Here is a 41,456-nt window from a genome sequence, read left to right as displayed (position 1 = left end):
GTACCACTTCCGCGCCCGGGCGGAGGACTTGGGACGTCAGGTCCGTCCAGGCCTGTACGAAGGACCGGGACTTCCGGGCTTTTACGTCCCGGTGCGCAGGTGCGGCGTCAGCAGCGCGGCGACGGCCCCTGTCCCCGAGGACAGGTCCCTGGAGGACAGCACGAGCCGCTGCCGCCGGCCACCCTCCAGCGACGTGCCCTCCAGGAGGGACGTGAGGCCCCGGGGGCCCCGGTCCAGGTCGAGGACCAGCTCCAGCGCGTCCTCCTGGGGGAAGGGCAGGAGGGCGAGCGAGCGGGGCGGGCCGTCCCACTCCGGGCCGGCGTGGAACTCCAGCTCCTGCACGAAGGGCTCGTCGCGACCGAGGGGCGAGCCGGCCTCGCAGTAGGAGTTGCGCCACTGGAAGCCCAGCTGGCGCACGGCTTCGATGACGGTCTGGAGGGACGGGTGGGGCAGGACGTGGATGCGGTCGCTGTCCTCGGGGGTGAGGGCGTTGTCGATGTCGAGCGCCGTCTTGATCCACACGGGCGTGCCGCGTTCGGTGATGGGCGCGTGGGCGGGGATGCGCAGGGAGAAGGGGAGCTCGCGCTCCTCGCGGGGCTGGAGGGTGAAGGGGTTGGAGACGCGCCAGGTGCGTACGACGGCGTTGAGCGCGCTGCGGCGGTCATTGTCGCGCTGGAGGTACTGCGCCATCAGGTGCAGGTCGATGCGGTCGATGCGCTGGGGCGTGTGGCCGCCCTGGACATGGACGAGTCCGCGCAGGTCGCCGCCCGCGCGCACGGTGTCGTGCTCCAGGCGGGTGTCCACGCGCGCGCTGCCAATGCCAAGGCGGGCGAGCATCTTCATGAAGGGCATGGGGAACGGCATAGGCCGGATGGACGCCGCGCGAAAGCCTGTCCGTCCGGCTGCCTGCCCATCATGCGGCCCCTGCACCGGAGGGACGGGCGCGGCTTGCGGGCTGGCCCGGCGCGTCACCAGCGTAGAGCCTCACCACGGGAGAGGTGCATCATGGCGCAGGGGACATCCAGGCGGGTGCGGTACGCGGTGGTGGGGGCGGGCAACCTCACGCAGGTGGCCATCCTGCCGGCGTTCCAGCACGCGGAGGAGAACTCCGAGCTGGTGGCCATCCTCTCCTCCGACAAGGCGAAGCGGGTCGCGCTCCAGGAGAAGTACGGCGTGGAGCACGTGGGGGGCTACGAGAGCTTCGAGCAGGTGTTGCGCGATTCGAAGGCGGACGCGGTCTACATCGTGTTGCCCAACACGATGCACCGGAGCTTCACGGAGCGAGCGGCCCGCGTCGGAGTGCACGTCCTCTGCGAGAAGCCGATGGCGACGTCGGTGGACGACTGCGAGGCGATGATCCGCGCCACGAACGAGAACGACGTAAAGCTGATGGTCGCGTACCGGCTCCATTTTGAAGAGGCGAACCTGCGCGCCATCGAGCTGGTGCGCTCGGGGCGGCTGGGAGACCCGCTGGTGTTCTCAGGGACGCTGACCCAGCAGGTGCGGGAGGGGGATATCCGCACGCGAGTGGACGTGGGAGGCGGGGCGCTGCTGGACGAGGGCCCATACCCCATCAACGCCGCGCGCTACCTCTTCCGCGACGAGCCGCGCGAGGTGTTCGCGTTCACGGGAGGCGGCAGGGACGGGCGCTTCCACGGCGTGGATGCGTCCGCGTTCGCGCTGATGCGGTTCCCGAACGGGAGGGTGGCGCAGTTCGCCATCAGCCACGAAGCCTCCGCGGTGTCGAGCTACCGGCTGGTGGGCACGGAGGGGGACCTGCTGGTGAAGCACGGCTTCGGCTACGGCACGGACATCCAGCACGAGCTCACGGTGGGAGGCGAGACGGAGACGCGGACATTCAAGAACAGCGACCAGTTCGCGCCGGAGCTGGTCTACTTCTCGAAGTGCGTCCTGGAGGACCGCGATCCGGAGCCCAACGGCATCGAAGGCCTGGCGGACGTGCGCATCATCGTCGCGCTGCAGGAGTCCGCGCGCACGGGGAAGCCGGTGAAGCTGGCCCCGTTCGAGAAGCCGAAGCGGCCCACGCTGGAGCAGCTCATCGTCAAGCCCCCGGTGGAGCCGCCCGAACCGGTCAATGCACCGGCTCCGGCGGAGGGGTAGCCCTCATGGGTTGAGGGCTGCGCCCATCGATGTTCTGGTGGCCGCATGGACGACCTTCAGGAGTTCGCGCGTCAGGTGTTCGCGTCGCAGCCCTTCAGCCAGTTCATCGGCGCGCAGCTCGCCAGCTCCGGGCCTGGGACCGCGGAGCTGCGGTTGGACATCATGGACCATTTGAAGCAGCAGCACGGCTTCGTCCACGGGGGCGTGCTCAGCTACCTGGCGGACAATGCCATCACGTTCGCCGGGGGCCTGGCGCTGGGCGGCAACGCGCTGACGTCCGAGTACAAGATCAACTACCTGAAGCCCGCCGTGGGCTCGCTGCTCATCGCGCGGGCCCATGCGAAGGCCGCCGGCAAGCGGCAGGCCGTGTGTCAGTGCGAAATCTTCGCCGTGAAGGATGGCGCGGAGACGCTGTGTGCTCTGGCGCAGGGCACGGTGGTCTCCGCATCCTGAAGACGCATCAGAACTTGAACAGGTCCTTGATGCCCTTGCCGAGGTCCTTCGCCGTGTCGCCGACCTTGTCCGTGACGTCCTTGGCCTTGTCCGCGACCTTGTCCGTCACGTTCTTGGCGGTGTCCGCGACCTTGTCGGTGACGTTCTTGGCCGTGTCGCCCACCTTGTCCGTGACGTTCTTGACGGCCTCGCCGGCCTTGCCGTTGGTGAGGTTGTCGACCGTGCCCTTCAGCTTGTTGAAGTCGATGGTGTACGAGGTGCCGACCCCCACGCCCACGCCGAGCGCCGCCTTGGCCTTGCCGCCGATGGTGAGCTTGCCGTCCTCGAAGGCCACCTTCGCGTCCACCGCGGCGCCCACGCCGGCGATGGCGCTGCCCGTCACGGAGCCCTGCACGGGGCCGAACTCGCCGCGAGCCGTGGCACTCGCCTCGGCGCCCACCAGCGCGCCCGCGCCGACCTCGGCGCCCATGTCGCCGTTCTTGGGGTTCAGGTCGATCTTGGCCTTCGCGTCCGCGTTGGCGCCCACCAGCGCCTCGCCGTGCACGCCGCCGTAGACCTTGCCCTCCACCTTGCCGAGCCCGATGTCCTTCAGGTCCTTGCCGAAGCCTGCGTCACCGCGAAGGCTGGCGATGTTGGCCTCGGCGCCCGCGCGGCCGCCGATCTCCCACGGCATCACGCGGTAGGACGCATCCCCCTGGACCTCGGCGGCGCTCGCCTCGAACTGCGCGCCGATGCCGTCCTTGGTGAAGCCCGTGCCGGTCTTGAACTCCGCCGCGTCCTTCTGCCAGGACACGTACTTGCCGCTCTCGTTGCCCGCCACCTGGCCGGGGCCGCTGTTGCCCTGCGTGACCTGGCGCCCGTCCTTCCTGTCCGCGCTGGCCTGGGCCTTGTCGCCCTTGCGCGGGTCCATGAAGATGTCCTGGCCCCACTGCTGGCTGAACTTCGTGTCCGGCTGGTTCTTGTCGAGGAAGCCGGGCTTCTTCTCCGTGGCCGCGGACGGGCCGGCAGCGGCGGAGGCGTTCGAGGCGGGCGTGGACGTGGGGCGGTTGGCGACGCGCATGGGAGACCTTGAGGGAGGCGAAGGAGGGGCGAGTCGGGGATTTGGAAGAAGGTCCGGAGTGCTGCGTCCGGTCCGTGATGACCAATCCCTAGAGCACGGCGCGTGCCAGCCCTCTGGCGAGGCCGTCTTCCCTCTGAAGCGCGTGTTTCGAGCGGTGTCCGGGCGGCTCGAAACTGGTGATGCGGATCATCAGCGCTGGTGACTCGTGTCACCAGGAGGCCCGCCCCGCGTTTGGGGTCCCTATACTCCAGGGATGCTCGCGAGGAATGCCAGATGAAGGGTTTCACCACTCAAGAGCCCATCGAGCTGCTCCTGGACTTCGACCGGACCGAGAAGGGCCACGACGCACACGCGTTCCGTTTCGAGCCGCAGGACTACCTGATCCGCAAGGACAAGGGAGCCGTGAGCCGCGTGAGCTTCTCGTGGGACTCGGAGACGATGAAGGATCTCGAGAGTCTCCAGGGCCACGTGCCCGCTCCCAACGCGGAGAGCCGCCTGGGCAACAAGCTGCGCTCGCTGCTGGGTGGGGAGGAGGCGCGGATCGAAGCGGCCCTCGCGGAGGCACGGACGGTGCGGCTCACCATCCGGTCCAATGCCGCGGAGCTCTATGCCCTCCCGTGGGAGCTCTTGAGGCTGTCAGGGCAGGGGCTCCCGCTGTATGCCTACCCGGAGATCACCCTCCGCTACACGTGGCCGGGGACTTCGACCGCCGCTCCGGTTCCGGCTCCGCGTCCCGAGGGAGGCCGGATCCTCCTTGCCTGGTCCGAGGCTGGGGGCGAAGTCGGCTGGCAGATTCATCTGGATGCGATCCAGAGTGCCGCCAGGGCAGGACACCTGCCTTTTGACCCTGCCCAGGACGTGCTGCCCGCTGTCTCCCTCAAGGGGCTTGTCGACAAGCTGGAGAAGGCGAGAGCGGAAGGCCGGCCCTATGCGATCCTTCATGTCCTCTGTCATGGGAAGGAGATTCCTGGCGAGTCCAAGGCGTTTGGCCTCTGCTGGGACGGCAGTTCTCCCCTGGTTCCCGAGGACATTGTCTCCGCCAATCGGCTGAGGGACCGCTTGTACAAGTACGCCGCCGAGCTCCGGCTCGTCGTGCTGTGCGTGTGTCAGAGCAGCAATATGGGGGCGCCAGGGAGCCACCTCGGCAGCGTGGCGCATGAGCTGCACCGGGTCTCCTTCGAGGCGGTGGTGGCCTCCCACTTTCCGCTCTCGGTTCCGGGCTCCGTCACCCTGGCGCGGACGCTCTATGGCCGGATGCTGGAGGGGCTCACTTCGCTCGAGGATGCGTTCGTGGCCGCTCGAGAGGCATTGAGCGACGCCGCGCTGCCCACGCTCGACCACGTCGCGATCCAGCTCTATGGCCGCCCCGAGGATGGCTGGAACACGCGTCCCTTCATCATCCGTCCCTACCAGGGACTGCGGGCGTTTCAGCCAGAGCACGCGCGCCTCTTTTTCGGACGCGCGACGGAGCGTGACGCACTCCTGAAGAGAGTGCTGGAGGCCCGGGCGGGGCAACTTCCACGGCTTCAGGTGCTGGCCGCGGCCTCCGGCACGGGCAAGTCCTCGCTGGTGCTCGCGGGCGTCGTGCCGGAGCTCGTCCGCAGGGGCTGGCGTTGGAAGGTGCTCCGGCCCTCGGAATTGTCACAGGCGGACACATCGCTCGAGGCAGCCCCGGAGGAGGGGCCTCTGCTCGTGGTCGTGGATCAGTTCGAGGAAATCTTCACGCGGACATCGTCCCCTGCGGAGCGGGACGCGATCGTCCAGAAGCTCGGGTCCCTCGCGCAGCGCCCCGAGGTCGTCGTGCTCTGCACGCTCCGGGTCGACTTCCTGGGGCGTTGCGGGGAGGTAACCGTGGGGGACGGAGGCCGGCGGCTCGATCACATGGTCTATGACGAAGCGCACCGGATGTTCCTGTCCACCATGGACGACGCGCGGATGGCCGAGGTCATTACGGGGCCGGCGCGGCTGGTAGGGATCGAGTTCGAGGAAGGACTCGTCGAGGCCCTGCGAAGGGACGTCGCAGGGGAGTCAGGGGCGCTGCCGCTGCTCGAGTACGCGCTGGATCGGCTCTGGGAGCAGCGAAAGGGCCGGCTGCTGACGCACGAGGCGTACCAGACCATCGGGGGAGTCGAGGGCGCTGTTGCCGGGACGGCGGATCGCCTGCTGGCAGGCTTTTCGGAGCAGGAGAGGGCGCAGGTCCGGAGGCTTTTCGTCGCCATGGTGGGCATCCGGCAGCAGGGCGTGCTCGATACGCGCAGGCGGGTGTGGATGGACGACGAGCGTCCCGCGGAGCCCGAAGCGCAGGGGGCATTCGATCGGGTCGTGGAGGCGCTCGTGACGAGCCGCCTGGTGGTCAAGGGGATGGACACGGCTTCCCATAGGGGCGCATGGCTGGAGGTGGCGCACGAGGCACTCCTCCGGAAGTGGCCCCTGCTGCGCGAGTGGGTGGCTCAGGACGAGAAGCTCATCGAGCAGCGGCATGAACTGGAGGTCGTGACCGAGGGCTGGGAGCGAAGCCGGGGTGACGCGGATGGTGGAACGTCGTACCTGCTCAGCGGCAACCGGCTGCGCCATGCGGCGGAACTCCGGCGGCGGATGGGGCTGAGCGACCGGATCATTCGCTTCATCGAGGCGAGTGAGGAGTTCGCCAGGAACCGCCTGTCACCGCTCGATGACCTGGAGGAGCAGGGCTGGGGTGTCGTCGCCCCGGAAGGCGCACGAGGAGATCGGCTGCTGGAACTCATCCGAGACCTGGTGATCCATCGCGAGCGGATCCAGCGCCGGCCCGTACAGGTATTCCGCGTGCCGCCGGGGCTTGATGCCGCCGATGCCATTCGATGGAGGCAAGATTTCTACCAGAGCCCCAAGATCTCACCTCGCGACAGGCCAAATTACCTGTTGATTCTGGGGGATCTGGACGAGGTCTCGTTGGATGTGCAGCAAGAACTGGCTGGCGAGTTGATGATCGGGCGCCTCGCGTTCCGCCAGGACGAGCACTACTCGGCCTATGCCGCGAAGGTGGTTCGATGGGAACTGGCTCTGCCTTCAAGCCCTGACCCAAGGCTTCTCTTGTTGTCGGTCATGGCTGGCACGCGATCCACGGAACTCGCGTTCTCCGCGCTGGTGGAGCCCTGTCAGGAGGAAGTGCGCAAGGAAATGGAGAGAGGGCTGTTCCCGAAGGTCCAGCTTGAGACGATGGCAGCACCGGAGCTGAAAGAAGAACTGCTGTCCTGGGGAGGCATGCGGATACCGAGCGTCGTGGTCTCCACGTCACATGCATTGACAGATCCCAGCCAGGGTTGGGATTCGCCAGAGGAGCAGCGTGAAGTCCAAGGGGCATTAAGCATTCCTGGCCATGGCGGGGGGGCGTTTTCGGCTGCGGATGTCGTGGGGCGAGTATTTCTTCCGGGCGGGGTGTGGTTGATGTTGGCAGCTCATAGCGCGGGGACCCCAGGAAGTGATCGTTACGGTCCAATCCTCGAAGGGAGTCAACTCAACAGGATGCAAGTTGCTACTCACGCAAAGGTGCCCTTTGTCGCCGCGCTTCCACAAGCACTGCTCTCCACGCCCGATGGTCCACTCGCCGTGATTGGGTGGGTGAGTATGGGCATGGTCGGCGTCTTCTTCGAGCCCGCGGGGGGGAGGCGCAAGCTCTCCCGCTTCCTGGAACTCCTCAGGGTTGTTTGCCGGGGAGGCAGGGTGGGTACGGCCATGGCTCGCTTCTATCGGGACATTCCCGCGCTAACGAGCGAAGCATTCACGCTGTTCGAGCAGGAGCAGGCGATGGATTCGGTCCAGTGGAAGCCGCCGGATGAGCAACACCGGGCGCTCATTCAACTGGAGCGCCATTCCCTACGGGACATCATCCTCTTGGGGGATCCTGCGGCGCGGCTGCCGATCCCGAACCAGGCACTCAGCTCGAGATCGGACGCGCGATAGTCCCGCGAGACCTCCGCCTCACGCCAGCGCGAGGGTGAGGACGTGCTTGCCGGGGGCCAACAGGTTCAGCGTGTATCCGCTCTTCGCGGGCGGGTAGAGCTTTACGAACTCCTGCACGCCAGGCGCGTTGTTGGTGACATGCAGCGTGAAGCGCCGCTGCTGCTGTCGCGCGGCCTCAAGAATCCACTTCAACGTGCTCAGGTCCGGATTGTCGTGCTTGCCGTTGGCGGAGATGACGTAGTGGTCCGCCGTCACCTGCTGGAAGAACTCTGCCGTGACGTTCCGGTCGCTGCCGTGGTGCGGCACCTTGATGCAATCGAAGTGGATCCGGCTCTTCTTGTCCGGGAGGTACCCGGCGGCCACCAGGCCCTCCAGGATGAAGTCCCCCCGTCCATCGCCGGTGAGCAAGAGCGTGCGTTTGTCTGCCTGCGCCACCAGGACGAGGCTGCTGAGGTTGGGGGTGCTCCGGTCAGACATCGCCGTCGGCTCGATTTCCCCCTTGGCGATCTTCCTCTCGTTCTTGTCGAGCCACTGCTGCCACATCTCCCGCAGTGCGACGAGGTTCGCCTGCGTGGGGCCCACCACGGTCAGGGCCAGGTTCGCCGACATGAAGGGCTTGCCCTGCGTGTCCACGCAGATGGGCAGGTCTCCGAACCCCGGGTTCACCGGCAGGCTCAGGTCCGTAGCGAGCCCCCGCAGCTTGCTGCCATTGCTGATACTCGTCAGCGCGCCGGGAGTGGCCTGGAGGGCGGCCTTGTTGGGCGAACTGTCCACCGCCTGGGCCAACCGCTGCTGGAGCTGTGGGGACAGCGTCTGGCTGAACGCGTTGTGCCAAAGCGCCTGGGGCTTCACGAGCGGTTCGTTGTCGTTCACCTGCTGATGGACGAGCTCCGCGAACAGCTCCACCAGCCCCATCACGTGGTCGTCATCCACGTGGCTGAGGATGACCAGCTCCAGTTCGCGGTGGGAGAGCTGGCTGAGCACCCCGCGCAGGTGCGCCTGGTAGACGCCTTGGGGTCCGCCGTCTATCAGGATGAAGCGCGGCTGCGACTCCTTGCCATATTCGACCAGGAGGGAATCACCCTCCTCGGCCTGCACGGTGTGAAGCTTGAACATCGCTGCCTCCTTCAGGGGTTGGATGCTTTCACGGGCTCGAGCCCGGACTCCAGCTCGCCCGTGACGACAAGTGCATAGTCCTGGAGCTTCAGGACGTTCCACGCCTCGACCTGGACGAAGTAGCGGCCGGCCTCGGGGGCTTCGAACCGCACGATGGAGGCGTTGTTGAGGTCATCCCAGATGGGCACGCCCTGGGAAGAGCGCTTGCCATTGCCCAGCCACTTCCGGCCGTCGGGAGACTGCACCGTCAGGCGGAGGGTGTGCTGCATCCCATTGGCCGGTGGGTCGGTGTGGGCGAGGCACACCCGCAGCGGGTGGCCTTCCTTGACCTGGACCGAGAAGAGGAACATCTCGTTGGTGGCTGGCAGCTGAAGCTCCGGCTTCTGCCAGCTGTCGATGAAGGCCAGCTTCATCCAGGGCTCGGCCGGGTTGGGCAGCGTGGTGCGCATGGACACGCGCCCGAAACCCTGATGGTTGTTGGGGGGCACCTCGCGCTCCAACACGGCATCCTTGCCGGTCAGCCAGCGCGTGCCGTTGATGAGCGTGGCCTTGACCAGCGCGGCGCTGGGCTCGTGCGGGACGCTGGCGTAGTACTCGCGGACCAGGGCGGCGCAACCCGAGACGAATGGCGCCGCCATGCTGGTGCCTCCCAGGTAGGCGTAGAGCTCGGTCCCCTTGGCCGGCGCCCAGAAGTTGTGGAGCGGCGCGGTGGTGGCGCGGGTGGACAGGATGTCCGTCCCGGGGGCGACCAGGTCTGGCTTGATGCGCTGGTCCATGCACGAGCCGCGGCTGCTGAAGGCCGCCAGACTCTCGGGGTCACCGGAGATCCTCGCCTCGGACAGGGGAGGAGAGATGAACCGCTCGCTCCAGTATTCCTTGTAGGTTTTCTGCGAGCGTCCGCCCGTCTTGCGCGAGCTCCGGCTTGCGCCCACCACCAGCGCATTCTTGCAGCTGGCGGGCGCGCCCACGGACTGCAAGTCGGAGAACCCAGCGGGGCTGTGGACGTTGTTTGCGGCCGTACCTGCGTTGCCTGCCGCGAGCACCACGAGCATGTCCCGGCGCAGGGAGATGTACTCATCCACCTCCTTCGAACTCAGCGTGTAGCGTGCCTTGGCATCGGCTCCCCAGCTGTCGTTGTGGATGCGCGCGCCCTCTTGATACGACTGCTCGAAGAGGTCTCCCAGCCGCAGGGGCAGACCGCCCAGCTTGCCCTGGTCGTCCAGCAGCGACTGGAAGACGAGCTGGGCTTCGGGAGCGACGCCCCGGATGAGGCCGTTGGAGGCGGCTCCCGTACCCACGATGGATCCGGCCACGTGTGTCCCGTGGCCATCGGGATCGCTCGGGTCATCCTTGCGGCCCAGGGAGAAGGCCTTGTGGATGCGGTCCTTCAGGTCCGGGTGCGTGGTGTCGATACCGCTGTCGGCGACCGCCACGATCTGTCCCTTGCCCGTCCAGGGCAGCACCGCGTCGAACGGAGCCACTGGCGGCGGGGCGGGATCGATGCCCAGCAGCACCCGCGTGAGTTCGTTGTAGAGGACAGGCGGCAGGTACTCTTCGATCTCCTCCACATAGGGATGCGCGGCCAGTCGCGACCGGAGTGAGGTGGTCATGCTGACGCGGAGCTTGCAAATCGTGCTGGCGATGACCTTGGCGCCCTCCTTGCGCAGCAACTCCTCGAAGGCCGCCTGTGCCTGCCTGGACTTCAACAGGACATCGAAGGTCTTCGTCTGAAGAGCGGCCATATTGCCCTTGGGGATGTGCTTCTCTTCGCCAAGGAAGGGAATGGACACATACCCGAGGGGCCCGGACTGACCGGGCGGCCAGGAGACGACAGGCTGCGCCACCACCTTGCGCACGAAGGGCAGTCCCTGGAGTCGTGCGGTCAGTCCTGCTGGCCCGCTGAGAAGAAACGCGAAGGGCGCGACCCTCCGTGACACCTCCAGCCCCAGCTTCTTCAGCTCATCATGCCAGCGCGGGAGGAGGGGACCGGCGAGGGTAAGGACATAGTCCTGGCGCATCTGCTGCGGAGGCGTCACGCCCTTCGGGATGGGGTACAACGAAGAGGGCGTGGGCGCCGAAGGCGCGTCCTGTGTCTTCTGCCCTTCGGAGCTGGGGGAGGAGAGGAACGTCAGCCCCGAGACCGGTGGCTTTTCCAGCACGTCCTCCAGCTCCTCGACGATGAGCCCGCCCTGTCGCAGGGCCTCGATGCCCTGGGAGTCGATCTCTCCCAGCACGAATGCCCTGCCGACCTCCGCGCGTTGGAGCGCCTGACGCGCGGTGTTCAGCTCGTGCTCATGCATGCAGTGGACCGCGACGAGCTTCCTGGCCATGCGGCAAGCATGCCGAAGACCGATCCCACTTGCACGCCGTGAGAGGCTTCAATGCCTGGGAGGAGGCTGGAGCTCCGGACGAGCCCACGGAGGAAGGACTCACGCACGGAGTGGTGCTCGCGAGCGAGAGCCGGTAGGAGCGGCCGTCGCGGATGATGTCACTCATCCTTCGGGCCTCTCGTAGCCACTAGCAAGTAGCCCTGGACGTTGCTGCGCAATGGGTGGGGCTTGGGCAGTGTGGGCCGCGGGTCGAGGAAGTCCGGGGGGAACTCCCCAGTCCTCATCGCCGAGACCGATGGCCCGCCCCGCGTTTCATGACGCCGCGTCACAGGTGCCGTGACGACCCAGGCGTTTTTCGCGAGCGGCGCGTTCCGCAAATTGCCTTCCGTTCCGGGGCGCACCGCTCCGGCCTTCACGAGGACGGCAAGACCATGGCGACGAAGATCGGGATCATCGGCAAGGGGAACGTGGGCGGCGCGATGCAGCGGGGCCTGGCTCAGGCTGGGCACGAGGTGAAGGCGGTGGGCAAGGATCCGGCGGCCGTGCGTCAGACGGCGGCGTGGGCGGAGGTGGTGTTCCTGGCGGTGCCCTTCGGCGCGCTGGACGACACGCTCCGCACGCTGGGCGACGCGGTGAACGGCAAGGCCGTGGTGGACGTGACGAACGCGCTGACCGCCGACATGCAGCTGGCGCTCGGCTTCACCACGAGCGGCGCGGAGGAACTGCAGAAGAAGGCGCCCCAGGCGCGCGTGGTGAAGGCCTTCAACACGGTCTTCGCGCAGCACATGGACCAGGGCCAGGTGAAGGGCGAGAAGCTCAGCCTGCTCGTCGCTTCGGATGATGCTGGCGGCAAGGAATGCGTCCTGGGTCTGGGGCGCGACCTGGGCTTCGACCCGGTCGACGCGGGGCCGCTGCGCAACTCCCGGTGGCTGGAGTCGCTGGGCTACCTCAACATCCTGCTCGGCTACGTGCAGAAGCTGGGGCCGGACATCGGCTTCCGCCTGGTGCGCTGATTCAGCGGCGCTTGCGTCCCGTGGCCAGCGGGGCCCTGGACGCGAAGAGCTCCGCCACGAAGTCCAGGAACACGCGGACCTTGGGCACGGTGGACTTGTGCCGTTCGAAGACGGTGCGCGGCTCGGGTTCGAGGTCTTCGAGGTCTTCGAGGTCTTCGAGGATGACCTCGAGCTCGCCCCGGGAGAGGTGTTCGGCGACGTGGTACTCGAAGGCCTGGATGATGTCGAGCCCACCCAGGGCTGCGTGGGTGAGCACGTTGCCAGAGCCGACCATGAGCCTGCCCCGAGCGGCGAAGGTGACCTCGCCCCCGGTCCCCTTCAGCCGCCACGGGAGGGGGCCCGTGTTCGACAGGTATGCGATGCAGGTGTGCTCCCGCAGCGAGGCGAGGGTCCGCGGCCTGCCGTGGGCGGCGAGATAAGCGGGGGAAGCGACCAGGATGGAGCGCGCGCGGCCGAGCCGCCGTGAGACCAGGTCGGAGTCACGCGTCGGCGCGAGGCGGAGGACCACGTCGACGCCCTCGGCGGTGGGGTCGATGATCCGGTCGCGGACCGTGAGATCGACGGACACCTCCGGGTAGCGCTCCAGGAACCGGGGCAACACAGGGCCGACGCCGTAGTCCGCGAGCGGGATGGGGACATCGACGCGCAGGCGGCCCCGAGGCGTGACGCTCGTCCGCGCCAGGGTGGCGTTGACTGCTTCGAGTTCCGCGAGCATGCGCGTGCAGTGCTCGTGGTACACGGCCCCTTCGTCCGTGAGGCTGAGGCTGCGGGTGGTCCTGTTCAGGAGCCGGACACCCAGCCGGCCTTCCAGCCGCGAGATGATCCGGCTCACGCCCGAAGGGGTCACGCCCAGGTTTTCCGCGGCCCGCGTGAAGCCGCCCAGGTCGACGGTCTTGATGAGGACTTCGATCTCCGAGATGGAGTCCATATTGCCGCCAGCCCACAGCCATTCATGACCTGGCGTCAATGGGATGCGTCCATGCAGGCGAGCGCCCCGGCCTCAGGTGGGGCGCGCCCACAGCTCGCGGATGTCCGTCGGCAGCTCGCCCGCGATGTCGTCGCTCTCACCCTGGGAGATCTGCGCCTGGACGGCGCTGAAGACGGCGCGGACGATGGACTCCGCGTCGTCCGCGTCCACGGCCAGGTCCGTGGCGACCATCGCCAGCATCTCCTCCCGGCCGAACTTGTGGGGCGGCGGTCCGGATTCGTGGCGGTCGCACCGCACCAGGAGCTCGCGCAGCTTGTGGGGCAGCTGGGCCTCCAGGTCGTTGTCCTCCTCGCCGAAGAGGCGCTGCTCCAGCACGCACAGCACGGAGAAGGCGGCTTGCTGGGCAGCCTGCTCGCTCTCGAACTGCCCCACGTCACGCAGGTACTTGAGGAAGGCCTTGTACGTCTGGGAGGTCCGGGATTCGTGGCGCATGCGGCGTCGCTCATCGAGCGGGACGGCCATCCTGCGCTGGGTGGGGCTTCCTATCTGCTGTCCGGAGTCGGGAATGTCTCGCGCTGCCATGTCCGTCGCCTCGTTCCTTGGGGTGAGGTCCAACCCCAACGCTGAAGCGCTCACGCGGCCGGGGGAAGGCACGCGCCGCCCTGCGAGCCGCCCGCTTCCCGTGGACGGAGGCTGACGGGAAGCGCCTGCTCCCACTGTCCGTCATCGCCCTTGCATTGGCGCAAGCGCAGCCGGATCTCTCCAATGAGGTGTCGTCATGCGCGAAAGTCTTCGTCCCAGGGGAGAGGCCCTGCGCAGCGCAGCCCGCAGGATCGCGGTGCGGAGGACCGAGGAACCGGACACGCCCTTGTTCCAGATCATCACGGAGGCAGCCCGCCACTTCGACCTGTCGCCCAGTGAGGAACAGATGCTGCTGTCGGACTTGCTGCCCGGGAGCGAGGAGGCGCCCCAGCCCTGACGCAGCATGGCGGATGGCGTTCATTGAATGGAGGTTCGTGAGTCGGACGCGACCACGATTGCCAGGAGGAGATTCCGGCCTGACTCAGGAGGCACAACGAGTCTGGCGAGAATTTTCCTCTCAATCCGTTTCATAAATTTCAAAGACTGGCTGTCTGGACAAGGCTCCCGGGAATCGCTTAACTGATTCTGGGGAAGCGATTCCCCTTCCTTGGGGGCTGTCCATGAAAAGCTTGACGGTGGTGGCTGCGTTCGCGGTGTCGGCGCTGGGCATGGGTTCCGCGCACGCGGCGACGCTGACGTTCACGGTGCAGAACAAGATCACGACCAGCGCGATCACCAACTCCTACTTCAACGGCTGTGCCGCGGTCATCCCGGCCCTGAGTTCGGTGGCGGCCAACTCGATCTCGGGGGTGCACCAGACGGACTGCGGCACCAACTCCGCCGTCGTCTTCGAATACACGAGCGGCAGCAAGATCTGTCGCTTCAACATGAGCAGCATCTGGACCCCGCCCAACCCGATCCTGGGGACGTCCGGGTACTGGACGCCCGCGGGAAGCGCCACGTCCAAGGGCAGCACGACCGCCACGTGCAAGACGACGCTGGTCGGGCTGGGCTCGAACGGCAACTACACCTGGGCCCTGTCGATGCAGTGACGCGCGCGCGTTGACCTGGGAGCCGTCCTGCCTGTGCGGTGGGGCGGCTCCTTGTCTTTGAGGGGGGGAGGGGCTGGAAAGCGCGTGAGGCCCTGGAGTAGATGGGCGCCCATGAACCTCCTTCGACTGTCGGTTGTGGGCGTGGGCGTGGCGTTCCTGGTGGCGGGCTGCGGGGGCCGCCGGAGCAACTCCAAGGTGGACTTCTCCCAGATGGGGCCGTCCATCAACTCCAAGCGCTACGCGAACCTGGAGAAGATCGCCGCCCGGGATCTCAAGTGCGACGCGGAGCTGACGCCGCAGTACCTGGGTGAGAATCAGTACCAGATGATCGGCTGCAACACGGAGGGCGTCTACGAGCTGCGCTGCATCATGGGGCAGTGCGCCTGGATTCCGGACGTGAGGCTCCGCGCCGAGTTCGACATGGGCTGCGGGAAGACGGAGCTCCAGACCTCCAAGCTGGACCGGGTCACCGCGGGCGTCGTGGGCTGCGGGAAGCGCGCCACGTACCGGTTGCTCAAGGCCGGCTACGGTTATTCGTGGGTCCTGAACTCGCCCGTGGCCCAGGATGAGACGCCTGCTCCTGCGTCGGCGCCTGCTCCCACGCCGGCTCCCGTGCCAGCGCCCGCGGACGAAGTGCCGGTGCCGACCGAGCTTTGACGTGTATGGGCTTGCTTGGTCTGCAAGCCGTCACGCCTTTCCATGAGCGAATCTGCGGAGTCTGGATGTGACGATGGAAAAGCTCGTGGAAGCGTTCGCCCTGCATGCCGCGGCCCAGAACGATGCAGTCCGGTTTGGGGATGCGAAGACCGCGAACAGGCACGCCAAGAAGGTGAACGAGACGTTCGACAAGCTGTGTGCACGCGGGGACGCGGGCCGGGATGCGCTCGCGGCCCTGTTCATCCATCCGCGCTTGGACGTTCGGGTCAAAGCGGCGGCCTTCCTCCTCCGCCATCGAACGGATGAAGCCACGGCCGTCCTCAACGAGGCTGCGCAAGGACAGGACCTCGTTGCTTTCGCAGCCTCCGAGGCGTTGAAGCGCTGGGCGGAAGGAACCTGGGCGCTGGATCCAGGGTAGGGACTGTTCAGTCCTTCAGAAGCCCCCCTCGGACGCTTGCGCGGCAGACTGTCGTCCCGGTGTAGGATCATCAAAGCTTGCTGATGATGCGTTGCTGTCGTGGGGGGAAGCATGCAAGAGAAATTCGTCATACTTGTCGACCGGTATCAGAAGGACAATGCATGGGCCGCCAGCGGTGAGTTTTCCAGCCTGGAGGACGCGCGGTCCGCCGATGTGTGGGACGGGCGAATCTCCTCATTTCGAAAGAGCCACTGGCGTTGCGTGGATGTCGAGGCCAAGGCCGGTGGGATCTTCAATGACATGACGAAGAAACGTGAGTTGGCCGTGCGGATATGTCGCCTGGTTCGGAGCGGGCCATGAAGAAGGTTCTCGTCATGGCCATGGCTGCCGCCGCGACCGCCGGATGCACGAGTAAGCTCACCCGGCGCCACTCGACTGCGACGTCGAATGGCATTCCGAAAGATATCCAGCGCTTCTCCTTGTCGATCTTCGTGTTGCCTGTTCCTCCAGACGAACCGACGCAGAAGTCGTTTTTTGATCTCGACGGCCGAGGGCAAGCCGCCGCGATCTCCGTGGCGGGCCCCGAGGGGAAGAAGGAACGGCTCGACAACGTCAAGGAGCTCGTCGGCATGAGCGTCAAGACGCCGGAAGCTCAAGGAACCAGCCGCTTCGATCGGCCCAAGGCGCGATTGGTGACGAACCTCATCCATCGGCCATTTTCCTTTGGAACCTACGATCCAGCGGACCGGGTCATCTGGTCGGAGGTTCGAATCAGTCTCCAGACCGATGCGTTCTCGATCACCGGATATGACAAGGTCGACACCGGCTACGAGACGGTGGACCTGGGAAGGCTCACGAGGACTGCGAACTGGAGTGTGTCTGGAACGGCAGGAACCTCCACTGGGACGAAGACACCGGGTGGGGCCTCGGTGACGGCTGGAGCAGGTGAGACGTTCGGCGAAGAGGTCGCACTGCGACGGCGTTACACGTCACTTGCTGTGTCGCTCGGCCCGAAGGGTCGATCCCTTGGAATCCTCCGTGAAGGCGTCTCTGGAATCGATCTGACAGGGAGCACGACCATTGATGTGCAGTTGGATGCGGTCAATCCCATGTCAACCCAGGTGTTCACGGCGGAGGTACCCAAGAGGAGCGACGAGCGCATTGGCTTGACCTCTGGGAAGGCAAGCTATGCGCCGTGCAATCAGTTCAAGCTTTCTGGAAAAGCGACAGCCGTCATTCGCCATGTCGATCACGAAGGCGCTGCCACCATCAGTGAGCATGATGATTGGGTGGCGTTCGAATGGCACTCCGCGCCGGCAAAAGGGGACCGGGTTGAGTACTCGTTCGAGATGGAACCGGTCGTCTTGTACTGGCTCAAGACGCGTAGCGGAGATTACGTCAAGGTTCGAGAGGGCGGGAGACCCGTGGATCTCGTCATGAACGACGAGTCCGAAGCCTTCAAGATGCGTTCATGGCTGGCTGCATCCTTCAATCAAATCAGCACGCTTCAGGATCCGAAGCGTCCTTTTGTGGATGACAGCGACACGCAACTGGCGTTTGTGACGGACCCGGGCTTCGTGGTGGAAGCCCGGGTGATGAACGAGTCTCAATGCCCTACCAGGGGCGGTTGAGAGAAGGCTCGATCAATCCTTCCAGAGGACCTTCCACGGGTGCTTGCGCAGGTCCGTGACCAGGGTCTTCAGCTCGTCGTAGAGGGCCGGGTCCTTGAGCAGCGCGCCGCCGGTTCCCTGACCGGAGTCGAGCTGTCCGAGGATCCGGTCCGCCTTGGTGGCGATCTGCTCCAACTGGCCCGCCGCCGCCGTGAAGCGCTGGAGGGCCAGCTTCACCTGCTGGCCGTCCTCGGGCGTCAGCGGGCCTGTCACCGCCGCCAGGCCGTCCAGGGTCGTCCCGGCGGACTTCGTCAGGCCGGGGAGGTCCTTTCGCATCAGGGCCGCCACCGCGGAGGCGTCATCCAGCAGCCTCGCGCCCTTGCCTCCGGGCTGCATGGACTCCTTGGCCAATTGGGCCAGCTGACGCAGGTCCTTTGACGCCGCCGACAGCTCCGTGGCCAGGACCTTCACGTCGCCCTTGTTCTCCGTCAGGACCTCGTCCAACGTCCTCGCCAATCGCGACACATTGGCGGCCAGGCCCGTCACGGCCTCCGGGTCCTTCTCCAACATGTCCGACAACAACGTCACGAACTTGGAGAGCTGCTCCGACAGCAGGTCCAGACGCGGCGCATCCACGCCTCGGAGAGCGGCTGTCTCAGGCAGCGGCGCGTCCGCGTTGCCTGGGTTCAACTCCAGATAGGGCTCACCCAAGAGGCCCACCGTCCCCACCGTCACCCGGGCGTCCTTGCGCAGGGCGCCCCTCGCCGCGGGCTCCACGGACAGGTCCATGCGGACGGGGAGGGGGAGGCCCTTCGCGTCCCTCCGGTCCGCCAGGAGATGGATGGTGTCCACCTTGCCCACCTGGACGCCTCCCAGCTTCACCGGGGCTCCCTGCACCACGTTGCCTGTGTGCGCGAAGTCCACCTCCAGCGTGGCGCCCCGGCCCAGCGTCAGCTCCCCCATCAACCAGAGCAACACCAGCACTCCCACCAGCGTCGCGAGCACCAGCGCTCCGACCTTCAACTCCAGGCGTTGCTCATCCATCCGTCGCGCCCTCCATGAACGGCGCTGTCAGCGTCCGCAGCTCCGGGGCAGGGGACTCCAGGAAGCCCTCCGGGCTCCCCAGGTACGCGTTGCGCCCCTTCGCCACCACCAGCACCCGGTCCGCGATGCCTCTCAACTGCCGGTAGTCGTGCGACACCACCAGCGCCCCCAGGCCCTGCTCCTTCAACGACGCCAACACCGCCTCCACCTGCATCGCCGCCCTCCGGTCCAACCCCGTCGTCGGCTCGTCCAACAGCAGGTAGCGCGGCTTGAGCACCAGCGCCCTCGCGATGGCCGCCCGCTTCTTCGCCCCGGGCCCCAGCTCCGGCGGCAGCCGGTCCGCCCACTCCTTCAGGCCCACCTGCTCCAGCGCCGTCTCCACGGCTTCCTCCGGGGCGCTCGGATCCGCGAGGCGCACGTTCTGCCGCAGCGTCCTCCAGTCCAGCAGCGCGGGGCCCTGCACCAGATACGGCGCCCGGCGGCGGAGCGTCACCAGCGTCCGCTCCGGCTGCGAGTCCACCCGCTCCCCGAACAGCGTCACCTTGCCGGCTTCGGGCTTCAGCAGGCCCACCGCCAGCCGGCACAGCACGCTCTTGCCGGAGCCGCTCGCTCCCGCGATGAACGTCAGCTCCCGCGTGGAGACCTGCGCGCTCAGGCCGTCCAGGACGCGGCGGCCCTGCTCGAAGGCGATCGCCACGTCCTCGAAGAGCAGCGTGTCCGGACCGGTGTCATTCACAGGCGCACGAACTGGAACGCAAGCGACACCGTCAGGTCAATCAACAGACATCCCAGGCTGGCCGCCACGACGCCTTCCGTCGTGGCCTCGCCCACCGCCTCCGCGCCGCCCCGGGCGTTCAACCCCGCCACCGCCGCCGCGAGCGGGATGTACAGCCCGCAGGCCACGACCTTCAGCCCGCCCACCAGCACGTCCCAGCCATCCACGTACCTCGCGTCCATGAACGCCCGGCCGTCGATGTTCAACGCCACGCTCGCCACCAGCACAGCGGACGCCGTCGCCGCGAGGGTCCCCAGCACGCCCAGGAGCGGCACCCCGACCAGGCCCGCCACCACCCGGGGAGCCACGAGGTCCGCGTACGGGTCCCCCGCGGACATCTCCAGCGCCTCCACCTGCTCGTTCACGCTCATCGTGGCCAGCTCCGCGGAGTGGCTCGCGCCCGCACGCGACGCCGTCAGCAGCGCCGACACCGCGGGGCCCAGCTCGCGCACCAGCATCTCGAAGTAGGCCGGGCCCAGCACCGCCACGTTGCCGATCAGCTTCTTCGCCTGCGCGTTGGCGATCATCACCAGCACCGCGCCGAAGAAGGCCATGCCGGACGTCACCAGCAACACGCTGCGCCCGCCCAGTTCGTGCACCTGCGCCAGGGTCTCACGCCACGGGATACCCTCGCGCGCGCCCGCCCGCACCGTGCGCGCCAGCATCACCCCCGGCGCCCCGAAGAAGAGCAGCACGCGCTTCATGCGAGCCACCTGGACAGCAGCGTCGTCAGCAGGAAGTCCAAGAGGAAGATGGCCGCGCAGCCCAGCACCACCGCGCTCGCCGCGGCCTCTCCCACGGCGCGGGCGCCGCCCTTCGCCCGGAGCCCCACCGCCGTGGACACCAGCGAGATGGCCAGCCCGAACGCTCCCGTCTTCACCACGCCCCCCAGGAGGTCGGACGGGCTCAGCATCTGCGCGAACGTCCCGAAGAACACCCGCACCGGCAGGTCCAACGTGAGCTTCGCCGCCACCGCCTCGCAGAGGATGGACACCAGGAACGTGAACGTGCTCAGCCCGAGCATGCTCAGCTCCATCGCCACCACCCGGGGCGCCACCAGCAGCGCGAACGGATCCAGGCCAATGCCTCGCAGGCCTTCAATCTGTCCGCCCACCTTCAGCGTGGCCAGCTCCGCCGCGTTCCTCGCGCCGATGCGCGCGGACATGATCAGCCCCAAGAGCAGCGGGCCGAACTCCCACAGCACGCCGTAGCCCGCGGCCCACCCCAGGAAGGCCCTGGCCCCGAAGCGCTGGATGTAGAGCGCCGCCTGCACCACCACGATGACGCCCGCCAGCGCGGCCGTCGCCAATGCCAGGGGCAGGGAGCCGTAGCCGAACTGCACCAGGCCTCGCGCCAGCTCGCGCCGCTCCAGCCTGCGCAGGCCCCAGGCCGTGCGGCCCGCGACCAGGGCCAGCGCTCCCACGCCGCCCACCGCCCGCATCGCCGAGCGTCCCAGCCAGGTCAGGGCGGTGGTGCTCACGGGGGCTGGGACCGCGGGGTCATGCGAGGGCCTCGTCCGGCGCGCTTTCGAGCCGCGGCGCCGGGGCCCCATCGTGCACCAGTCTGCCGCTTCGCAGGTACAACCAGCGGGGCAGGGGGAGATCCACCGGTGCTTCCGGCGCCGCCACCAGCAGCGTGCCCTGGCCCGCGACCTCCAGGAGCACCCTCGCCACCTGACGCGCCGTGCCGGGATCCAGGCCCGCGAACGGATCATCCGCCAGCAGCACCGCCGGCCTCGCCGCGATGGCCCTCGCGAGCCCCGCGCGCTTCTTCATGCCGCCGGACAGCCGCTCCGGCAGCGTGTCCGCCGCGTCCGCCAGCCCCACCGAGCGCAGTACGGCATCCGTCCGCTCGCGGGCCTCGTCTTCCGGCACGCGACGGCGGAGCAGCGGCTGCATCACGTTCTGCCGCACCGTGAGCGAGTCGAAGAGCGCGTCCGTCTGGAACACGAAGCCGAACGACGCCTGCTGCGCGCGCCGCTCCGGCGCCGAGAGCCTGGAGACGTCCTGACCGTCCCAGGTCACCCGTCCGGAGGAGGGGAGCAGGAGGCCCGCGAAGGCCTTCAGGAGCGTCGTCTTGCCCGACCCCGAACGCCCCAGCACCAGCGCCTGCGTGCCGGGCGGGACGTGGCAGTCCGTGGGCTCCAGCACGGTGCGGGGGCCGTAGCGGAGGGTCAGGGCTTCGGCGCGCAGGTCCATGGCGGGGCGGTCAGCGATTCGTGACGAAGCTGGCGGCCGTGCCGCGGTCTCCCGCGGTGACGACGCCCGTGGGGGTCTTCCCGTCCAACGACCGCAGTGCACGGGCGGGGGAGCCCGCGTCGGTGTAGACGGTGCTCCAGTCGGTGCCGTTGAAGAAGAGGACGGCCCCTCCGTTGCTGCCCGCATCGGTGGTCGCCACGTAGACCGCCGTCTTCCCGAAGGCCACGACGTCCTGGAGGCTGCGGTTCGAGTAGTCCGCGGGCACGGGCTTCATCGCGCTCCACACGCCGTTGACACGTTCGAAGGCCATTCCGTTGTCGCCCACGGCATAGGCGTAGTTCGCATTCACCACGTGGACGCCTCGCAGTTCGCCCGTGAGTGTCGTGGGAATCGCCTCTTCGCTCCAGGTGGAGCTCGCCGCGTCGAACCGGAACGCGACTGGGGCGTTGTTCGAGTTCTTCTTCCCCACGGCCAGGAGCGTCTCCACGCTGCCCGCGGCGCTGATGGCGCGCAGGTTTGCGTCCACGGGGTTCGGCTGCGTCTGTTCCGGGGCGGCGGGTGGCGTCCACCGGAAGCTCCTGCCGCCCCCTGTCACACCGTAGAGGGTCGGCGCTCTCGATGGATTCTCGATGCCAACCAGGCCGTTCATGACCTGGGGGACGTTGCGGGTCTCCGTCGTGCACTCAGTCGCGTCCGAATGCGCCCGCGCGAAGCGGCCGGCCCCGCCCTTGCCGCCCGCGAGGAACAGCTCCCCGGAGGCCGCGACCCACGCGGCCTTCCAGTCGCCGTCGCAGGTGACGTACCTGCCCCCCGTGAAGTCCATCTGGGACCGGGCCAGCTTGCCGCCATCTCCCGCGACCCAGACCGTGGTCGTTCCATCCGTCGCGACCGCCTTCCAGTTCGTGCCGTCCGTCACGGCAGGTGTCCGCCAGTCCATGCTGCATGCCACGCCATTGTCGGCCCCGCCGCTGCAATCGTTGTCGATCCGGTCGCAGACCTCCGGCAAGCCGGGTGCGCGGAAGCGGGAGCTCTCATCGCAGTCGGAGGCCACCGTGCTCGCGTTCGCGGGAATCGTTCCGCACTTCCGGCCCGCCTCCGTGTCGGCCGCTCCGTCCCCGTCCGTGTCCACGTAGTAGGGGGCGGGGGTCGCGGTGGCGGTGCAGGCGACGCCCCCATTCGTCCCGGAGCACGCCTTCACGCCCTGGCAGTCGAGCTCGTTGAAGCACGTCCCGCCCACGTCGAACGACTCATCCACGGCACTGTCGCAGTTGTCGTCCCGTCCGTCGCAGCGGAACTCCTCCTGTCCGGGGTGCACCTGGCTGTCGTTGTCGTTGCAGTCCCCCGCGCGGCTCACGGAGTTGAACGAGGGCGCCGTGCATGCCGTCACCGGGGGCAGGAGGCTGCTGCCGTAATTGTCTCCATCCCTGTCCGTGTACCAGGGCAGGGGCCCTCCCACCGACGGGTCGTCATCATCGCAGTCCGTGCCGCCTTCGGACGAAGCGACGAAGCCGTCGCCGTCTCCATCCGTGGCTCCCAGCAGCAGGTCCACCGGCGTGATGCCGTCCTTCGCGAGGCTCGCGGTGGCCTCCGCGGTCGCCACCTGGGCGCCTTCACAGGACTGCTCGTGCGCCCGGGCCAGGAGCTTCACGTCGTTGCTCCAGCCGGCCTGCCGGAACACCGCCACGGACAGCGTGCCCGGAGGCGCACCGCCGGACACGTTCACGTTCGTCGTGACGTGACGGGACACCTCCGCCTGATCCGTGACCGTCAGCGTCACGCACCCCGGCCGAAATCCTTCGTAATGAAGCTGCACCCTCAGGGCGGCGGACTTGAGCTCATCGCCCTTGGGGCACCCCGCGAGGACGCTCGCGAGCACAGCGACCAGGAATAAACGCATGGGACACGCATTCTGGGGCGCGCCCACACCCGGAGTAGGGCGATGTCGCCACCCGTCGGCAATTCAACCCGAGAGCTTTCTTCCCCGACCCATAGTCCGCTGTGCGAGGCATCGTCCAGACACGCTCCGCTCATCACCCCCGGGATGACGGCTTCCGTGTATAGGGGCCGCTGACCTTTCAACATTGGCCCGTTCCACCGCACGCCTTATGCCTACCGTCCGCCGTGCCCTCTTCGCCGCGCCCCTGGGAGCCTGCCTCTGCGCGCTGGCCCCGGACGCGCTCGCCCAGACACCGCCGTCTCCAGCGCCCGCCGCCGAGTCTCCCGCCAGCGCCTTCCCCAAGCCGCCGAAGCCGGACGCCGGTGCCGCGCCGCTGACCCTGGAGCGCGCCGTGGAGCTGGCCTCGCAGAAGAACGAGGCCGTGCTCGCCGCGGGGCAGTCCGCCGAGGCCGCCCAGGCCCGCGTCGCCCGCGCCCGCGCCTTCTTCCTGCCCACCATTGCGGCCACTGGCACCTACACGCGGCGCCTGCGGGAGTCCACGCGCGAGGTCGGCGGACAGACCGTCGTGCTCCAGAAGTACAACGCCCTGGGCGCGGTCTTCTCCGGCCGGGTCGCCCTCTTCGACGCGCGCGGCTTCCCGCTCTACAAGGCCGCGAAGCTGGAGAGCGAGGCCTTCAAGCTGGACGCCGTGGAGACGCGCCGCCAGGTGGCCTTCAGCGCCGCCAACGCCTTCCTCGTCACCCTGGCCAACCAGCAGGTCTACCAGGCCGCCGAGCAGCGCCTGGCCTACGCGAAGCAGAGCCTGTCGGACGCGCAGGCCCGCGCCAGCGCCGGGCTCGCCAGCACCAACGACGTCACCCGCGCGGAGCTGGAGCTGGCCACGGCCGAATCCAACCTCGCCGCCGCCCTGGGCACCGCGGAGACGAGCCGCCTGGAGCTGGGCTACCTGCTCGTGGAGCCCGTGCAGGGGGAGCTCTCGCCGCCGGAGCCGCTGCTCGCGGACGCCATCCAGCCCACGCCGCCCCTGGAGCTGCTCACGCAGGGGGCCACGGACCGGCGGCCGGACATCCTCTCCGCCCGGCTGCGCGTGCGCTCGCTGCGGGAGAGCGCGAAGGAGCCCCTGGCGCGCCTGCTGCCGTCCCTGGGCGCGAGCGCGCAGTACCGCCTCACCAACGAGGCGGGCCTCAACGGCAACGTCGGGGATGGGTTCCTCGCCCTGGATCTCACCTGGACGCTCTTCGACGGCGGTGCCCGCTACGCCGACCGCGATGAGCGCGTGGCCATCGCCAACGTCGCGGAGCTGAACACCCAGGCCGCGACGCGCCGCGTGCCGGTGGACATCGAGCAGGCGCGGGTGAATCTGGAGACGGCGCGGGCCGCGCTCGCGCAGAGCGAGCAGGCGGCGAAGGCGGCGCGGAAGAACGCCGCGGAAACAGGCATCCTCTACCGCCAGGGCCTGTCCACCGCGCTCACCCTGGCGGACGCCTCCTTGAGCCTCTTCGAGGCGGAGGTGGCGCTCGCGCAGAACCGCTATGGGCTGGGCGTGGCGCTGTTGGGCCTGCGGGCCGCTGTTGGACTGAATCCCCTGGGGAAGGAACCGTGAAGGCAATGCAACGCACTGGAGTGCTGGCCCTGTCGCTGGCCGTGCTGGCCCTGTCCCCTGGCTGCAAGAAGGAAACGCCCGCGCAAGGCGGCAAGGGCGCGGGCCGGGGCCCCACCCAGTTCCCCGTCGAGGTCGCGCCCGTGGAGGCGCGCGACGTGGAGTACGCGGTCAGCGCCGTGGGCGCGGTGGAGGCCTTCGAGAGCGTGCAGATCACCGCGCGCGTGCCGGGCGCCCTGGAGAAGGTGTCCTTCGCGGAAGGCCAGACGGTGAAGAAGGGCGACACGCTCGCGGAGATCGAACCCGCGCGCTACGCCATCGCCGTGCGCGCCGCGGAGGCCGCGCTGCAGAAGGCCCAGGCCTCGCTGGTGGAGGCCAGGGCCGGCGCCCAGCGCCGCGCGGAGGTCAACGCGCAGAGCCCGGGCCTCTTGCCCGCCGAACAGCTGGAGACGTACCAGGCCCGCGCCGCCACCGCCCAGGCGGACGTGGCGGCCGCGAAGGCGGCGTTGGATCAGGCGCAGCTCAACCAGCGCGACGCCTACGTGCGCGCCCCCATGGACGGCATCCTCCAGACGCGCACGGTGCAGACGGGCCAGTACGTGCAACCGGGCGTGGTGCTGGCCACGCTCTTGCGCCGTGAGCCGCTGCTCCTGCGCTTCAATGTGCCCGCGGCGGACGTGACGCGGATCACCCCGGGGATGCCCGCGCGCTTCACGGTGCGCTCGGACGGCGGCGCGTATGAGGCGAAGATCACCTACGTGTCCGCGAGCGCGGATACGCAGAGCCGCATGGTGGCGGTGACCGCGGAGGTGACGGGCGAGGCCGCGCGGAGGCTGCGCCCGGGCGCCTTCGCCACGGTGAGCGTGCCGGTGGAGTCGCGCGGGGACAGCCCGGTGATTCCGCAGACGGCCATCCGCCCCAGCGAGCGCGGCTTCCTGGCGTTCGTGGTGACGGACAACAAGGCGCGCGAGCGCATCCTGGAGCTGGGCCTGCGCACGCCGGACGGGCGGGTGGAGGTGAAGGAGGGCCTCAAGCCCGGTGAGACGCTGGTGGTGCGCGGCGCGGAGGCCCTGCGTGACGGCGTGGCCGTGCGCGTGGAAGAGGCGCGCCCGAAGCCCAGGGTGGGCGGTGAGCAGCCCCCGGCCGAGGCCCGCGGCGACTCGAACACGAACGCGGGCGCGGAGGGCCGTCCATGAGCATCACCGACGTCTGCATCAAGAAGCCGGTGTTCGCCTGGATGATCATGGCGGCGACCATCATCTTCGGACTGGTGGCGGCCCAGCGCATCGGCATCAGCCAGTTCCCGGACGTCGACTTCCCCACCATCAACATCTCCGTGTCGTGGGAGGGCGCCAACCCGGAGGCGGTGGAGTCGGACGTCGTCGAGTTCATCGAAGAGGCGGTCACGCAGGTGGAGGGCGTCAAGAGCATCACGTCCTCCGCGCGCCAGGGCAGCGCCAACATCACGGTGGAGCTGGACCTGTCGCGCAACGTGGACCTGGCGCTGCAGGACGTGCAGACCAAGGTGAGCCAGGCCCAGCGCCGGCTGCCCTTGGACATTGATCCGCCCGTCGTCTCCAAGTCCAACCCGGAGGACCAGCCCATCATGTGGCTGGGCGTGGCCGGGCCCTTCTCCCAGCAGGTGGTGAGCGACTTCGCCCGCTACCGCGTGAAGGAGCGCCTGCAGACGGTGCCCGGCGTGGGCGAGGTCATCCTGGGCGGCCTGCTGGAGCGCAACGTGCGCATCTGGGTGGACGCGCAGAAGCTGGACGCGCACGCGCTCACCGTGACGGACGTCGTCGCCGCGCTCCAGCGCGAGCACGTGGAGCTGCCCGCCGGCCGCATCGAGACGCAGGGCCGCGAGGTCAACGTCCGCTTCATGGGCGAGGCGCTGGACCTGGAGACCCTGGCGAACGTGGCGGTGCGCGAGGAGAACGGGCGCACGGTGTACCTGCACGACGTGGCCATCGTGGAGGACGGCTTCGAGGACGAGCGCCGCATGGCGCGCGTGAACGGCGAGCCCGCGCAGGCCATGGGCATCAAGAAGCAGCGCGGCGCGAACGCGGTGGCGGTGGCCCAGGCGGTGCGCGAGCAACTGGAGCAGCTCCAGAAGGAGCTGCCAGAGGGCATGAGCGCGAGCATCAACTTCGACTCGACGCAGTTCATCGAGGAGAGCGTGCACGAGATCGAGTTCGAGCTCCTGCTCGCGTGCATCCTGACCGCGTTCGTGTGCTGGGTGTTCCTGGGGTCGCTGTCCAGCACGCTCAACGTGGTGCTCGCCATTCCCATGTCGCTGTTGGGGACGGTGGCGGTCATCTACTTCCTGGGCTTCACGCTCAACACGTTCACGCTGCTGGGGTTGGCGCTGGCCGTGGGCATCGTGGTGGATGACGCCATCATGGTGCTGGAGAACATCTTCCGGCACGCGGAGGAGGGGAAGGACCGGGTGAGCGCCGCGCGGGAAGGCACGGCGGAGATCACCTTCGCGGCCCTGGCGGCGACGCTGGCGGTGGTGGCCATCTTCCTGCCCGTCGTCTTCATGAAGGGCATCATCGGCCGGTTCTTCCTCCAGTTCGGCGTCACGCTGTGCGTGGCGGTGCTGCTGTCCTACGTGGAGGCCATCACCCTGGCGCCCGCGCGCTGCGCGCAGCTGCTCAAGACGTCGCGCGAGCACCGCAGCCGGGTGGGGGTGGTGGTGGACAAGGCCTTCTCCCGGCTTGAGGCGCTGTACGCGCGGGTGCTGGGCTGGGGGCTGGTGCGGCCCTGGCGCGTGCTGCTGGGGGCGGTGGCCATGCTGATCCTGAGCGCGTTCGCGTTCAAGGCGCTGCCGGGCGAGTTCGTGCCGTCGCAGGACCAGGGCCGCATGTCCGTGCGCCTGCAGACGGCGGTGGGCAGCAGCATCGACGAGACCAACCGCCTCTTCAAACGCGCGGAGGCGTTCGTCGCCAGCCGCCCGGAGGTGACGCGCGTGTTCGCGGTGGTGGGCGGCGGTGGCGGCGGTTCCTCCGTGAACTCCGGCTTCATGAACCTGACGCTGCTGCCGGCGGACCAGCGCATGCCGCAGGCGGAGTTCGCGCAGGTGCTGCGCAAGGAGCTGAACAGCTACCCGGGCCTGCGCGCGGTGGTGCAGGACCTGTCCCAGGCGGGCTTCACCGCGCAGCGCGGCTTCCCGGTGGAGTTCAGCGTGCGCGGGTCGGACTGGGACAAGCTGGTGGAGGCGAGCCAGTCGCTGCGCGAGCAGCTCCAGGCGTCCGGCAAGGTGGTGGACCTGGACACGGACTACCAGCTGGGCCAGCCGGAGCTGCGCATCACCCCGGACCGCGCGCGCGCGGCGGACCTGGGCGTGCCCATCCAGACGGTGGCGTCCACGGTGAACGCGCTGGTGGGCGGCGTGCGCGTGGGCAAGTACAGCAGCGGCGGGCGGCGCATCGACGTGCGCATGCGGCTGCTCGCGAGCCAGCGCTCGCGGCCGGAGGACCTGTCGCTCTTGAAGGTCCGCACGGCGAGCAACATGCTGGTGCCGCTGTCGTCGCTGGTGACGCAGGAGGAGCTGCCCGCGCTCCAGGCCATCACCCGCCGCGACCGTGAGCGCGCCATCAGCCTCTACGCCAACGTGGCGCCGGGGGCCAATCAGGAGGAGGCGCTGGCCACGGTGGAGTCCCTGGGCAAAAATCTGCCCGGTGGCATCCGCGTGGTGGCGGGCGGGGCGAGCGTGGCGTTCCGCGACTCGATGAGCAGCCTCATCTTCGCGCTCTTCCTGGGGATCGCCGTCGCGTACATGGTGCTGGGCGCGCAGTTCAATTCGTTCCTGCACCCGGTGACGGTGCTCACGATTCTTCCCCTGTCGGTGGCGGGCGCGTCGTTCGCGCTGCTCATCACGGGGCACACGCTGAACATCTTCAGCATGATCGGCCTGCTGCTCTTGATGGGCATCGTGAAGAAGAACTCCATCATCCTGGTGGACTACGCGCTCCAGCAGCGCGAGCTGGGCGCGGACGCGATGCAGGCCATGCTGCGCGCGGGCCCGGTGCGCCTGCGGCCCATCCTGATGACGTCCATGGCGACGATGATGGCCGCGGTGCCGGCGGCGCTGGCGCTGGGCGCGGGCAGCGAGACGCGCGCGCCCATGTCCGTCGCGGTGCTGGGCGGCTTGTCCGTGTCCACCGTCTTGAGCCTGCTCGTGGTGCCCGCGTTCTACGTCGTCGCGGACCGCATCAAGACGCGCCTGGGCAACCGGTTCAGCAAGGGGAAGGGCGGGGACGCCTCGCCCTCCGTCCACGAAGAGCCCCGGCCGGTGCCGCACGGGTAGGGGGCTGGTCAGGTTTCTGGAGACATCGCGTCCTTCCGCGCCACTCGGGAGGACGCCATGGGAGACCCACGCAATCCAAAGCGGGCGGAAGAGGCCTGGAACGCGGAACGCCTTCGCATTTCGGAGGCGGAGCTGCGGGCCCTGGCGCCGCTCGTCACCTTCTCCGGCGGCTGGGCCTGGCACTTCATGGCCCCGCCGCACGAAGAGCTTAAGATCGATCACGACCACAAGGACGTGGACCTCTTCGTCGCGCCGGAGCGCTTCGCGGAGTTGGTGCAGTTGCTGACCGCCCGGGGCTTCGCGCGCATCTGGACTCGCTTCGACGCGACGTCCACGAACTTCTACCGGTACGCGAAGTACCTGGAGGGGGCGAAGGTCATCCTGGACGTGTTCGTCCGCGACGTTCCGTCCGTCCAGGTGGGCGACCTGCGCGTGGTGGAGCCCGCCACGCTCCTGACGTTCTACGGGGACATCCACAGCACGGATGACTGCGTGTCCGTGCTCGCGGCCCGCAGGCTGCTGGCGCGGGGCATCCGTCCCGTTGGACGCAAGGAGCTGGTCACCCGGCCCCGGTGACGGGCTCCCGGGGGATGGCCATCTTCGGGTTGGAGGACGTTCCCCTCGGCCCACCAGACGGTCATGCCCCTGCGCATCGAAGACTACGCACTGATTGGAGACACCCAGACCGTGGGGCTGGTGGGACGGGACGGGTCGCTGGACTGGCTGTGCTTTCCGCGCTTCGACTCGGGGGCGTGCTTCGCGGCGCTCCTGGGGACGCCGGAGCACGGGCGCTGGTTGCTCGCGCCAGGGGCCGGAGCGGAGAGCGTCCAGACGCGCCGCCGCTACCGCGAGGGGTCGCTCGTCCTGGAGACGACCTTCACCACGCCCGACGGCACCGTGCGCCTTATCGACTGCATGCCGCCGCGCGGGCGCACGCCGGACGTGGTCCGTCTGGTGGAGGGCGTGGAGGGGCGGGTGCCCATGCGCATGGAGCTCATCCTGCGCTTCGACTCCGGCTCCGTGGTGCCCTGGGTTCGCAAGCGGCCGGACGGGGGGCTGCTGGCGGTGGCGGGGCCCGACGCGGTGACGCTCGACACGCCCGTGGAGACGCGCGGCGAGGGGCTCACCACCGTGGCGGACTTCACCGTGGCGAAGGGAGAGCGCGTCCCCTTCGTGCTGACGTGGTTCCCGTCGCACGAAGCGCCGCCGCCGAGGCTGGACGCGGCGGCCGAAGTGGAGGACACCGGCGCGTGGTGGCGCGCGTGGTCCGACCGGTGCACGTACCAGGGACCCTGGCGGGACGCGGTGCTGACGTCGCTGAGGGTCCTCAAGGCGCTGACGTATGCCCCCACGGGCGGCATCGTCGCGGCGGCGACGACGTCCCTGCCCGAGTGGCCCGGCGGGGTGCGCAACTGGGACTACCGCTACTGCTGGCTGCGGGACGCGACGTTCACGCTCCAGGCGCTCCTGCACGCCGGCTACCGGGACGAGGCCGCGGCCTGGCGGGACTGGCTGCTGCGCTCGGTGGCGGGCGACCCGTCGAAGCTGCAGATCATGTACGGCGTCGCCGGGGAGCGGCGGCTGACGGAGTCCGAGGCGTCCTGGCTGCCGGGCTACGAGGGGTCCTCCCCCGTGCGCCTGGGCAACGCCGCCGTCCACCAGCTGCAGCTGGACGTCCACGGCGAGGTGATGGACGCCCTCCACCAGACGCGCCGGGGCGGCCTGTCGCCGGAGGACGTCGCGTGGGCGATGCAGAAGGCGCTGCTGGGGTTCCTGGAGGGAAATTGGGAGCGCCCCGACGAGGGGCTCTGGGAGGTGCGTGGCCCCCGCCAGCACTTCACCTTCTCCAAGGTCATGGCGTGGGTGGCCTTTGACAGGGCGCTCAAGGGGGTGGCGTCCTTCGGCCTGGAGGGACCGGTGGCGCGGTGGCGGCACGTGCGAGATCGCATCCATGCGGAGGTCTGCGCCCGGGCATGGGATGGCCACCGGCGCGCCTTCACCCAGGCCTATGGTTCGCGGAAGCTGGACGCGAGCCTGCTGCTGATGCCGCAGGTGGGGTTCCTTCCGGTCACGGATCCCCGCGTGCGCGACACCGTGGTGGCCATCGAGCGCGAGCTGATGCGCGACGGCTTCGTGGCGCGCTACGCGACGGACTCCCAGGACAACGGGGATGGGCTGCCCGGGGGTGAGGGGGCCTTCCTGGCGTGCTCGTTCTGGCTGGCGGACTGCTACGTGCTGATGGGCCGCGACGCGGACGCGCGCGCCCTCTTCGAGCGGTTGCTCGCGGTGCGCAACGACGTGGGGTTGCTATCCGAGGAGTATGATCCGGTGGGCCGGCGGCTGCTCGGCAACGTCCCCCAGGCCTTCTCGCACGTGGGGCTCGTCAACACGGCACTGAACCTCACGCCCGGTCAGCCCACTCCCGCGCTGGAGCGCCCCAGCGACCTCACCGGCCCGCCCTGCGGGTGACGAGCCGCGCGGTGCGCCGGGGAGTCGCAGCGGTGGCCCGGCCGCCCGCGCGCTCGTGTCGTCCTCGGACGATGCAGGCGCTTTGGCACATGCGCAGCGTCTTCGGAACACGGCCCCGTCCTGGGGCCCTGAACGTTCGGAGACGCTGCCATGGCCACATCTGTTCCTCCTCCCGACACCCACGCCGTGCCCGTCAAGGAGCGCGACGAGTCGCTCGAGCTCCAGCCGTTCCTGGACGAAATCCAGGGGGACGCCGTCATGCACAGCCAGGGCCTGGAGGCCCGGGAGGCCGCCAGCGCGGTGTTCTGCTCGCTGGCCCGCAGGCTGTCGGATGGCGAGGACGTGAAGCTCTTCCGCGCGCTGCCCGGGGGCATCGGCGCCATCCTGGGAGCCTGCTCGGTGCACCGGGGGCCTTCACGCGCCAAGCGCATTGGCCGCGATGAGTTCATCACCGACATCGCGGATCACCTGAACATCAAGCCCGACCAGGCCTTCCGCGTCGTCACCGCGGTGTTCACCGCCGTGCGCGACCGCATCCCCGAGGACGAGGTCGCCGCCGTCGCGTCGCAGCTGCCCGCCGACCTGGGCGACCTGTTCCGCAGACCTGTCTGACTGTCGGACAGGTTTCAGGCCCGCAGACGCGAGGCGAGCAGCTTCCAGTACGTCACGGGGAAGAGGCGGGCGAGCATCGCCAGCGCCACGGCGTCCTTGCCCACGAGGATGCGCTGCTCGCGCGCTTCGACGCCTCGCACGATGATGTCGCCCGCGGCCTCCGCCGGGAGCCGCAGAAACTTCTGGAACGACTTACGGCGCCGGGTGACCTCCTCCGCCGTCGCGCCGGTGGGGACCCGGGCGCTCGCGGCGATGGACGTCGCGACGCCGCCCGGGTGCACCACGGTGACGCCCACGGTGGTGCCCTCCAGTTCGTGGCGCAGCCCTTCCGAGAAGCCGCGGACGGCGAACTTGCTCGCCGCGTAGGCCACCTGTCCCGGCGGGGCCACCAGGCCGAAGACGCTGGAGAGGTTCACCAGCCGCGCGTCGTCGCTCTGGCGCAGCAGGGGCAGGAAGGCGCGGCTCAGGCGCACCACGCCCCAGAAGTTGATGCCGAACAGCCACTCGAAGTCGTCGCTGCTCACCTGCTCGAACGAACCTCCGAGCGCGACGCCCGCGTTGTTGAAGAGCAGGTCGACCCCGGGATGCTCCGCCGTCACCTTCGCCGGGAAGGCCTCCACCGCCTCCTTGTCGGACACGTCCAGCCGGTGGCGGCTGATGCGCAACTCCGGCGCCTTCGCGAGCTCCGCCGTCTCCGCGAGCCCGGCCTCGTTCACGTCCGCGAGCGCCAGGTGACAGCCCTTGCGTGCCAGGCAGACCGCGATGGCGCGGCCGATGCCGCTCGCCGCGCCCGTGACGACCGCCGTCCTGCCTTGAAGCCTCATGCGCTCAGCCACGGACCACCTCCGCGTTGGAACGGGTGCTCACGTCTGGAAGCAGCGCCTGTCCAGAGCCAGCGCTCCCGGAGCGCTTGAACTCCATGGCTTCGTCGTCCACGCGGCCGTAGCGCATCATCACCAGGTCGCGGACGTAGTTCTGGTACAGGCGCCACGGGGCGCGCGTGCCCTGGCGGGGCAGGGACTCCAGCGCGCGCTGCACGTAGCCGGAGCGGAAGTCGAGCACGGGCTCCGGCGTCATGGCCGGCCCCGTCACGCGGGGCACGCATTGCGTGTAGCCGTGCTGCTTCATGTGGTTGAGCAGGCGGCAGGTGTACTCGGCCACCAGGTCGCACTTCAGGGTCCACGACGCGTTGGTGTACCCGAAGGCCGCGACGAGGTTGGGCACGTCGCTGAACATCATCCCCTTGTACGCGAGCGTCCGCGCCAGCTGGACGGGCTCTCCGTCCACGGACAGCGACAGGCCGCTGAGGATCTTCACGTTCAGCCCCGTGGCGGTGACGATGATGTCCGCGTCCACGTGCGCGCCCGAGCGCAGCTGGAGGCCCGTCTCGGTGAAGGACTCGATGTGGTCCGTCACCACGGCGGCGCGCCCCTCGCGGATGCTGCGGAAGAGGTCGCCGTCGGGGGCGACGCACAGCCGCTCGTCCCACGGGTTGTAGCGGGGCGCGAAGTGCGTATCGACGTCGTAGGTCTTGCCGAGCGCCTTCCGTACACCCAGGCGCAATATCCACTTGAACAGTCCCGGCCGGCTGCGCGCGAGGCCGTAGAGGAGCATGCCGCGCAGGACGTTCTTCCAGCGCGCGACCGCGTAGGCCGCGCGCCGGGGGAGGACGTACCTCAACGCCCGGGCGACGCCGTCCTCGGCCGGTTGATCCGCGATGTACGTGGGCGAGCGCTGCAACATCGTGACGTGCGCGGCGCGGCCGGCCATGGCGGGGACCAGCGTCACCGCCGTCGCGCCACTGCCGATGACGACCACGCGCTTACCGCCGTAGTCCAGGTCCTCGGGCCAGTGCTGCGGGTGCACGACGCGGCCCCGGAAGCGCTCGGTGCCGGGCCACGTGGGCGTGTAGCCGCTCGCGTAGTCGTAGTAGCCGGTGCAGGCGTAGAGGAAGCCGCACGTCATGCGGAGGGGCGCGCGGTCGGGGCCCACCTCCACGTCCACGGTCCAGCGCGCGTGCTCGGAGGACCACTCGGCGCGCGTGACGCGGTGGTGGTAGCGGATCCGCCGGTCGATGCCGTACTCCGCCGCCGTCTCTTCGATGTACGCCTTGATGGAGGGCCCATCCGCAATGGCCTTCCCCCCAAGCCACGGCCGGAACCGGTAGCCCAGCGTGTACATGTCCGAGTCCGAGCGGACGCCCGGATAGCGGAACAAATCCCACGTACCGCCCATGGCCCCGCGCCCCTCCAGGATGGCGTAGCTCAGGGTGGGGCAGCGCGTCTGCAGGTGGAACGCGGCGCCGATGCCCGACAGGCCCGCGCCGATGATCAACACATCGACGTGCGAGGACGGCTCGGCGGAGGACAGGGGCATCACGCGACTCCTCGTGGTACAGGAAGGTACCCAGCCTATGCGTCTGTTGAATAGAGGTAGCAGTGACCTCTGGTACGGTCAAGTACCAGCCCCGGGAGCCGCATGACGTCCCCGTCCGACCCATCAGGCGAAGCCCCCCGGGAGCGGCTCGTCGCGGGCCTGGCGCAGGCCATCGTGGAGATGGGCTACGCCCGGCTGACCATCGCGGACATCGTGCGGCACGCGCGCGTGTCGAAGCGCACGTTCTATGAACACTTCGAGGACAAGGACGCGTGCCTGCTGGCGCTCTACGCGGCGCAGAGCGCCCGGCTGCTGGCGGAGATCCAGGCGTCCATCCAGCACGCGCCTCCGGGGGAGATGCGGGCCAGCATTGGCGCGGCCGTCTACCTCTCCAGCCTCCAGAGCCGGCCGGGGCTCGTGCGGACGCTCCTCGTGGAGATATTGCATGTCGGCCCGAAGGGCTTCGAGCTGCGCCGCCAGGTGATGCGCGGCTTCGCGGAGCTGATGCGGCGGGAGTTCGACGCGGCGGGCACCGGGGCCAAGCTGTCCCCGGCGATCGCCATGGCGCTCGTGGGCGGCATCAACGAGCTCATCCTGGAGGCCGTGGAGGAGGACCGCGTGGACCGGCTCTCGGAGTTGGCCGGCCCCGTCGCGGCGTTCGTGCGGGGCCTGCTGGAGGCACGGCCTCCGGCGAAGTGAGGGGCGCTCAGTCCATGTGCTCCATGGGGATGCCTCGGGGCACGGCCCAGGCATCGCTCCGTTCTTCGTAGACGGAGAAGGCGGGGCGCGGTCTTGCCCGGCCTGGATTCACATGTTAGCCGATAGGTTCTCTTGCGAAGCCGCTCCAGGGGCCATGGCACGCTCGACTCCGCATCGCATCACCTGCGCCGATGGCTTCGAGTTGCACGCCTCGCTGCACAGCCCGGAGGGCCCTGTCCGGGGCGTGGTGCTGGTGCATCCCGCCACGGCCATGCCCGCGAGCATGTACTTCGCGTTCGCCGCGCGGCTGACGGACGACGGCTTCGCGGTGGTGACCTACAACTACCGGGGCGTGAACCCTTCCGGCGTGGCGAAGCGGACGCGCGCCGGGTTCCTCACCTGGATCGACCAGGACGTGGACGCGGTGACCCGCTGGGCGGCGGAGCAATACCCGGGGCTGCCGCTGCTCGCCGTGGGACACAGCTTCGGCGGTCACGCCATTGGTCTGAGCGCGAGCAGCCAGCGGCTCACCGCGGCGGTGATGGTGGCGTCCCAGGCCGGGAGCCTGCGGTTCATCCCGTCCGTTCGGGAGCGGCTGCTGGTCGCGCTGTACCTCAAGTTCATCGGGCCGCTGTGCGCCCGGCTCCTGGGCTACATGCCCTATGCGCGGCTGGGGCTGGGCGAGGACGTGCCCGCCCAGGCCTCGCTGGAGTGGAGCCGCTGGGCGTCGCTGCCCCGCTTCTACTTCGACGATCCGAGCGTGGACGCCGCGGCCCGCTTGGGCCGGCTGCGCATGCCGGTGCTGGCCATTGGCCTGGACGACGATCCCTGGGGGCCCCCGGAAGCCATCGATCTGGTCTGTGAGCACCTCACCGGCTGCACCGTGGAGCGCCGGCAGTTCTCCCCCGCGGACAGCCTGGGCCAGGGCATCTGCCACCTGGGCTTCTTCCGCGAGCACCACGCCGCCACGCTCTGGCCCACGGTGAGGGACTGGCTGCGCCGTCACGCGCCGGTCCGTGTCGCGCACGGACCGGCGGTGCTCCGCGACCGCTAGTAGCGGAAGCCCAGCTGGAACGACAGGCCGGGGTACTGATCCACGGCGCCACCAGCGACGTACGGGTCGCCCGGCTCCGGGTTGAACTTGAAGAAGTAGCGGCGCAGGTCCGCCTTCACCCTCACGTCCAGGATGCGGTTGAGCCGGTACGCCAGCGTCGCGCTGCCCGTGACGGCGCCCGCGGACATGCGCGGGAACCACGCGTCCGAGGACAGCTCGCCGGAGTCCAGCGGGTGCTGGTAGCCGAGCCGGAAGTTGAAGTCGAACTTCTCCGACAGCGCCGCCCGCACGCCCAGCCCCAGGCCCGCCGTCTTGTACTCCACGTTGGGCAGGTCCAACGGACGCTCGCCGTCCACCGCGTCGATGCGGAACGTGTTCATCCCGTACGTTCCGGTGAGCTCGAAGCCGTGGCGCTGCGCCTCGCCGAAGGGAATCACGTAGCGCAGGCCCGCCTGCCACTCGCGCGCCGTGGTGGGGTAGGAGACCGCCCCCGTGGAGCCCGTGGACTTCAGCCCGAAGGACTGATCAATGGCGCCCGTGATGCCCAGCCGCGCCAGCGCGCCCTTCTGGAAGGCCGCGAGCGGATAGACCGTCACGTCACCCGCCACCTGGGGCGCGCCCGGCAGCGCGAAGCCGCCCACGTCCGGGCCCAGCGTGTACGGCCGCAGCACGCCGAACACGTCGTCCTTGTAGCGCAGCGACCGGCCGAGCAGCTTCACACCCAGCGCGCCCTCCACGATGGGCGCGGAGGCCCGCTCCGCGTCCGTGGAGACGGAGTCCGCTTCCTTCTCCGGGGCCTTGGTCTCCTTGGTCTCCTTGGGAGCCGCGGCCACCGGCTTGCGGATGGGCTCCGCGGCGGGCGTCTTCGTGGGCGCGGGCGTCTGCGCGATGGGCTCCGCGGGCTTCACCGCCGGCTCCGGCTCCACGGGGGTGGGGGGCCGCGGAGGCTCCACCGGGGCGGCCTCCGGCGCGCGGGACTTCTGCAGGCCGCGCTCCAGCGCCGTCCACTGGCGCTTCACCGCCACGGGCACCAGCTTCGGCGTGGCGGGCTTCGCGGCGGCGGGCGAGGCCAGCGCCTTGCCGTCCTTGCCGTTGCGCACGGTGACGCGCACCTGGTGCTTCTTGCCCACGGTGGACGTGTCCGCCACCAGCACCGCGCTCAGGCCCAGCTCGCTCGCCACGGCGGCGGCGCCGGCGGGCTGCGTCGGATCCCGGCCCATGCGCGAGGCGGCGGCGCGCACCGCGGACTCGGGGACGATTTCGTAGCGGGCCGGACGGCGGGCCAGCTCCGCCTCCAGCGCGTCGCGCGCGGCGTCCGCGTGCGGACCGGAGGCGAGCACCGCCACGCGGCGCGCCTCCGCGGGCTGCTGGGCCTTCTTCTTCTTCGCGGACTGCGCCGTCTTCGCGGGCGCCTTCTTCGGCGCGGCGTCCGCGGCGGGGGCGAGCAGCAGGGCCGCGCCCAGGAGGGCCGCGGCGGTGGCGTATCGGGTGCGCGTCATCACGGGGAGCCCGGCTTTCCGGCGACCAGCCAATCGGTGACGCACGCGGTGTCCGCGGCGCTCAACGACGCGCCCAGCGGCATCCGCGCGCCGCAGCCCGGCGACGCCGTGAGCTTCTTCAGGAAGAAGGACTGGGACGGGTTGGCGCTGTCCGCCAGCGGCGCGGTGTTGCACGCCGAGTTGGTGGTGTAGAGCCGCCCGGGGAGCCCGGACGCCTGCAGGTCCAGGCCGCCGCCCGCGGAGCCGTTGGCGTCCGTGGAGTGACACGACAAGCACTGCGCCTGGATGACGCTCGCGCCGGTGGTGCCAGGGGCGCAGGAGCTGGTGCCCCCGGTGAAGCGATCGGGGTCATCGAGCCCGCCTGCACAGCCGGCGGTGGTGGCGAGGAGCGCGGCCGCGAACAGCGTGGCCAGCGGGGCGCGGTACGGACGACGGGCGGCGGTTGGGTTCGCGGACAAGTCGAGCACGGGGGCAAGAGGGGAGAACGACAAGCCCCGCAGACTACCCGGGCCACGCCTGACTGTGCACCCCTCAACGGATCCGTTCGCGCTCGCGTGACACGCGCTCCCCGAGCCCGCCTGCCCTCCATCAGGTGGGCCGTTGTCGCACCCACCCCGTGCCGAGCGCCGGTGAGGTCCTTGGGCTACCTGCGCTTCTTGAGGAAGCGGGTCACGCTGACCTTCCCGAACCGGCCGCCGAACAGGTACCAGGTGAGCACCGCGCCGAAGAGGGCCGCGGCCAGCGCGATGCCGACGATGCCCAGCACCGGCACGTTCCCGTACATGGGCGGCCGGGGCGCGAAGGCGATGAACGCGCCCACGATGAAGCCGCACGCGCACAGGCCCAGGAAGGCGATGACGGCCACGCTGCGCAGGTTCTCGTTGAGCTTGTCGAACTGCTCCGCGCGCACCGTGACGCTGAACTTGCCCGTCTCCAGGTCCAGCAGGATCTGCGACAGCTGCGTGGGCAGGTCCTGCGCCATGGACTGGAAGCGCAGGAGCGTGCGCATCAGACCGCCCTGGAGCTGCGTGGGATCGTACCGGCCCGCCATCAGCTCCTTCGCGTACGGCAGCGCGACCTCGATGATGTTCAGCTCCGGGTAGAGCCCGCGCAGCATGCCTTCGGTGGAGACGGAGGCGCGCGACAGCAGCGCGTACTCCTTGGGGATGCGGATGCGGTACTTCACGGCCAGATCCAACAGGTCGCGCAGGAGCGTGCGCGCGTCCACCTGGCCCAGCGTGGTGGGCAGGTGCTGGCCCAGGATGGAATCGATGTCGTTGCGGAAGCCCATCAGGTTGGCGCGCGCGTCCGGCACGCCCACGCGGTAGAGAATGCGCGCCACGGAGTCGCTGTCCTTGAGCGCCACCGCCAGGCACAGCATCACCAGCGTCTCCTGCATGGGGCGGGTGAGCCGGCCCACCACGCCGAAGTCCAGCAGCGCCAGCCGGTTGCCCTCCATGAGCAGCACGTTGCCGGGGTGCGGATCGCCGTGGAACAGGCCGTCGTCGAACAGCTGGCGGAAGCTGGCCTCCAGGATGTGCTGGGCGATCTGCTTGCGGTCCGCCTCCGGCAGGGCCGCGGGGTTGATCTTCTCCCCGCGGATGAACTCCATGGTGAGCACGGTGCGGCTGGAGAGCGCCGCGTACACGCGCGGAATCTTGAGGTACGGGCGGTCCTTGTGGTTCTCCAGGAACGCGCGGATGTTGGTGGCCTCGTTGATGAAGTCCAGCTCCTCGTGGATGGCCCGGTCGAACTCGTCCACGATGCCGGAGGGCGAGTAGATGCCCGTCTCCTCCACCACGGCCTCCAACAGGCGCGCCAGCGAGCGCAGCACGCCCAGGTCCGCGTCGATGCGCTGGGCGATGCCGGGGCGCTGCACCTTGATGACGACCTCCTCGCCCTCCAGCGTCACCGCGCGGTGCACCTGGGCGATGGACGCGGCGGCGAGCGGCTCCGGATCCACCTGGGCGAACAGCTCCTGCACGTCCTTGCCCAAAGCGTCGCGGATCTGCGCGTGGACCTGCTCCAGGGGGATGGCCTCCACGTCGTCCTGGAGCGTGGCCAGTTCCTCCACGAACTCCCCGGGCAGCAGGTCCGCGCGCGTGGAGAGCACCTGGCCCAGCTTGATGAACGTGGGCCCCAGCTCCGCCAGGAAGAGGCGGAAGCGGCGCGCGGTGGACTCGCGGCGGGCCTCCTCGGAGACCTCCACCTTCTCCTTGCGGCCGCCGAGCATGCGCCAGACGCCAGCGCGCTCGGTCACCTCGCCGAAGCCGTGGCGGGCGGCGATGAGGGCGATCTGCCGGATGCGGTTGAGGTCCTGGAGGTTCATGGCGAGGCCTGTGCCGCAGCCTGGGGCGGACGGGCCACGTAGCGCAAGAGGACGTAGCCCACGACGGCGGAGAGCAGCGAGCCCACCAGGATGCCCAGCTTGGCCTCCGCCAGCAGGGCCGGCTGTCCGGCGAAGGCCAGCCCGGCCACGAAGAGGGCCACCGTGAAGCCGATGCCAGCCACCACGGCCACCCCGTGCAGCTGCGCCATGCCGCCGCCCGTGGGCAGCGGGGACACGCCCGCCCGCACCGCCGCCCAGGTGAACAGGAAGATGCCCACCTGCTTGCCTACGAAGAGGCCCATGATGATGCCCAGCGGCAGGGGCTTGAGCAGGTCCGACAGCGACATGCCGGACACGTCCACGCCGGAGTTGGCCAGCGCGAACAGCGGCACGATGCCGTAGGCCACGTAGCCGTGCCACAGGTGCACGAAGCGGTTGAGCGGCGGCTCGATGTCCTCCAGCGCCTCTTCGATGTGGAGCAGCTGCGCGCTGCGCGCGGTCTCGTCGTCCGGCTGGGACACCAGCCCCCGGATGTACTCCGCCAGCTCCTCCAGCACCTCGCGTCCCGGGCGGGTGGGCAGCGCGGGGATGCACAGGCCCAGCACCACGCCGGACAGCGTGGCGTGGATGCCGCCGTGGTGCATGGCGTACCAGAGCGCCGCGCCCACGACGGCGTAGGCCAGCCCGTTGCGCACGTAGAAGCGGTTGAGCCCCCAGAGCACCGCGACCAGGCCCGCGGCCACCGCGAGCCACTCCACGTGCAGGCCCGTGCCGTAGAAGAGCGCGATGACGAGGATGCCGCCGATGTCGTCGAAGATGGCGAGCGCGGTGAGGAACACCACCAGCCCCTGGCTCACGCGCGCCTTCACCAGCGTGAGGCAGCCAATGGCGAACGCGATGTCCGTGGCCATGGGGATGGCCCAGCCGCCCTGCGCGGGCGTGCCCCGGGTGAAGAAGAGGTAGAGCGCGGCGGGCACCACCATGCCGCCCAGCGCGGCGATGAGCGGCAGCAGCGCGCGGGAGAACGTGCGCAGCTCGCCCGCGGACAGCTCGCGTTTGATCTCCATCCCCACCAGGAAGAAGAAGAGCGTCATCAGCCCGTCGTTGATGAACTCGCGGAAGGTGAAGTGGCCGCCGTGGCCCACCACCTCCAGGTGGAGGGGCGCGTCGAAGACGGCGGCGTAGGAGGCGCCCCAGGGGGAGTTGGCCCAGGCGAGCGCGGCCACCGCGCAGAGCGCCAGCAGGATGCCGCTGCTGGCCTCCAGCCGGAAGAAGGCCTGCACGGGGGCCAGGGCCACCTTGAACAGGGCGGGGAC

Annotated in this window: 35 protein-coding genes; 17 read left to right on the top strand and 18 right to left on the bottom strand. The window is 69.2% G+C overall.

The window, feature by feature from the left end:
* Window positions 1–81: 81 nt before the first annotated feature.
* The gene (locus D7W82_RS16100) at window positions 82–852 is read right to left on the bottom strand and encodes a sporulation protein (protein ID WP_158617675.1); all 771 of its coding nucleotides are present in this window, start codon (window positions 850–852) and stop codon (window positions 82–84) included.
* Window positions 853–1,005: 153 nt separating this feature from the next.
* Between D7W82_RS16100 and D7W82_RS16095 the strand changes: the two genes are divergently transcribed.
* Complete coding sequence (locus D7W82_RS16095) at window positions 1,006–2,121, top strand: Gfo/Idh/MocA family protein (RefSeq protein WP_120619201.1); 1,116 nt, start codon at window positions 1,006–1,008, stop codon at window positions 2,119–2,121.
* A gap of 45 nt (window positions 2,122–2,166) precedes the next feature.
* Window positions 2,167–2,574: a PaaI family thioesterase gene (locus D7W82_RS16090; protein ID WP_120619200.1), complete on the top strand. Its 408-nt coding sequence runs from the start codon at window positions 2,167–2,169 to the stop codon at window positions 2,572–2,574.
* A gap of 7 nt (window positions 2,575–2,581) precedes the next feature.
* On the opposite strand, the gene D7W82_RS16085 is transcribed toward D7W82_RS16090, so the two are convergent.
* Window positions 2,582–3,634 (bottom strand): hypothetical protein, encoded by a 1,053-nt coding sequence (locus D7W82_RS16085; RefSeq protein WP_120619199.1) that lies wholly within the window; start codon window positions 3,632–3,634, stop codon window positions 2,582–2,584.
* 273 nt (window positions 3,635–3,907) lie between these two features.
* On the opposite strand from D7W82_RS16085, the gene D7W82_RS16080 reads away from it, so the two are divergent.
* On the top strand, window positions 3,908–7,573 hold the full coding sequence (locus tag D7W82_RS16080) for a CHAT domain-containing protein (protein ID WP_120619198.1): 3,666 nt from the start codon (window positions 3,908–3,910) through the stop codon (window positions 7,571–7,573).
* Window positions 7,574–7,591: 18 nt separating this feature from the next.
* Here D7W82_RS16080 and D7W82_RS16075 read toward each other — a convergent pair whose 3' ends face one another.
* Both D7W82_RS16075 and D7W82_RS16070 read right to left on the bottom strand, forming a co-directional pair.
* The gene (locus D7W82_RS16075) at window positions 7,592–8,689 is read right to left on the bottom strand and encodes a hypothetical protein (protein WP_120619197.1); all 1,098 of its coding nucleotides are present in this window, start codon (window positions 8,687–8,689) and stop codon (window positions 7,592–7,594) included.
* Window positions 8,690–8,700: 11 nt separating this feature from the next.
* Window positions 8,701–11,019: a S8 family serine peptidase gene (locus D7W82_RS16070; RefSeq protein ID WP_120619196.1), complete on the bottom strand. Its 2,319-nt coding sequence runs from the start codon at window positions 11,017–11,019 to the stop codon at window positions 8,701–8,703.
* A 431-nt stretch (window positions 11,020–11,450) separates the two neighbouring features.
* Here D7W82_RS16070 and D7W82_RS16065 point away from each other — a divergent pair, with 431 nt between their 5' ends.
* A complete protein-coding gene (locus tag D7W82_RS16065) occupies window positions 11,451–12,032 on the top strand; it encodes an NADPH-dependent F420 reductase (RefSeq protein WP_120619195.1) in 582 nt (193 codons plus the stop codon).
* 1 nt (window position 12,033) lies between these two features.
* On the opposite strand, the gene D7W82_RS16060 is transcribed toward D7W82_RS16065, so the two are convergent.
* Window positions 12,034–12,960, bottom strand: coding sequence for a LysR family transcriptional regulator (locus D7W82_RS16060; protein ID WP_120619194.1), 927 nt, complete (start codon window positions 12,958–12,960; stop codon window positions 12,034–12,036).
* 72 nt (window positions 12,961–13,032) lie between these two features.
* Window positions 13,033–13,452, bottom strand: a complete 420-nt coding sequence (locus tag D7W82_RS16055) for a DUF2267 domain-containing protein (protein WP_233587632.1) — start codon at window positions 13,450–13,452, stop codon at window positions 13,033–13,035.
* Window positions 13,453–14,162: 710 nt separating this feature from the next.
* Between D7W82_RS16055 and D7W82_RS16045 the strand changes: the two genes are divergently transcribed.
* The 5 genes from D7W82_RS16045 to D7W82_RS16030 all read left to right on the top strand — a co-directional run bounded on the left by D7W82_RS16045 (window position 14,163) and on the right by D7W82_RS16030 (window position 17,300).
* Window positions 14,163–14,594 (top strand): hypothetical protein, encoded by a 432-nt coding sequence (locus D7W82_RS16045; RefSeq protein WP_120619191.1) that lies wholly within the window; start codon window positions 14,163–14,165, stop codon window positions 14,592–14,594.
* A 111-nt stretch (window positions 14,595–14,705) separates the two neighbouring features.
* Window positions 14,706–15,251, top strand: coding sequence for a hypothetical protein (locus D7W82_RS16040; RefSeq protein WP_147439352.1), 546 nt, complete (start codon window positions 14,706–14,708; stop codon window positions 15,249–15,251).
* 73 nt (window positions 15,252–15,324) lie between these two features.
* Complete coding sequence (locus D7W82_RS16035) at window positions 15,325–15,669, top strand: DUF2019 domain-containing protein (RefSeq protein ID WP_120619189.1); 345 nt, start codon at window positions 15,325–15,327, stop codon at window positions 15,667–15,669.
* A gap of 111 nt (window positions 15,670–15,780) precedes the next feature.
* A complete protein-coding gene (locus D7W82_RS40075; RefSeq protein ID WP_147439351.1) occupies window positions 15,781–16,029 on the top strand; it encodes a hypothetical protein in 249 nt (82 codons plus the stop codon).
* Window positions 16,026–17,300: a hypothetical protein gene (locus tag D7W82_RS16030; protein WP_147439350.1), complete on the top strand. Its 1,275-nt coding sequence runs from the start codon at window positions 16,026–16,028 to the stop codon at window positions 17,298–17,300. The genes D7W82_RS40075 and D7W82_RS16030 overlap by 4 nt, the downstream gene beginning before the upstream one ends.
* A gap of 12 nt (window positions 17,301–17,312) precedes the next feature.
* Here D7W82_RS16030 and D7W82_RS16025 read toward each other — a convergent pair whose 3' ends face one another.
* The 6 genes from D7W82_RS16025 to D7W82_RS16000 are packed head-to-tail and all read right to left on the bottom strand — an operon-like array spanning window position 17,313 to window position 23,193.
* Window positions 17,313–18,323 (bottom strand): MlaD family protein, encoded by a 1,011-nt coding sequence (locus D7W82_RS16025; protein ID WP_120619187.1) that lies wholly within the window; start codon window positions 18,321–18,323, stop codon window positions 17,313–17,315.
* The gene (locus D7W82_RS16020; protein ID WP_120619186.1) at window positions 18,316–19,059 is read right to left on the bottom strand and encodes an ATP-binding cassette domain-containing protein; all 744 of its coding nucleotides are present in this window, start codon (window positions 19,057–19,059) and stop codon (window positions 18,316–18,318) included. The genes D7W82_RS16025 and D7W82_RS16020 overlap by 8 nt, the downstream gene beginning before the upstream one ends.
* Window positions 19,056–19,802: an ABC transporter permease gene (locus D7W82_RS16015; RefSeq protein ID WP_120619185.1), complete on the bottom strand. Its 747-nt coding sequence runs from the start codon at window positions 19,800–19,802 to the stop codon at window positions 19,056–19,058. The genes D7W82_RS16020 and D7W82_RS16015 overlap by 4 nt, the downstream gene beginning before the upstream one ends.
* A complete protein-coding gene (locus D7W82_RS16010; RefSeq protein ID WP_233587630.1) occupies window positions 19,799–20,578 on the bottom strand; it encodes an ABC transporter permease in 780 nt (259 codons plus the stop codon). Before D7W82_RS16010 ends, D7W82_RS16015 begins: the two co-directional genes overlap by 4 nt.
* 19 nt (window positions 20,579–20,597) lie before the next feature.
* Complete coding sequence (locus tag D7W82_RS16005; RefSeq protein WP_120619184.1) at window positions 20,598–21,296, bottom strand: ABC transporter ATP-binding protein; 699 nt, start codon at window positions 21,294–21,296, stop codon at window positions 20,598–20,600.
* A 10-nt stretch (window positions 21,297–21,306) separates the two neighbouring features.
* On the bottom strand, window positions 21,307–23,193 hold the full coding sequence (locus D7W82_RS16000; protein WP_120619183.1) for a putative metal-binding motif-containing protein: 1,887 nt from the start codon (window positions 23,191–23,193) through the stop codon (window positions 21,307–21,309).
* Window positions 23,194–23,401: 208 nt separating this feature from the next.
* On the opposite strand from D7W82_RS16000, the gene D7W82_RS15995 reads away from it, so the two are divergent.
* From D7W82_RS15995 to D7W82_RS15970, 6 genes are all read left to right on the top strand, one after another.
* On the top strand, window positions 23,402–24,796 hold the full coding sequence (locus tag D7W82_RS15995; RefSeq protein ID WP_120619182.1) for a TolC family protein: 1,395 nt from the start codon (window positions 23,402–23,404) through the stop codon (window positions 24,794–24,796).
* Window positions 24,797–24,801: 5 nt separating this feature from the next.
* Window positions 24,802–25,989, top strand: coding sequence for an efflux RND transporter periplasmic adaptor subunit (locus tag D7W82_RS15990; protein ID WP_120619181.1), 1,188 nt, complete (start codon window positions 24,802–24,804; stop codon window positions 25,987–25,989).
* Window positions 25,986–29,102: an efflux RND transporter permease subunit gene (locus D7W82_RS15985; RefSeq protein ID WP_120619180.1), complete on the top strand. Its 3,117-nt coding sequence runs from the start codon at window positions 25,986–25,988 to the stop codon at window positions 29,100–29,102. Before D7W82_RS15990 ends, D7W82_RS15985 begins: the two co-directional genes overlap by 4 nt.
* A 57-nt stretch (window positions 29,103–29,159) precedes the next feature.
* Window positions 29,160–29,678 (top strand): hypothetical protein, encoded by a 519-nt coding sequence (locus D7W82_RS15980; RefSeq protein ID WP_120619179.1) that lies wholly within the window; start codon window positions 29,160–29,162, stop codon window positions 29,676–29,678.
* Between the two features lie 63 nt (window positions 29,679–29,741).
* Window positions 29,742–31,571: a glycoside hydrolase family 15 protein gene (locus D7W82_RS15975; RefSeq protein ID WP_120619178.1), complete on the top strand. Its 1,830-nt coding sequence runs from the start codon at window positions 29,742–29,744 to the stop codon at window positions 31,569–31,571.
* A gap of 150 nt (window positions 31,572–31,721) precedes the next feature.
* Window positions 31,722–32,183, top strand: coding sequence for a DUF2267 domain-containing protein (locus D7W82_RS15970; protein ID WP_120619177.1), 462 nt, complete (start codon window positions 31,722–31,724; stop codon window positions 32,181–32,183).
* Window positions 32,184–32,197: 14 nt separating this feature from the next.
* Here D7W82_RS15970 and D7W82_RS15965 read toward each other — a convergent pair whose 3' ends face one another.
* Together D7W82_RS15965 and D7W82_RS15960 are read right to left on the bottom strand one after the other, a co-directional pair.
* On the bottom strand, window positions 32,198–33,019 hold the full coding sequence (locus D7W82_RS15965; protein WP_199727765.1) for an SDR family oxidoreductase: 822 nt from the start codon (window positions 33,017–33,019) through the stop codon (window positions 32,198–32,200).
* Window positions 33,012–34,559, bottom strand: coding sequence for an NAD(P)/FAD-dependent oxidoreductase (locus tag D7W82_RS15960; RefSeq protein ID WP_120619176.1), 1,548 nt, complete (start codon window positions 34,557–34,559; stop codon window positions 33,012–33,014). The genes D7W82_RS15965 and D7W82_RS15960 overlap by 8 nt, the downstream gene beginning before the upstream one ends.
* A gap of 102 nt (window positions 34,560–34,661) precedes the next feature.
* Here D7W82_RS15960 and D7W82_RS15955 point away from each other — a divergent pair, with 102 nt between their 5' ends.
* Window positions 34,662–35,258, top strand: coding sequence for a TetR/AcrR family transcriptional regulator (locus D7W82_RS15955; protein WP_120619175.1), 597 nt, complete (start codon window positions 34,662–34,664; stop codon window positions 35,256–35,258).
* Between the two features lie 154 nt (window positions 35,259–35,412).
* Complete coding sequence (locus D7W82_RS15945) at window positions 35,413–36,312, top strand: alpha/beta fold hydrolase (protein WP_120619174.1); 900 nt, start codon at window positions 35,413–35,415, stop codon at window positions 36,310–36,312.
* Here the strand turns inward: D7W82_RS15945 and D7W82_RS15940 are convergent.
* From D7W82_RS15940 to nhaA, 4 genes are all read right to left on the bottom strand, one after another.
* Window positions 36,309–37,811, bottom strand: coding sequence for a hypothetical protein (locus D7W82_RS15940; protein WP_120619173.1), 1,503 nt, complete (start codon window positions 37,809–37,811; stop codon window positions 36,309–36,311). The two genes, D7W82_RS15945 and D7W82_RS15940, sit on opposite strands and share 4 nt — an antisense overlap.
* Window positions 37,811–38,302 carry a hypothetical protein gene (locus D7W82_RS15935; protein WP_147439349.1) on the bottom strand — a complete coding sequence of 164 codons (492 nt, stop codon included), beginning with the start codon at window positions 38,300–38,302 and terminating at the stop codon, window positions 37,811–37,813. The genes D7W82_RS15940 and D7W82_RS15935 overlap by 1 nt, the downstream gene beginning before the upstream one ends.
* Window positions 38,303–38,454: 152 nt before the next feature.
* Window positions 38,455–40,140 carry an AarF/ABC1/UbiB kinase family protein gene (locus D7W82_RS15930; protein ID WP_120619171.1) on the bottom strand — a complete coding sequence of 562 codons (1,686 nt, stop codon included), beginning with the start codon at window positions 40,138–40,140 and terminating at the stop codon, window positions 38,455–38,457.
* Window positions 40,137–41,456: Na+/H+ antiporter NhaA (gene nhaA / locus D7W82_RS15925; RefSeq protein ID WP_199727764.1), on the bottom strand; the 1,320-nt coding region annotated here is incomplete at its 5' end. The genes D7W82_RS15930 and nhaA, both read right to left, overlap by 4 nt.

Origin of the sequence: Corallococcus sp. CA049B (assembly GCF_003611685.1) — a bacterium.
In the GTDB taxonomy this organism is placed as follows: domain Bacteria; phylum Myxococcota; class Myxococcia; order Myxococcales; family Myxococcaceae; genus Corallococcus; species Corallococcus coralloides.
This window is presented reverse-complemented; position numbering and strand designations above follow the sequence as displayed.

Excerpts from the sequence above, each read along its gene's own strand:
- D7W82_RS15975 (WP_120619178.1), top strand. The coding sequence starts at position 29,742 with ATGCCCCTGCGCATCGAAGACTACGCACTGATTGGAGACACCCAGACC.
- D7W82_RS16040 (WP_147439352.1), top strand. The coding sequence starts at position 14,706 with ATGAACCTCCTTCGACTGTCGGTTGTGGGCGTGGGCGTGGCGTTCCTG.
- D7W82_RS16005 (WP_120619184.1), bottom strand. The coding sequence starts at position 21,296 with ATGGACCTGCGCGCCGAAGCCCTGACCCTCCGCTACGGCCCCCGCACC.
- D7W82_RS15995 (WP_120619182.1), top strand. The coding sequence starts at position 23,402 with ATGCCTACCGTCCGCCGTGCCCTCTTCGCCGCGCCCCTGGGAGCCTGC.
- D7W82_RS16055 (WP_233587632.1), bottom strand. The coding sequence starts at position 13,452 with ATGCGCCACGAATCCCGGACCTCCCAGACGTACAAGGCCTTCCTCAAG.
- D7W82_RS15955 (WP_120619175.1), top strand. The coding sequence starts at position 34,662 with ATGACGTCCCCGTCCGACCCATCAGGCGAAGCCCCCCGGGAGCGGCTC.
- D7W82_RS16030 (WP_147439350.1), top strand. The coding sequence starts at position 16,026 with ATGAAGAAGGTTCTCGTCATGGCCATGGCTGCCGCCGCGACCGCCGGA.
- D7W82_RS16035 (WP_120619189.1), top strand. The coding sequence starts at position 15,325 with ATGGAAAAGCTCGTGGAAGCGTTCGCCCTGCATGCCGCGGCCCAGAAC.
- D7W82_RS16060 (WP_120619194.1), bottom strand. The coding sequence starts at position 12,960 with ATGGACTCCATCTCGGAGATCGAAGTCCTCATCAAGACCGTCGACCTG.
- D7W82_RS16095 (WP_120619201.1), top strand. The coding sequence starts at position 1,006 with ATGGCGCAGGGGACATCCAGGCGGGTGCGGTACGCGGTGGTGGGGGCG.
- D7W82_RS15970 (WP_120619177.1), top strand. The coding sequence starts at position 31,722 with ATGGCCACATCTGTTCCTCCTCCCGACACCCACGCCGTGCCCGTCAAG.
- D7W82_RS15930 (WP_120619171.1), bottom strand. The coding sequence starts at position 40,140 with ATGAACCTCCAGGACCTCAACCGCATCCGGCAGATCGCCCTCATCGCC.
- D7W82_RS16100 (WP_158617675.1), bottom strand. The coding sequence starts at position 852 with ATGCCCTTCATGAAGATGCTCGCCCGCCTTGGCATTGGCAGCGCGCGC.
- D7W82_RS16085 (WP_120619199.1), bottom strand. The coding sequence starts at position 3,634 with ATGCGCGTCGCCAACCGCCCCACGTCCACGCCCGCCTCGAACGCCTCC.
- D7W82_RS15980 (WP_120619179.1), top strand. The coding sequence starts at position 29,160 with ATGGGAGACCCACGCAATCCAAAGCGGGCGGAAGAGGCCTGGAACGCG.
- D7W82_RS40075 (WP_147439351.1), top strand. The coding sequence starts at position 15,781 with ATGCAAGAGAAATTCGTCATACTTGTCGACCGGTATCAGAAGGACAAT.
- D7W82_RS16065 (WP_120619195.1), top strand. The coding sequence starts at position 11,451 with ATGGCGACGAAGATCGGGATCATCGGCAAGGGGAACGTGGGCGGCGCG.
- D7W82_RS16090 (WP_120619200.1), top strand. The coding sequence starts at position 2,167 with ATGGACGACCTTCAGGAGTTCGCGCGTCAGGTGTTCGCGTCGCAGCCC.
- D7W82_RS16000 (WP_120619183.1), bottom strand. The coding sequence starts at position 23,193 with ATGCGTTTATTCCTGGTCGCTGTGCTCGCGAGCGTCCTCGCGGGGTGC.
- D7W82_RS15960 (WP_120619176.1), bottom strand. The coding sequence starts at position 34,559 with ATGCCCCTGTCCTCCGCCGAGCCGTCCTCGCACGTCGATGTGTTGATC.
- D7W82_RS16045 (WP_120619191.1), top strand. The coding sequence starts at position 14,163 with ATGAAAAGCTTGACGGTGGTGGCTGCGTTCGCGGTGTCGGCGCTGGGC.
- D7W82_RS15985 (WP_120619180.1), top strand. The coding sequence starts at position 25,986 with ATGAGCATCACCGACGTCTGCATCAAGAAGCCGGTGTTCGCCTGGATG.
- D7W82_RS16070 (WP_120619196.1), bottom strand. The coding sequence starts at position 11,019 with ATGGCCAGGAAGCTCGTCGCGGTCCACTGCATGCATGAGCACGAGCTG.
- D7W82_RS16015 (WP_120619185.1), bottom strand. The coding sequence starts at position 19,802 with ATGAAGCGCGTGCTGCTCTTCTTCGGGGCGCCGGGGGTGATGCTGGCG.
- D7W82_RS16080 (WP_120619198.1), top strand. The coding sequence starts at position 3,908 with ATGAAGGGTTTCACCACTCAAGAGCCCATCGAGCTGCTCCTGGACTTC.
- D7W82_RS16025 (WP_120619187.1), bottom strand. The coding sequence starts at position 18,323 with ATGGATGAGCAACGCCTGGAGTTGAAGGTCGGAGCGCTGGTGCTCGCG.
- D7W82_RS15990 (WP_120619181.1), top strand. The coding sequence starts at position 24,802 with ATGCAACGCACTGGAGTGCTGGCCCTGTCGCTGGCCGTGCTGGCCCTG.
- D7W82_RS16075 (WP_120619197.1), bottom strand. The coding sequence starts at position 8,689 with ATGTTCAAGCTTCACACCGTGCAGGCCGAGGAGGGTGATTCCCTCCTG.
- D7W82_RS15940 (WP_120619173.1), bottom strand. The coding sequence starts at position 37,811 with ATGACGCGCACCCGATACGCCACCGCCGCGGCCCTCCTGGGCGCGGCC.
- D7W82_RS15945 (WP_120619174.1), top strand. The coding sequence starts at position 35,413 with ATGGCACGCTCGACTCCGCATCGCATCACCTGCGCCGATGGCTTCGAG.